Genomic DNA, 43,605 nt, shown 5'->3' with positions numbered 1-43,605 from the left:
GCGACGCCGGCCGTCAGCGGCGGGGGCGGAGCCGTTCAAGCTGGGTGACGTGCTGGGGTCCGAGCTCTTCGAGGGCGTGGACGCCGAGGAGGCGCATGGTGCGGGCGATCTCGTCGGTGAGGATGGCGAGGGCGCGGTTGACGCCTGCTTGGCCTCCGGCCATGAGGCCGTAGAGGTAGGCGCGGCCGATCATGGTGGAGCGGGCGCCGAGGGCGATGGCGGCGACGATGTCGGTGCCGGACATGATGCCGGTGTCGAGGTGGATCTCGACGTCGGCGCCGACCTCCTTCGCGACCTCGGGGAGGAGCAGGAAGGGCACGGGGGCGCGGTCGAGCTGGCGGCCGCCGTGGTTGGAGAGGGTGATGGCGTCGACGCCGAGGTCGGCGAGGCGCCTCGCGTCGGCGAGGGATTGGACGCCCTTGACGACGATGGGGCCGTCCCAGGCGGCGCGGACCTCTTCGAGGGCGTCGTAGTCGACGGACGGGTCGAACATGGTGTCGAGGAGCTCGGCGACGGTGCCGTCCCATTCGGAGATCGCGGCGAACTCGATGGGGGCGCCGGTGAGGAACGACCACCACCATTCGACCTTGGGTGCGGCGTCGAGCATGGCGGTGGGGGTGAGGCGCGGGGGGAACTGCATGCCGTTGCGGCGGTCGCGGTGACGGGCGCCGGCGACGGGGGTGTCGACGGTGATGTGGAGGGCGTCGTAGCCGGCGGCCTTCGCGCGGTGGACGAGCTCGATCGAGCGGGAGCGGTCGCGCATCATGTAGAGCTGCATCCACAGCCGTCCGGTGGGGGAGGCGGCGCGGGTGTGCTCGATCGAGGTGGTGCCGAGGGTCGAGAGGGTGAAGGGGATGCCGTAGGCGGCGGCCGAGCGTGCGCCGGCGGTCTCGCCGGCGGTGTGCATGAGGCGGGTGAACCCGGTCGGCGCGATCGCCAGCGGATACGCGGAGCGGGTGCCGAGCACGTCCCAGCCGGTGGAGACCGTCGAGACGTCCTCGAGGACGGTGGGATGCAGCTCGATGTCCTGGAACGCCTGGCGTGCACGGGCCAGGCCCACCTCGTCCTCGGCGGCGCCGTCGGTGTAGTCGAACGGCCCCTTCGGGGTGCGGCGCTTCGCGATCGCTCGAAGGTCCCAGATGTTCGACGCCCGTCGCAGTCGCGTCTCGGCGGGGTTCGTGATCGTCGACAGGTCGATCATCGTCCGGACCAGGTCGATCGGGGACTGCGCGGCCATGGCGGCTCCTGGCTTCGTACGGTGGAACGACGTCGGTATGACGTCATACGTCTATCATGGCGATCCGACGCCCGAAGGGGAACCGGATCGCCGTCTCTCGGCGACAGGGTCGCACATCTCGCGCCGCGAGCCCAGGGCGGATCCGGCGCGCGACGGATGCGTCGCAGGCCGTCGCGGCGCCGCGATCAGCTCGCGAGCAGCAGCGTCAGCAGCTCGCCGACGGCGCGGCCGTTGCCGGCGACGTGCCACCGGTGGCCCCGGTGCTCGAGCACCTCGGTGCGGCCGCCGGCCGCCTCGACGAGCGCCTTGCCCGGCAGCCAGTCCCACTCGGCCGTCGAATGCTGCGCCCACACGCCGATGCGGCCGCCGGCGACCCCCGCGAGGTCGCACGACCCCGACCCGAGCACGCGCAGCGTCGCCGCACCACCGACGATCGCATGCCACGGCTCCGCGACGTCGGGGTCGTCGAGCGTCGTCGGGTGCACGTAGGTCGCGAGGCTCACCTCGGCGAGCGAGCGATCGACGAGCGGTGCCACGGGCACGCCGTCGAGCGTCGTCGCGAGGTCGCGCCCGCCGACCCAGGTCTCGCCCGTCACGGGCTGGTGCACGGCGCCGACGACGACGCCGTCGGCATCCTCGAGCGCGATCGCGCTGCACCAGTACGCGAGGCCCGAGAGGAAGTTGTAGGTGCCGTCGACCGGGTCCACGACCCATCGCCTGCCCGTGGAGCCCGCGGTCGACGCGCCCTCCTCGCCCAGCACGCCGTCGTCCGGCCGCTCGTCGCGCAGCACCTGCGCGACGAGCTCCTCGGCGGCATGGTCGGCGGCGGTCACGACGTCCGAGATCGACGTCTTGAAGCTGGCCTCGAGCCCCCCGGCGCGCATGGTCGCCGCGAGCGATCCCGCGTCGCGGACGAGTCGGATGGCGAGGTCGGCGTCGGTCACGCGTTCAGCCTAGGAGCAGCGGCCCGAGGCGCTCGGGCGCACGCGGCGGCGGCGCGAGACGGATGGCCCGCACGCGCTCGACCGCCCCGGCGCCGTCGCGGGACGCCGGGGCGGTCGAGGATCCAGATCGCGGTGCTCAGAGGCCGGGCGCGGTCGACTCGGTCGAGCGCCCCGCGTCGTCGAGCACGAAGGTGATCTCGAGCACGACCTGCCACGTGGCGATGCGGCCGTCGTCGATCCTCACCGTCTGGTCCTTGACCCACGCGCCCTCGACGCCCCGCAGGGTGGCGTTCGCACGCTCGATCCCCGTCGCGATCGCGTCCTCGAAGCTCGTGTCCGAGCGGCTCGTGATGGTCGTCACCCGGGCGACGCTGCTGGTCATGTCCGTCCTCCTTCGTGTCGGTGCGCAGCAGTCAACGGCGGCTGGCACGCACGCCGGGACCCCGTTGCGATCGCACCGTGCGTGTGGGTCGCGCGATGCGCAGCATCCGCGACGCCGTCGCGCAAGCGCTCGACGCGATCCCGTCGGTCTGCGCACGCTGGAGCCTCGAACGAAGGGAACGCACCATGAAGGTCGCCGTCATCTACTACTCGTCGACGGGCACGAACCACCGCCTCGCGCAGGAGGTCGCCGCCGGAGCGGAGGAGGCAGGGGCCGAGGTGCGTCTGCGCCGCGTCGCCGAGCTCGCGCCCGAGGCCGCGATCGACTCGAACCCCGCATGGCGCGCCCACGTCGACGAGGTGGCGCCCGCCGTCGAGGAGGCGACGCTCGACGACCTCGAGTGGGCCGACGCGTACGCGTTCGGCACGCCGACGCGCTTCGGGCTGCCGGCGGCGCAGCTGAAGCAGTACATCGACTCGGCGAGCGGGCCGTGGGGCCGAGGCGTCATGGCGGGCAAGGCCGTCACGAGCTTCACGTCGGCGATGAACGCGCACGGCGGCCTCGAGTCGACGATCCTCGCGCTCAACAACGTCTTCTACCACTGGGGCAGCGTCATCGTCCCGCCCGGCTACACCGACGACCTCCTCTACGCGGCGGGCGGCAACCCGTACGGCACGAGCCACGCGACGGGCACCGAGGGCGAGCCGCCGTCGACGGCCGTGCTCGCCGCCGCGCGCTACCAGGGTCGTCGGCTCGCAGAGATCGGCGCGCGGCTCGTCGACTGACCCGTGCCGCGACGTGGGCGCGCCCTCTCGGCGCGTCCACGTCGCGACCGCCTAGCCTGTCGTCGATGAGCGAGCACCTGGAACTCGGCCCTGCCCCGCGACCCACGACCGGCGACGACCTCGTCGCCCGCATCCGCACCGCGGTGCTGCGCGACGCGACCGACGCGCTGCGACCCGGCGTCGAGCGGCTGCTCGACGGCCTCGTCGCGACGGTCGAGGGCGCCGACGTCGTCTCGCTCGACCTCGACGGCACGGGCGTGCGGCTCGACGGCCTCCTCGCCGACGACGCCGGCGTGGGCGACCTGCTGCCCACGAGCGCGGCAGACGTCATCGCCTCCGAGCCGGGCGTGCTGCGGCTGCTCACGGTGCGCGCGCATCCCATCCACGTCGAGGGCGTGCCCGTCGAGCTCGGGCTGACGCTCGAGGACCTGCGCATCCGCTGGGTCGAGGTCGCGGGCGGCACGGTCGGCCTCGACGTCGTCGAGCCCGACGAGGCGCACCCGGTGCGCGGGCATCTGCGCGTCGAGGCGCCGCAGGCCGAGCTCGTCGAGGTCGTGCGGGGCATCGCGGAGCGCACCGCCGCCGAGCAGGGGGTCGAGCTGCGCGAGCTCGACGTCCGCCTCACGTCCGACGGCCCGCGCACGGTGCGTGCCGAGATGGACGCACGCGTCAAGAAGGGCTTCCTGGGTGCGCCCGCGTCGGCGTCCGCGACCCTTCGCGTCGACGACGCGCTGCGCGTGCACGTCGAGGACCTGCGCGTCACGTCGTCGAACGTGCTCGTCGCAGGCCTGCTCGGCGCGGTCCGGGGCCGCATCGAGGATCGCGTGCGCGAGCCGATCGACCTCGCGGCCCAGCTGCCGGCTGGCGTGCGTCTCACGGACGTGCGTGTCGAGGCCGGGGAGCGCATCGGCGTCGAGGCGCGCCTGGGCTGATCCCGCCGTCGTCGCCTCGCCGCCGACGCCCACCGTCTCGCGCCCCGCGCGAGGGTCCCTCCCGCATGTCCTCTCGTCCGGGTTTAATGATTTCGGATGTGAACCACCCGTGGCTCAACTATCTCGTCTGATGTCCTGATTGACTGGGGATCTTCCCGCGCGGATCACGCAGGAAGTAGTCGTTTTCAGTGAGCAACCATCACCGAGTCGAGAGTCGCGAGTGGGAACGTACGGACACCGGGCATGGGACGAGCTCCTCGTGCCCGCCCTCGAGGAGACGGCGCCGGAGGTGGCGCACGCGCTCGCATCGCTGCGGGCCGCGGAGGCGTCGCTGCAGCGTCGCCGCAGCGCCTCCGCGCGCCCTCGATCGGTGGAGCGCGCCGTGCTGCGACACGTCGTCGAGCAGGCGGATGCGGACGAGCCTGCGACCCCGTCGCGCATCGCCGAGCTCGCGGGCCTGACGCGACCGACCGTGTCGGTCGCGCTCCGGCGGCTCGAGGAGCATGGGCTCGTGCGCAGGCAGCGGCACGCGCGCGACGGGCGCCGACGCATCGTCGTGCCGGCGCCGCACGTCGACCTCCTCGCCGGCGACGCCGAGCTCGTCGACGACATCCGCGCGATCACCGAGCGGCTCACGTCCGAGCAGGCGGCCTTCCTCGTCACCTTCCTCGAGGGGCTGCGACGGGCGATCGACGAGGTCGACGCCTAGGCGCGCCTCGCCGTCGCGCCGACGGGTCGCGGCAGATCGTGCTCGTCGTGCGCAGTCGGATGGAGCACGGCCGTCATCGTCGGCCGACCCGCTGCCGCGTGCGCCAGGGTGCGCACAGGTCGACGCCCTCGGCGTGGTTGGCCTCGTGCATCATGTGCTCGAGCCGGGCGGGCTCGAGGCCGGCGCCGGCGCCGGAGGTGCGGATGACGACGTCGGCGGCGCAGCGCAGCCACAGCCGCTCCCTCGCCGCGTCGTCGCTGCGGACGCGCACGAGGAACGGCTCCTTGCGTCGCATCTTGGTCACCATGACCACGGTGAAGTGCCGCAGGGCGTCGTCGTCGAGCTCGAAGCTCGCCGTTCCGTAGTGCAGGGTTCCCATCGCTGCTCCTGTCTCGCGAGGTCCTTCTACCCCGGAGACGGGGGCATCGGGGTACGGCCGTCGCGACGACGGTACTTGTACGCTGATCGAGATGGTTGCGAGACGCAACGATCTCGGTCCGGCTCCGCTGTGCTGGACCCGACGAAGGCACGCGGGGACGAGGGGGTGTCGGGCATGGATGACCCGACGAGCGTCGCGTACGCGATCGAGGAGCTCCGCCTCGCCGAGTTGCGGCTCGACCGCCGACGCGAGGCCGCCTCGAAGCCCGGCGCGACCGAGCGCGCCGTGCTGCGCCACACGTTCGAGCGCTCCGACGCCGGCGATCCAGCGACGCCGTCCGACCTCGCCGACTACGTCGGCCTCAGCCGCTCGGCGATCTCGATCATGCTGCGACGCCTCGAGCGCCAGGGCCTCGTGCGCACGCTGCGCCACCCCGGCGACGGCCGGCGACGCGTCGTGATGCCCGTGAGCCGCAACGACCACCTCGGCGGCGACGACCTCCTGACCGACCGCATCCGCGAGGTGACCCGCCGGCTCACCGACGAGCAGGCGGCGTTCGTGACCGACGTGCTCGAGGAGCTGCGCGAGGTCGTCGACCGCACCGAGGTCACCTCGGGCGACCCGAGCTGATCGCGACCTCCCGCCCTCCCGCGCGCACCCGCATCCACGGATCCACGCGCTCCGTGCCGACACGGGCTCGAAACACGAGCCCCGCTAGGCTCGCGACATGGGTGACCTGTTCGACGACTACGACAAGCCCTTCGCGAATCCTCCGAGGCGCACGGGCACCCCGTGGGACGAGATGTTCGACGAGTCGGGCACCCCTCGCACCCCGTACCGCGAGATCCACACGGCCCTCGAGGACATGACGCAGCAGGAGCTGCGCGGCCGCGCCGACGCGCTCGCCCGCTCCTACCTCGCGCAGGGCGTCACGTTCGACTTCGCCGGCGAGGAGCGCCCCTTCCCGCTCGATCCCGTGCCGCGCATCATCACGAGCGAGGACTGGGCGCACGTCGAGTCGGGCGTCAGGCAGCGCGTCCTCGCGCTCGAGGCGTTCCTCGCCGACATGTACGGCCCGCAGCGCGCCGTCGAGGACGGCATCATCCCCGCAGCCCTGATCTCGTCGTCGACCCACTTCCACCGCCAGGCGGCGGGCGTCGCGGGCGCGAACGGCGTGCGCATCCACGTCTCGGGCATCGACCTCATCCGCGACCAGGAGGGCGAGTGGCGCGTGCTCGAGGACAACGTGCGCGTGCCCTCCGGCGTCTCGTACGTCATCTCGAACCGACGCATGATCGCGCAGACGTTGCCGGAGATGTTCTCGTCGATGCGCGTGCGCCCCGTCGGCGAGTACCCCGACCGGCTGCTGCAGGCGCTGCGCGCGTCGGCGCCCGCGGGCGTCGAGAACCCGACGGTGGTCGTCCTCACCCCCGGCGTCTTCAACTCCGCGTACTTCGAGCACACGCTGCTCGCCCGACTCATGGGCGTCGAGCTCGTCGAGGGCCGTGACCTGTTCACGAGTGGCGGCCGCGTCTACATGCGCACGACGAACGGCCCGACGCGCGTCGACGTCATCTACCGCCGCGTCGACGACGAGTACCTCGACCCGCTGCAGTTCCGCCCCGACTCGATGCTCGGCAGCCCCGGGCTGATGCTCGCGGCGCGCCTCGGCAACGTCACGATCGCGAACGCGGTCGGCAACGGCATCGCCGACGACAAGCTCGTCTACACGTACGTGCCCGAGCTCATCCGCTACTACCTCGGCGAGGAGCCCATCCTCAAGAACGTCGACACGTGGCGACTCGAGGACGAGGGTGCGCTCGAGGAGGTGCTGTCGAGGCTCCACGAGCTCGTCGTGAAGCCCGTCGACGGATCGGGCGGCAAGGGCCTCGTCGTCGGCCCCGACGCGACGCCCGAGGAGCTCGACGAGCTGCGCGCACGCCTCATCGCCGACCCGCGCGGCTGGATCGCGCAGCCCGTCGTGCAGCTGTCGACCATCCCCACCCTCGTCGAGGACGGCATGCGGCCCCGCCACGTCGACCTGCGACCCTTCGCGGTGCACGACGGCCACGACGTGTGGGTCCTGCCCGGCGGCCTCACCCGCGTGGCGCTGCCCGAGGGGCAGCTGGTCGTGAACTCGTCGCAGGGCGGCGGGTCGAAGGACACGTGGGTGCTCGGCGACCCGCGCGAGCCGGTCGCGAGCGTCGACGCCGACGACGAGTTCGGCGGGTCGGGCGAGCCCATGACCAGGCCGATCAGCATCGTCGGGCACGAGCACCGCCAGGACCAGAGCCCGCAGGATGCCGCGAGCACCCGGCAGGCCGAGCAGCAGCAGCAGCTGCGCGACGAGGACGGAGTGCCAGCATGCTGAGTCGCATCGCCGAGAGCCTGTTCTGGATCGGCCGCTACATCGAGCGGGCCGACGGCACCGCCCGCATCCTCGACGTCTACCTGCAGCTGCTGCTCGAGGACACGTTCGTCGACGAGGACACCGCGTGCCGTGCGCTGCTGGCCGTCATGGGCAACGACGCGCCGCCAGACCGCACGCTGCGCCGCGGCGACGTCATCGCGTCGCTCGCGATCGACCGCATGGAGACCACGTCGATCGCGTACTCCGTCAACGCCGCCCGCGAGAACGCCCGTCGCGCCCGCGAGATCATCTCCACCGAGCTGTGGGAGGTGCTCAACACGACGCACTCGGGCATGCCCAGGCGCGTGTCGGGCGAGAAGGTGCACGAGCTGTTCGGCTGGGTGCGCGAGCGCGCCGCGCTCGCGACCGGCATCGCCGACTCGACCGCGAGCCGCGACGACGCCTGGTCGTTCATGACCCTCGGCCGCTCGCTCGAGCGCGCCGACATGACGGCGCGCCTGCTCGCGACGCGCGCGCTCACCGAGGACGCCGGACCGTCGTGGACGACGATCCTGCGCTCCGTGGGCGCCTACGAGGCGTACCTGCGCACGTATCGCGGCGTGCCGTCCTCGACGAACGCCGCCGAGTTCCTCATGCTCGACCGCCTCTTCCCCCGCTCGATCCTGTTCAGCGTCCTGCGCGCCGAGCAGTGCCTGCGCGACATCGAGCCGCGCCACGAGCGAGTCGGCTACGGCGACAGCGCGCAGCGCATGCTCGGCCAGGTGCGCGCCGAGCTCGAGTTCCGACCCATCGGCGAGATCATCGCCGACCTGCCGAGCGTCATGGACGCGGTGCAGACCACGACCACCAAGGTCTCGGAGGCGGTGCGCGAGCGCTACTTCCCGACCCACAACCTGCCCGCATGGGTGGGAGAGCGAGCATGAGCCGCATCCGCATCCGCCACACCACCGGCTACCGCTACAAGGCGCCCGCCGTCGCGTCGTACAACGAGGCGCGCATGCTGCCGTCGACGAGCGACGGGCAGTTCGTCATCTACTCGAACCTCGACGTGCGCCCCTCGACGTCCGTCAACACCTACGAGGACTACTGGGGCACCAAGGTCACGTCGTTCGACGTGCTCTCGCCGCACACCGAGCTGCAGCTGACCGCGACGAGCCTCGTGGAGGTGCGCCCGCGCCTGACCGGCGGGCACGACATCACGTGGGAGCAGCTCGCGAAGGTGTCGCGTCGCGCGACGACGTACGTCGAGCAGCTGGGCCAGACCGACCGGACGCGGCCACTCGACGACCTCGCCGAGCGCGCCCGCAGGTTCGTCGACGAGACCGAGACCCCCGGCGAGGCGGCCGCGGCCATCGCGCGCTACGTCGGCGAGGAGATGCAGTACATGTCGGGCGTGACGCACGTGCACACGAACGCGCACGAGGCGTGGGCGAAGCGCAAGGGCGTCTGCCAGGACATCGCGCACGTGACCATCGGTGCGCTGCGGTCCGTCGGCATCCCGGCGAAGTACGTCTCCGGCTACCTGCACCCGCGCCCGAACGCCCAGATCGGCGAGACGGTCGTGGGCGAGTCCCACGCGTGGGTCGAGTGGTTCACGGGCGACTGGCAGGCGTGGGACCCCACGAACCTCATCGACATCGGCGAGCGCCACGTCAAGGTCGGCTACGGCCGCGACTACAACGACGTCGCGCCGCTGCGCGGCGTGTACGCCGGCGCCGGCGGGTCCGAGCTGTTCGTGACCGTGGAGATCACGAAGGAGTCCTAGCGGTTCGCGAATTCGTCGCCTGCCTTCGATGAATTCCGCGATCGGTGTTGCGCATTCTCGAATGATGCGGATATGCTCGCTCTCGTCCACGGCGCACGCCGCATTCCCGTCGAGAGAGGAGCAGCCCATGGTCACGAACGCAACGCGCATCCGCCCGGTGCTCTTCTCCGGGTCGCACTAGCGCCGCGAGCACGTCGGCACCGCCGGCCGTGAGGCGCATCGCCTCGCAGCCCCCGTGCATCGTCTGCCCACGCAGCGCCCGTCTCCCCGCCTGAGCCGCACCGGCTCGCGCCGCGGAGCCGAGCACGCGTCGGCGTGATCGCGTCACGACACCGAGCCCGACGGGCTCGCATCCCGAGCCCAACGGGCTCGCATCACGCTCGCATTCGCGAGTGCATGCTCGAATCGCATTCCTCGCGCAATTCCCTTCGCGCGCCGCGTGCATTCTGCGCGCCATTCGGCGCGCGCTCGAGCGCGCATTCGCGAATGCGGCCACCCCCATATCGGCGCGCCGTCGCGCCCGCATTCGAAGGACCCTCCATGTCGACCCTGACCCGACCCGTGCGGCTCGCATCCGTGCGACCTGCGAGCCCAGCCAGGCGTGCGCTCCTGGCGCTCGCCGAGGTGCTGGCGCGCATCGCGTTGCACCGCCCCGACCGACGCGCGACGACCGTGCGCGCCGAGGCCGAGGAGCGCCGCGATCGCGACGCGCTCCGGCTCATCGCGCTCGCCCCGCCGCTGCGATGACCACCGACGGCGCGAGCCCCGGCCCGCGCATCCGCCCACGAGGGGCCGTCCGCCACGGACGGCCCCTCGTCCGTCGTGCGCGCGTACGCTGACGCCATGACCCGCCCGGGCGATGCGGCACGGCTCGACCTCGAGACCCTCGTCGCGATGCGGCGCGTGCGCGACCGGATGGATCGCGACCACGCGCAGCCCCTCGACCTCGATGCCCTCGCCCGCTCGGTGCACCGGGCGTCCGGCACGCTGTCGCGGCAGTTCCGCATCGCCTTCGGCGAGACCCCCTACCGATACCTCATGACCCGGCGCATCGAGCGTGCGATGGTGCTGCTGCGCCGCGGCGACCTCTCGGTGACGGAGGTCGGCCTCGCCGTGGGCTGGCAGTCGCTCGGCACGTTCTCGACGCGGTTCGCCGAGCTCGTCGGCGTGCCGCCGAGCGTGTACCGCGACGAGGGCGCGCCCTTCCAGGAGGGGATGCCGCCATGCATCGTGCGCATGCTCACGAGACCGGTGAGGAATCGAGAAGCCGCCAGGGCCCCCGCGCTCGTACGGTAGGCGCATGGGCATCACGATCCACTCGAGCTTCCTCCCGCACGTCGACGCGGAGGCCTCGCTGACGTTCTACCGCGACGTCCTCGGCTTCGAGGTGCGGCTCGACGTCGGCGCCGGGCGGATGCGCTGGATCACCGTCGGGCCCGAGGGCCAGCCCGACACCGCGATCGTGCTGCATCCCGCCACCGTCGCGCGCGAGCTCACCGACGACGAGCGCGTGCTCATCGACGAGCTCGTCGCCAAGGGCTCGTACTTCGGCGTCAACCTCGCGACCGACGACCTCGACGCGACGTTCGCCGCCCTCGAGGCCGCGGGCGCCGACGTCGTGCAGGAGCCCATCGAGCAGGACTACGGCCTGCGCGACGCCGCCGTGCGGGATCCCGCCGGCAACCTCATCCGCATCCAGCAGACCAGGAGCACCCCATGACGAAGTCCGGATTCAGCGACGACGAGCGCGCCGCGATGCAGCAGCGCGCCGAGGAGCTGCGCACGACGAAGGGCCTCAAGGGAGCCGCGCGGATCGCACGCGAGCTCGAGGCGTGCGTCGAGGCCATCGACGGGCTCGACGGCGTCGACCGCGACGTCGCCTCGACGCTGCACCGCATCGTGACCGAGGTCGCGCCGCAGCTCGCTCCGAAGACCTGGTACGGCTTCCCGTCGTACGCCGACGACGGCGGCGTCGTCGTGTTCTACCAGCCGGCGTCGAAGTTCGGCACGCGCTACGGCACCGTCGGATTCCAGGAGGGCGCACGGCTCGACGACGGCCCGATGTGGCCGACGGTGTTCGCGGTCGTCGAGGTGACGCCGGCGGTCGAGCAGCGGCTGCGCGAGCTCGTCGCGAAGGCCGTCGCGACCGCCTGAGCCGTTCGGCCGGGGCCGAACGGTCGAGACGCCTGGCACGTCCGCCGCGCGCGTCGCAAGGGCCCGGCGCGAACGCTGCGACCTTCCTAGGCTCGGGCGGATGGCTGCTGCATCGATGACGTCGGGCGCGGCGGGCGAGGCTGGGAGCCGACCGCGTCGCGTGGCGAGGCGAGCGCTCGGCGCGCTGACCTCGCGCGACCGGCTCGTGCTCGCCGCGAAGGCCGCGGGCGCCGCGACGATCGCGTGGCTCATCGCGCGGTCGATGCCGGGCTTCCTCGACCAGTACGCCTTCTACGCGCCCTTCGGCGCCGTCGTCGCGATGATGCCGTCGGCGGTCGAGTCGCTGCGCACCGGCTGGCAGACGGTGCTCGGGCTGCTGATCGGCGGTGCGCTCGCCATCGGCACGATCGCCATCGGGCTCCACGGCCTCGTGACCGTGCCGCTCATCGTGATCGTCGCCATCCTCGTCGGCGGCATGCTGCCGCCCGGTCCCGGCCGCGACTACGTGCCGGTCGCGGCGATCTTCGTGCTCATCGCCGGCGGTGGCGACGCCGAGGCGTACGGCATCGCCTACGTCGTGCTCACCGGCATGGGGGTCGTGATCGGCGCGGCCGTGAACCTCACGGTGCTGCCGCCGCTGCGCACCGTGCCGGTCGAGACGCACCTCGAGTCGCTGCGGTCGGCGACCGCTCGACTGCTCGACGACCTCGCGGATGCGATGGAGGACGCCGAGCAGCCGCCCGTGTCGATCGAGGAGCGCGCCGCCGGGCTGCAGGCCGTCGCCGACGACGTGCGCGACGCGCTGTGGGATGCGCAGCGCACCCGGCGCGCGAACCTCCGCGCCCGCGGCGGGCGCTTCGCGGTGAGCGGCAGCGAGCGCGCCCTCGGCTCGCTGCAGGCGGGGGTGCGCGACCTCACGGCGCTCGCCTCCGTCGTCTCCGAGGAGCGCGTCACGCCCGACGTGCCCGACGCGCTGTCCGTCGAGGCCCGCGTTGCCGTCGCGGAGGCGCTGCGCGCGCTCGCGATCGCGCAGGTGGGCGGCGAGCAGGAGTCCGGCGCGGTCGCGTCGACGTCGCAACGAGCTCGCGGCCTGCTGCTGTCGTGGGAGCCGCCGACGCGCGCCGCCGCCGCGGCGGTCGGGGCGATCGCGCACCACCTCGGGGCGCTCGAGCAGCAGGCGACGGGGAGGCGGCCGGGCGACGCCTGACGGGCCGTGCCGGCCCGCCGGATCCACGTGTCAGCGGCACGTCGAGCGCGCTGCACGTCCCGGTGACGTGTGCGGCGTGGATGCGGCGGCGATCGCCGCCGCTCGCGCATGACACCCCGTGACGTGCGCGGGCGCGCGCGGCCGGACGCACGGCCTAGCCTGGCTGCATGGCCGATCGCGAGTACGGGTTCCGCACGCGCGCCATCCACGCAGGCAACATCCCCGATGCCGTGCACGGATCGCGTGCGCTCCCCATCCACCAGTCCACGGCGTTCGTGTTCGACGACTCCGCCGACGCCGCGGCCCGCTTCGCGCTGCAGAAGTACGGCAACGTCTACTCGCGGCTGTCGAACCCGACGGTCGCGGCGTTCGAGGAGCGCATCGCGAGCCTCGAGGGCGGCATCGGCGCGCTCGCGACGGCGTCGGGCCTCGGCGCCGAGTTCATCGTGTTCGCCGCCCTCGCCGGTGCGGGCGACCACATCGTCGCGGCCTCGAGCCTCTACGGCGGCACGGTGACGCAGCTCGACGTCACGCTGCGTCGCTTCGGCGTGGAGACGACGTTCGTCGCCTCCGACGACCCCGCCGACTTCGCCGCCGCGATCACCGACCGCACGCGCCTCGTGTTCGTCGAGACGGTGTCGAACCCCTCCGGCGCCGTCGCCGACCTCGAGGGCCTCGCCGACGTCGCGCACGCCGCCGGCATCCCGCTCGTCGTCGACGCGACGATCGCCACCCCGTACCTCAACCGCCCCATCGAGTGGGGCGCCGACATCGTCGTGCACTCCGCGACGAAGTTCCTCGGCGGCCACGGCACGACGCTCGGCGGCGTCGTCGTCGAGTCGGGCCGCTTCGACTGGGCGAACGGCCGCTTCCCGCTGCTCGACGAGCCCGTGCCGCACTACGGCGGCATCACCTGGAACGGCAACTTCGGCGAGTACGCGTTCCTCACCCGCCTGCGCGCAGAGCAGCTGCGCGACATCGGGCCCGTGCTGTCGGCGCAGTCGGCCGCGCAGCTCGCGCAGGGCGTCGAGACGCTGCCGCTGCGCATGCAGAGCCACGTCGAGAACGCCCGCGCCGTGGCCGAGTGGCTCGAGCAGGATGCGCGGATCGAGCGCGTCTCGTGGGCCGGGCTGCCGTCGCACCCGCATCACGAGCGGGCCGCGAAGTACCTGCCGAAGGGCCCCGGCTCGGTGTTCTCGTTCGACGTCGCCGGCGGTCGCGCCGTCGGCCAGCGCCTCATCGAGGGCGTCGACCTCGCGAGCCACGTCGCCAACATCGGCGACACGAAGACGCTCATCATCCACCCCGGATCCACGACGCACGCGCAGCTCACCGAGCAGCAGCTGCTGGATGCGGGCGTCGGCCCCGGCCTCGTGCGCATCTCGGTGGGCCTCGAGGACGTCGACGACATCATCCACGACCTCGACCAGGCGCTCGCGCGCGCGACGGAGGACCGATGACCGACACCCGGACCGCCGTCGACGAGCCGCAGGGCGACGCCGAGGTCGTGCAGCTGCAGAACGGCCTGACGTGCTCGGTGCCCGCCTCGTCGCCGCTCGCGCGCCTGCTGCGATCGCAGCGCACGTGGGTCGGGCCCGACGCGAGGCAGCGGCTCGCGATCCTCCGCGCCGCGAAGACCGTCGCGATCGTCGGGGCCTCGCCGAACCCGACGCGCTCGTCGTACTTCGTCGGCACGTACCTGCAGCAGTCGAGCGACCTCGACGTCTGGTTCGTGAACCCGAACGCGACCGAGATCCTCGGCCAGCCCGTCTACCCCGACCTGCGGTCGCTGCCGGGCGTGCCCGACATCGTCGTCGTGTTCCGCAAGGCGTCGGACATCCCGTCGGTCGTCGACGACGTGGTCGCGATCGGCGCGAGCACCATCTGGGTGCAGCTGGGCATCTGGAACGAGGAGGCCGCGTACGACGCCGAGGCGCGCGGGCTCACGGTCGTGATGGACCGCTGCATCAAGGTCGAGCACGCCCGATTCCACGGCGGCCTGCACCTGCTGGGCTTCGACACCGGGCAGATCAGCTCGCGGCGCACGCTGCGCTGACCGCCCACGCAGCCGACCCGTCCAGCATCCACCCGTAGCCTCTCGGCATGACCGCCGTCGCGCCGCCGCTCCCCACCGCGCCGCTGCCGCCGGAGCACGCGCGCGCCGCGCGCCGTGCTGGCGCCATCGGGGGCGCGCTCGTGGGCGTCGGCCTGCCGCTCGCGGCCTCCCCGCTCATCGCCTGGGCGTTCACCGCCTTCTGGCTCTGGAGCCTCTCGCTGACGGGACCCGGCATCGACGAGCCCCTGCCCGAGGACGTCGCGTACTTCCGCCAGATGGGCGACCTCATGGCGTCGCCGATCGCCATCGCGATCGGGTTCCTCTGCGTGCTCGTCGGCGGCGGGCTCGTCGCGCTCGGGATCGTGGCCGGCATGCGACGCCTGCGTCGTGCAGGCGTGCACCGCCCGGTCGGCGTGCTGCTGCTCGGTCTGCTGCTCGCACGCCTCGGCTCCTGGGTGGTCGCAGCGGTGAGCGGACTCCCGGAGATGCTCGGCGTCGCCTGGGTGCCGGCGCTCATGCTCACCCCGACGGTGGACGGCCTCGACGGGCCCGGGGCCGCGCTCGAGATGCTGCCGGTGACGATCGTCGCGACTGCGGCGATGGTGGTCGTCGGCGCGGTCGCCGCCGCCGGCGTATGGCTCGGGATCGGTCTGCTCACGACGTGGGGGATGGCGGCGGCGCTTCGAGCGCGGGTGCCCCTGACGTGGCAGCAGGCGCCGTGGCAGCCGGCGGCGTGGCAGCCCGGAGCCCTGCAGTCGACGTCGGGCGGGCCGCAGCCCGCCCCCTGACGCGCCGCGTCAGCGCACGTGGTGCCGGCCGCGCGGCACGACGAGCGGCGAGCCGCTCACAGGATCCTCGACCACGATCGACTCGAGCCCGAGCACCTCGCGCACGAGGTCGCTCGTCAGCACCTCCGACGGCGGGCCGTCGGCGACGAGCCTGCCCTCGCGCACGGCGAAGAGGTGGTCGGCGTAGCGGGCCGCGAGGTTCACGTCGTGCAGCACCATCGCGATCGTCGTGCCGCGCGCGCGGTTGAGGTCGGTGAGCAGGTCGAGCACCTCGACCTGGTGCGCGAGGTCGAGGAAGGTCGTCGGCTCGTCGAGCAGCAGCACCTCGGTCTCCTGCGCGAGCGCCATCGCGATCCACACGCGCTGGCGCTGCCCGCCCGAGAGCTCGTCGACCGGGCGGTCGGCGAGCGCGGTCGTCTCGGTGAGCTCGAGCGCACGTGCGACCGCGGCGTCGTCGCCGGGCGCCCAGCTCTGCAGCAGGCGGCGGTGCGGATGCCGGCCGCGGGAGACGAGGTCGGCGACGACGATGCCCTCGGGCACGATCGGCGTCTGCGGCAGCAGGCCGAGCCTGCGGGCGAGCTGCCGCGTCGGCATGGCGTGGATGTCGGCGCCGTCGAGCACGACCGATCCCGTCGACGGCTTGAGCAGCCGGGCGAGCACGCCGAGCAGCGTCGACTTGCCGCTCGCGTTCGCGCCGATGATGACGCTGATGCGCCCGGCGGGGACCGCGATGCCGATGCCGTCGAGCACGGGGCGATCGCCGTAGCCGGCGACGATGTCGACGCCGGCGAGCGACGTCGTCGTGCGTGCGGTGGCGTCGGTCTCGGGAGCCTCGCTCACAGGGAACCTCCGGTTCGGCTCTGTCGCATGAGCAGCAGGAGCAGGTAGGGCGCGCCGATGATGCCCGTGATGATGCCGACGGGGAAGCGCAGGTCGAACGCGTGCTGGCCCAGCAGGTCGCACAGCAGCACGAGCGTCGCGCCCGTGAGGCCCGCGGGCAGGATGCTGCGCGAGCCGGGGCCCGTCATGCGTGCGGCGATGGGGCCGGCGAGGAAGGCGACGAAGGCGATGGGTCCCGTGGCGCTCGTGGCGACGGCGGACAGCGCGACGGCGCCGAGCAGCAGCAGGAGGCGCACGCGCGAGGCGCGCACCCCGAGTCCGATCGCCGCGGCGTCGCCGAGCTCGAGCTGCGGCAGCCGCGTGGAGAGGACGAGGAGCAGCGGCGCGAAGAGCGCGAGGGCGACCACGAGCCAGATCACGTCGTCCCAACGCATGCCGTTGAGGGATCCGGACAGCCAGCGCATCGCCGTCGGCACGTCGAACGACGAGGCGCGCAGCAGCAGCCAGCCGACGACGGCGTCGAGCATGGCGCCGATGCCGATGCCGACGAGGATGATGCGCGCGCTCGCGGCGGAGCCGACGGAGACGGCGAGGATGATGCCGGCGGTCAGCAGGCCCACGACGAGCGCCAGGAGCGCGACCGACGCCCCCGACCAGCGCAGCACGAGGATGCCGAAGACCGCAGCGGCCGATGCGCCCGCGGTGATGCCGATGATGTCGGGGCTCGCGAGCGGATTGCGCAGCAGCCGCTGGGTCGTGACGCCGGCGATGCCGAACGCGAAGCCCGCGAGCATCGCCATGACCGCGCGCGGCATCCGCAGCGTGCCGATCGTGAAGGCGCCGTCGACGTCGGCGCCGACCGCCACGCCGACGACGTCGAGCGGCGAGTAGATGGTGTCGCCGAGCATGACCGACAGCAGCAGGAGCGTCAGCACGGAGCCCGCGAGGATGCCGACGACGATGCGCGTGCGGCGGCCGCGGCGGCGGCGGGATGCGGCGAGCGCCGCGACGTCGAGGGTCGAGACGGCCATCACAGCCCCTGCATCCGCGAGCGGCGGGCGATGACGATGAGCACGGGGGCGCCGACGAACGCGGCGACGATGCCGGCCTCGACCTCGGCGGTGTCCTGGATGAGCCTGCCGACGACGTCGGCGAGCAGCAGCAGGCCCGCTCCGCCCAGCAGCGACGCGGGCAGCAGCGCACGATGGTTGGCGCCGACGAGGAGGCGCAGGACGTGCGGCACGACGAGGCCGATGAAGCCGATCGGGCCGGCGAGCGCCGTACCCGCGCCGCACAGCACGACGCCGGCGACGGCGGCGGTGAGGCGCCACGGGCCGACGTCGACGCCGAGGCCCTTCGCGGCCTGCTCGCCGAGGGCCATGGCGTCGAGGGCCGGGGCGCTCAGCAGCCCGACGACGACGGCGATGCCGATGACGGGCGCGATCACGAGCATGCGATCCCACTCGGCACCGCCGATCCCGCCGATCTGCCACTGGCGGAAGATCGTGAGCACGTCGGTGCGCGGCAGGAGGATCGCCGAGACGAGGGAGGCGAGGGCGGCGCTCGTCGCGGCGCCGGCGAGCGCGAGCTTGATGGGGGTCGGGCCGCCGCGGCCGATCGAGCCGACGACGTAGACGAAGGCGGCGGCGAGCGCGGCGCCCACGAGCGCGAGCGACAGGTACTGCCACGGCGAGACGATGCCGAGGAAGGCGATGCCGATGACGACGGCGAGGGCGGCGCCGCCGTTGACGCCGAGGATGCCGGGGTCGGCGAGCGGGTTGCGCGTCACGCCCTGCATGAGGGAGCCGGCGAGGCCGAGCGCGGCGCCGACGAGCAGGCCGAGCACCGTGCGGGGGATGCGCTCGCGCACCGCGATCGCATCGATGGTGCCGATGGACGGGTCGAGCACCGCGCGCAGCGCGGTGAGCGGGTCGACGTCGCGCACCCCGAGGGCGAGCGACGCCACGATGGCGAGGACCACGATCGCTCCGCATGCCGCGAAGGCGATCGTGGTCCTCGTCGCGCGGCCTGCGGTTCGCCGGTCGGCGACCGCGAGCTGCGTCACTGCGCGTTCTGCGCTGCGGCGTCGAACACCGCGACGTACTCGTCGAGGGCCCAGGGGATCGAGAGGGGCGTCGGCGTGAGGGCGGCCGCGAGGGGCGTGCCGTCGGTGAGCAGGGCGACGGCGCCGCGCTGGATCGCGGGGATCGTGCCGAGCAGCGGGTCGGCCTGCAGCTGGTCGAGGAGCGTCTGGTCGCCGTAGGCGACGATGAGGTCGACGTCGTCGAACGTGTCGGCCTGCTCGGCGCTCACGGTGCCGAAGAACTGGCCGGCGTTGTCCTCGCCGAGGGTCTCGACCGACGGCGCGGGCGCGAGCCCCAGCTCGTCGAGGAGCTGGATGCGGGTGTCGAGCGGCGTGTAGGCGCTGATCGTCGACAGGTCGGTCGGGTCGACGAAGAGCATCGCACCCGACAGACCGGCGAACGCGGCGCCGTCGGCGGCCGCCGCGACCTGCTCGTCGATGTCGGCCTCCACGGCGGCCGCCTCGTCCTCGAGGCCGAGCGCCTCGCCCGTGACGGCGAGCGACTCGCGCCATGGCGTGCCCCACGCGTACTCGGGGTAGGCGACGGTGGGGGCGATCTCGCTGAGCGTCGCGTAGTCCTCCTCGGTGAGGCCCGAGTAGGCCGCGAGGATGACGTCGGGGTCGGACTCGGCGACGGCCTCGAAGTCGATGCCGTCGGTCTCGTCGAAGAGCACGGGCGCCTCGCCCCCGAGCTCGTCGAGGGCCTCTGCCGTCCACGGCAGGATGCCGTCGCCGTCGTCGTCGCCGTAGGTCTGCGCGGCCATGCCGACGGGCACGACGCCGAGCGACAGCGCGATGTCCTGGTTCGCCCAGTTCACCGTCGCGACGCGCTCGGGCGTGCCCGGGATCTCGGTCGTGCCGAACGCGTGCTCGATCGTGATCACGTCGTCGCCGGCGGCCCCGGAGCCCGGGTCGGCGGGCGCCGACGAGGAGCAGGCGGCCAGGACGGCCACGACGGGGAGGGCGAGGGTGAGCCTCAGGGCTCGCTGCATGGGAGGGCCTTCGATCGGTCTGGGTGCCCGGCTGCGTCGTCGAGGCCGTGCGGGTACGGACTGAGGGTAGCCTAACCTTGCCGATCCCGGCGCTCCCAGCCGCGTCGCACGCCTCGTGGACGTCACCCGAGGTCGACCGTCGTGCCCCGCTCCCAAGGTCTCTCCAGGCGCGTCGAGCACGATGGGGAGGTGACGACCGGACAGCGCATGGAGCTCGGCTCCTCCGCGTCCTCCCACGTGCCGAACCTCGCGGCGCAGCGCGCCTACGCCGCATCCGTCGCCCCGCCGCCCAGGCCGCCGCTGCCGCCCGAGCGGGCGACGCGCGCGCGCCTCGCGGGCGGGCTCGGCGGCACGATCATGCTCGTCGGCGTCGACCTCGCCGGCCTCGGCATCCTGCTGCTGCTCCTGCCGCTCGTCGTCGAGTCGTTCGTGCGGTGGCTCTCGTCGCTGCCGGCCGAGGTCGACGCGACGGTCGCGGGCGCGACGATCGAGCAGCTCTACGCCGGGCCGTGGCCGTGGATCGCGGCCGCCCTGCTCGTGGTCGGGCCGTCGGCGATCGCCCTCGGCGGGCTCGTGAGCGTGCGCACGCTGCGCGCCGCGGGGTTCGCGCAGCCCGTTCGGCTCACGCTCGCCGCGTTCGGCATCGCCATCGCGGGTCGCGTCGTGCTCAGCGTCTTCACGGCGCCCTTCTCGAGCCTGCTGTCGCCCCTGCTCGAGCGCGGCGCCGCGGGCCTGTCCGACGGCGGCGGCGCGCTCGTGGGCACGATCGTCGCCATCGTCGTCGCGTGCGCGATGAACGTCGCGATCGCGGCGGCGATCGGCATGGTGGCGTGGTGGTTCCTCGCGCACGCCCGGCGCCCGGCCGATCCTGAGGTCGAGCCCGAGGGGCACGGCTGGTCGTCCGCCGTGCGGCAGCACCGCCTCCCGCACTGACGCGCCCGGGACGCGACGAGGCCCCCGCCGTCGGCGGGGGCCTCGTGCTGCGCAGGGCGCGGGACGGGTGCGGTCAGCGCACGCCGAGCAGGTCGATGACGAAGACGAGCGTCTTGCCCGAGAGGCGGTGTCCGCCGCCCGCGGGGCCGTAGGCGAGGTGCGGCGGGATCGTGAGCTCGCGACGTCCGCCGACCTTCATGCCCGGGATGCCCTCCTGCCAGCCGGCGATCAGGCCGCGCAGCGGGAACTCGATCGACTGGCCGCGGTTCCACGACGCGTCGAACTCCTCGCCGGAGTCGTGCTCGACGCCGAGGTAGTGCACCTCGACGGTCGCGCCGGGCGTCGCCTCGGCGCCCTCGCCGACGACGACGTCGCGGATGACGAGCTCGGAGGGGGCGGGGCCGGTGGGTGCGTCGATCTCGGGACGCGTCAGGTCGCTCATGCCTCCATCCAACCGCACGTCCGTCGCGGTGCGCGCGGCCTTGCGCGAACGGCGAACCCGCTGCGCTCGCCCGTGTGAAGCAAGTCTTGCGAAGTGGCTCTTTCGAAGGTATGCTTTCGAACAACCCGCAGATCGCGGGGCGACGAAGGGAGCAGGCCATGCGACGCATCCACAGCGACATCCGACCGGGACGCGACGAGGAGATCCACCGCGCCCGTCGCCTCGCGGACGCCGTCGAGCAGCGCCACGCGCAGCTGCGGCAGACGGCGATCGCGACGCACGGGCTGCTGCGATGACCGACGCCGACGCATCGGCTCTGCCGGAGGCGACGCCCGATCCCGCCGCCCGGTCGCTCGTCACGAGCGATCCGGCCGTGCTGCGGGCGCTCGCGCACCCGCTGCGCGTCGAGATCCTCGCCGTGCTCGACGACCTGCTGGAGGCCACGGCGACCGAGATCGCCGAGCGCGTGGGCGAGAGCCCGTCGAACTGCTCGTTCCATCTGCGGCAGCTCGAGAAGGCCGGCTACATCGAGCGCGCCGAGCCGCGCGGCACCGCGAAGCCGTGGCGACCCGTGCACGCGAGCCGCAACCTCCGCCCGGACCCCGAGGATGCGGCATCCGTGCGCACGTCGGCCGCGCTCGGCTCCCTCTACGTGCAGCGCGAGGCGAGCCGCGTCGTCGACTTCCTCGCCACGCCACCGGTCGGCGACCCCGAGTGGGTGCGCACCGTCATGATCAACAGCTCCGAGGTGTGGGCGACGGCCGACGAGCTGCGCGAGCTCGGCGAGCGCATCGTCGCCCTCACGGCGCATCTCGAGGGCCGCTCGTCCGACCCGTCGCGGCGCCCGCCGGGCAGCCGGCGCGCCTTCCTGTTCGCCACGGTCAACCCCGATCCGCGCAGCGAGCCGACGCCGCAGGGCTGACCCCGGCCCGATCGGCGCAGGCGGCGGCATGGGCCCGCGAGCCCGGGATCGCGGATCGGCTGCCGGCTGCGCCCGCGCGGTGCCAGGATGGATGCCGATGCCCACCGAGACCGCCCGCCCCGCCCGCCGCTACGTCGCGTTCGTGCTCATCGGGCTCGTGGCGGGCTTCATGTCGGGGCTCTTCGGCGTCGGTGGCGGCATCGTCATCGTGCCGCTGCTGCTCGCGTTCGGCGGGCTGCCGCGCAAGCTCGCGAGCGGCACGTCGCTCGCCGCGATCGTGCCGACGAGCGCCGTGGGCGTCATCGCCTACGCGACGCGCGGCAGCGTCGACGTGCTCGCCGCCGCGCTCCTCGCCGCCGGCGCGGTCGTCGGCGCCCAGCTCGGCGCGCTGCTGCTCGCGCGCCTGTCCGTCGCCGCGGTGCGCATCGTCTTCATGGTCTTCGCGCTCGTCGTCGCCGTGCAGCTCTTCCTCGTCGTCCCCGAGCGCGGCGACGGCATCGAGCTCGACGGCTGGACCATCGCGGGCCTCGTGATCGTCGGCCTCCTCACCGGCGTGCTCTCGGGCCTCATCGGCATCGGCGGCGGCGTCGTCGTCGTGCCCGCGCTCATCCTGCTGTTCGAGTCGAGCGACCTCGTCGCGAAGGGCACGTCGATGCTCATGATGGTGCCGACGGCCATCTCGGGCACGATCGGCAACCTCGTGCGGAGGAACGTCGACCTCGTCGCCGCCGGCATCGTCGGCGGGGCCGCGTGCCTCACGACCGCGCTCGGCGCCTGGGTCGCGACGATCCTCGACCCCCGCGCCGCGACGATCCTCTTCGCGGTCTTCCTCGTCGCCGTGCTCGTGAAGACGGCGATCGAGGCGTGGCAGGCGCGCACGCCGCGCGAGCAGCGAGGCGACGCGACCGCCTGACGCGCTCGCGCCCCGCGATCAGGCGGGCGCTCCCTGGCATCTCGCATCCGGGCAGGGCATGCTCGGCGCATGGATGCGCGTGGCACGCCGCCGCCGAGCGGCACGCAGGGCGAGCCTGCGCCGTGGCCGCCCCGCGCCGAGCCGCCGCACCGCGCCGATCCGCCGCAGCATCCGGGCGAGCCGCCGCCGTCGCCCGCGTACGCGCGCCCCGCCGCCCCTGCGCCCTCGGTCGCGTGGCCCGCCTCGACCCCCGCCCGGGAGGCCGGTCCGCCGCCGTCCCCGGCCTACGGCTCGTGGCCTCCGCCGCAGCATCCGACCGCGTCGTCCACCCCGCAGCCCTCCCCAGCCGTCGGCCAGCGCACCACGATCGGCCGCGTGCTGCGCGTCTGGTGGGCGGGTCGCCTCCGGCGCCTGGTGCCGCGCGGCGTGCCGTGGACGGCCGTCGCGCTCGCGGTCGTGCTGCTCGCCGCGTGGCTGCTGTTCGCCGACATCCTGCTCACGCCCGGCGTCGTCATGACGTATCCGGGCGACGTGCCCTCGCGCGCCTGGGCGCACGACGTCGTCGGCTGGGTCGCGCTGATGACGACCTTCGGGCTCGGATTCGCCTCCGCCACGATGCTGCTGCAGGTCGGCAGACCCCGGTGGCGGTGGGCGTCCGTCGCCCTCACGGTGCTGTCGTCGGCCGTGACGCTCGGGCTCGTGACCTCGGGGCCGGGGCAGGCCATCGGGTGGGTCGCCGGCATCGCCGGCGCCGGGCTCGCCGCGTCGACCCTCGCGGTGCTCGCGGCGCTGCTGTCGCGCCAGCGGGTGCACCTCGCGGTCGCGGCGGCGTTCGCGCTCGCGATCCAGTGGGGCCTCGTCACCTGGGTCGGCGCCATCGAGCCGTTCGAGTGGGTCTTCCTGACCTCGTGGACGAACCTCGCCTTCCCCGTGCTCGTCGCGATCGGCGCGATCGCCATCCTGGCCGTCGCCGTCTACGCCCAGCAGGTGCACGCGCGCGCCGACCGCATCGGCCGGCGCGTCCTGCTCGCGAGCTGGGTGCCGATCGCCGCCGCCGCGATCGCCCTCGCGGTCGTCGCGCTGCGCATGGGACCGCTGTCCACCCTCTTCGGCGACGTCGACGCGAACCTCTGGGGCATCGGGCCGCCGTCGTCGTGGCCGCACGCGCTGCTCGTCGGAGGCCTCGTGGTCTGGCTCGTCGCCCGCTCGGGGCGCCGTCCGCTGCGCCCGCGCGGCCACGTGCTCACGATCGTCGTGCTGTCGATCATGGCGGGGATGGCCTACCTCTCGTTCTTCGTCACCTACCTCCTCATGCGGCTCCTGTCGACGTCGCCCGAGATCGGCGACGCCGTCGGGGCGGCGCTCTCGACGAACGCGACGCTCCTCACGCTCCTCGCCTCGACGCTCCTGCTCCTGCCGATCCTGCTGCCCGCGTTCCGGCGCACGACCGGGCGCGTCGGCGCGATCGTCGCGCTCGCCGTCGCGGTGCCGCTGCAGCTGTGGATGCTCGCGTCCCTCGACCTCGGACTGCCCTGGCCGCGCTTCGCCGCGTCGCCGTCGCAGATCGCGGCCGTCGTCCTCGTCGCCGTGCTCGGCCTCGCCATCTGGGGTGCCGTGCGACGTCGCGACGTCGTCGACCGGCACCTGCTGCTGCGTCTCGCCCTCGTGCCCGTGCTGACGATGCACGCCGGGCAGCTGCTGCCGGGCGTCTGGCGCGACGACTACGAGCAGGCCCTCGTGGTCGTGCTGAGCCTCGCGGGCCTCCTGCTGCTCGGCGCCCCGCGCACGGGGACGAAGGAGGGGGATGCGCGCGCCATCGTCGCGCCGTTCGCCGTGCAGATGGCCGTGCTCGGGTCGGTCATCGTGGCGCGCACGCTCGGCGCGCTCGCCGACGACGAGTCGACGACGATCTCGGTGCTGTACCTCACGATCCCCGTCGCGACCGTGCTGTGCTGCCGCCTCGAGGACGCCTCGGATGCGTGGCGCCTGCAGGCCTCGACGATCGACCTGCAGACGATGCGTCGTGCGCGCGGTCCCGTGGCCGTCGGGCAGCCCGCGTCGCAGCAGCCCGCATCGCAGCCGCTGACCGCGCATGACGCCGCGCGACGCGCGCCCTCGCCGCACCCGGGCCTGCCGACCTAGCGTCGGCGGCATGAGCATCCAGACCACCACCGCAGGCAGCCTGCCGCGCACCGACGCGCTGCTCGAGGCGAACCGCGCCAGGCCGCTCTCGGCCGACGGCTTCACCTTCGAGGCGACGGGCGAGCACGAGGCCGCCGTCGCCGCGGCCGTCGCCGACGTCGTCGCCCGGCAGCGCGAGGCGGGCATCACGCTCGTCGGCGACGGCGAGTACGGCCACACGATGCGCGCGGCGATCGACTACGGCGCGTGGTGGACGTACTCGTTCCAGCGCTACTCGGGCCTCTCGCTCACCGACACCGACTTCTTCACGCCCGACCCCGTGCTCTCGACCCCGGGCGACGTGCGGCTCACGGCCTTCCTCGACCGCCGCGACTTCACGGCGTTCGCCGAGGCGTACGCCGACCCGTCCGCGGGCATCGGCACGGGCGAGCAGGCGACGGCCTTCCCGACGACGACGGGCCCCATCGCGTTCACGGGCCTCGCGCAGGTGCAGGCCGACGTCCGCAACCTCCAGGCGGCGCTGCAGCCGGGGGAGCAGGGCTTCCTCACCGCCATCTCGCCCGGCAGCGCCGCGCGCGTGGGCGACCAGCACTACGGGAGCGAGGAGGAGCACCTCTTCGCGTGGGCCGACGCCGTGCGCGAGGAGTACCGGGCGATCACCGACGCCGGGCTCGTCGTGCAGATCGACGATCCGTCGCTCGCCGAGAACTTCGACCAGATCCGCCCCGAGCCGAGCATCGAGGACTACCAGCGCTTCACGCGCATCCGCATCGAGGCGCTCAATCACGCGATCGCGGGCCTGCCGCGCGAGCTCGTCCGCCTCCACCTCTGCTGGGGCTCCTGGCACGGACCGCACACGACCGACGTCGAGCTGCGCCACATCCTGCCGGTCGTGCTCGATGCGAAGGTCGGGTCGCTGTCGTTCGAGGCGGCGAACGTGCGCCACGAGCACGAGTGGGCGGTGTGGGGCGAGCTGGGCGACGCGGTGCCCGACGACCTCGTGCTCGCGCCGGGCGTCGTGAGCCATGCGACGAACGTCGTCGAGCATCCGGACCTCGTCGCGCAGCGCATCCAGCGCTTCGTCGACGTCGTGGGCGCCGATCGCGTCGTCGCGTCGACCGACTGCGGGCTCGGCGGGCGCGTGCATCGGCAGATCGCGTGGGCGAAGCTCGACGCGCTCGGCGAGGGCGCGGGGCGCGTGCGGGCCTGACGTTCGGGCCCCTCGTGCGGTCGGGAGTCGAGGCCCGCGCTGCGCGTCGAGATGCGCGCGACCGCCCCTGGGGCATACGGTCGCGGCAGGACGGCTGAGACGAGGAGCCCCGGATGCGCATGTACGCGTGGCGACGCACCGACGAGTCGACGGGTCACGCCGTCGCACGCGTGTCGGCGATCGACGGCGGTCGCCGGTACCAGGGCACCGAGGTGCTCGCGACGCCGGATGCCGTGTCGTGCTCGTTCACGGTCGACGTCACGCCCGAGTCGCGCCCGCTGCGCGCGATCGTGCGCGCCTTCTCGGCCACGGGATCCCGCGTCGTCGAGCTCGCGACCGACGGCTGGCGGTGGACGGTCGACGGCCGGCACCGCCCCGAGCTCGACGGCGTCACCGACCTCGACGTCGCCGCGTCGCCGCTGACGAACGCCATCCCCATCCGCCGCCTCGGCCACCTCGCGGTCGGCGAGGAGGCTGTCATGGACGTCGCGTGGATCGACGTGCCCTCGCTCGCCGTGCACCGCGTGCAGCAGGTCTACGCGCGGCTCGAGGCCGTCGAGGGCCTCGATGCGTGGCGCTACGCCGACGACGAGCACGGCGCGTTCGCGCTGACGGTCGACGACGACGGCGTCGTGGTCGACTACGAGGGCTTCGCCGAGCGGCTGTCGCCGACGCCGCGTCGCCACGACGCCTAGCGAGCCACCCGCGCGCTCGAGGGGCGCGCGCGACACGAGGAGACGGACATGCGCGCACGATCCACGATGATGCGGGGGGCGCTGCTCGTCGGCGCCGGCGTCGCGCTCGGCCTGCAGATCGCCAAGGTGCGGGCTGCGGCGGCCGCCGTCGACCCGCAGTACCGGACGCCGTGGCTGCTCGTGCCCGACGTCGCGGTCGGCTCGGGGCTCGTCGCGCTGTCGCGCCGTGCCACGAGCCCGCCCGCGCCGATCGCGGCCGGCGTCGTGGTCGACGACCGCGTCGTGCCCGGCCGCGACGGTCGGGACGTGCGCGTGCTCGTCTACGAGCCCGTCGACGCCGGCGACGAGCCCACGCCCGCGCTGCTCTACGTGCATGGCGGCGGCTACGTGCTCGGCGACCCCGTGACGTACCACGACCGCTGCTCGTCGATCGCGGCGGCCCTCGGCATCCGCGTCGTCAGCGTCGACTACCGGCTCGCGCCCGAGGCGCCCTTCCCCTCGGCGCTCGACGACTGCGTCGACGCGCTGCGATGGATGCACGAGGCGGCGGACGCGGAGGGCATCGACGCGACGCGCATCGCCGTCGGCGGCGACAGCGCCGGCGGCGGGCTCGCCGCGTGCACCGTGCAGGTCGCGGTCGACGAGGGGCTGCCGGTCGCCTTCCAGCTGCTCGTCTACCCGATGCTCGACGACCGCACCGTCACGCGCCTCGACCACGCCGGCACGGGTCGCTTCGTGTGGTCGGCGGGCTCGAACCGTCACGGCTGGACCTCGTACCTCGGCCTCGCACCGGGCGACCCCGGCGTGCCGCCGTATGCGGCCGCCGCGCGACGCGAGGACCTCGCGGGCCTGCCGCCGGCATGGATCGGCGTCGGCGAGCTCGACCTCTTCCACGAGGAGGACCTCGCCTACGCCGACCGCCTCCGCGACGTGGGCGTCGAGGTGGAGGTCGTCGAGGTGCCCGGCGCCTTCCACGGCTTCGACCGCGTCGTGCCGAACGCCCCCGGATCGCGGACGTTCGAGCGCGAGCTGCACGAGGCGCTGCGGGCGGGGCTGCGGCTCGACTGACCGGCGCTCGATGTGCGTCGCCGCCGCGATCTCGCGTGAGCGGGGCGCGGGCCGCACATGTCGTCTCGCGGTGCGCTCAGCCGTGGATGCGGTGGCCGAGGGCCCGCCACGAGGTGCGGCGTAGGGTCGAGGCGTACGCGAGGAGGGGTGCGGATGGGCGTCGTCGACGAGCTGCGCGGCAGGCTGCGCGCCGAGCAGGTGCTGACCGACGACGCGACCCGCGAGGCCTACGCGCACGACGACGCCGAGTGGGCGCCGTACGCGCCGCCCGCCGCCGTCGTGCTCGCCGAGACGCTCGACGACGTGGTCGCGACCGTCGAGGTCGCGAACGCCACGGGCACGCCGATCGTGCCGCGCGGCGCCGGCACGGGGCTCTCGGGCGGCGCCAACGCGATCGCCGGCTGCATCCTCCTGAGCCTCGAGCGCATGACGCGCATCGTCGAGGTCGACGTCGACGAGCGCTTCGTCGTCGCCGAGGCCGGCGTGCTCAACGACGACCTGCGCCGCCACGTCGCGACCCACGGCCTCTGGTACCCGCCGGATCCGGCGAGCCAGGCCATCTCGACGATCGGCGGCAACGTCGCGACGAACGCCGGCGGCATCTGCTGCGTGAAGTACGGCGTCACGACCGACTACGTCATGGGCCTCACGGTCGTGCTCGCCGACGGCCGCGTCGCCCGCATCGGCCGGTCGACGGCGAAGGGCGTCACGGGCTACGACCTCACGTCGCTCGTCGTCGGCAGCGAGGGGACGCTCGCGATCGTCGTCGAGGCGCGGCTCAAGCTCCTGCCGCTGTCCGGCCGCGAGGATCGCGTCGTCGTCGGCACCTTCTCGTCGCTCACCGACGCGGGCCGCGCCGTCGCCGCGATCGCGCGCGACGGCATCGTGCCGGCGGCGCTCGAGCTCGTCGACGCCACGTGCCTGCGGGCCGTCAACGCGTGGCAGGGCCTCGGCATCCCCGACGACGCCGCCGCGATGCTGCTCGCGCGCGTCGACGAGACGGGCCAGGCGGGCGAGGCGCTCGCCGATCGCGTCGCCGCGCACCTGGCCGCCGCCGACGCGTCCGGCATCGAGCGCGCCTCCGACCCCGACGAGATCGACCGCCTGTTCCGCGCGCGCCGCCTCGCCTACCCCGCGCTCGAGCGCCTCGGACCGGTGCTCACCGAGGACATCTGCGTGCCGCGCATGCAGGTGCCCGAGATGCTCGCGCGCATCGAGCGGATCGCGGCGGAGGCCGACGTCACGATCGCGAACATCGCGCACGCGGGCGACGGCAACCTGCATCCGCTCATCGTCGTCGCGGCCGACGACGCGGAGGCGCGGGCGCGGGCGAAGGTCGCGTTCGACCGCATCGTCGACGAGTGCCAGGCGCTCGGCGGCACCGCGACGGGCGAGCACGGCGTGGGCCTCCTGAAGCTCGATGCGGCGGCCGTCGAGATCACGGGCGTCGAGCGCGAGCTGCACGCGGCGGTGAAGCACGCCTTCGACCCGCGCGGCCTGCTCAACCCCGGCAAGGCGATCCCCGTCTGATCCGTCGCTCCGCATCGATGCGGCGTGTCGCGTGCCGATGCCGCGCGAGCGCACGAGAGTGGCGAGCACCGACCCTGGAGGCTCTCGTGAGCAGCATCGTGACCGTCGACGACGGGTACCGCGTCCACGTCGCCGAGCACGGGGATCCGACGGGTCGCGTCGTGGTGCTCGTCGCCGGATTCAAGGCGGCGGCGACGTCGTGGCGGTTCCAGATCCGCTCGCTGAGCGACGCCGGCTACCGCGTCCTCGCGGTCGACCTGCGCGGCCACGGCGCCACCGAGGCCATCGGTCGCGGCGTCACGATGCAGCGGCGCGCCGCCGACCTCGCCGCGGTGCTCGAGCAGCTCGAGCTGCGCGACGTCACGCTCGTCGGCGGCTCGATGGGCGGCAACACCATCTGGGCGTACGTCGAGGCGCACGGCACCGACCGCCTGCGCAGCATCGTCGTGGTCGACCAGACGCCGCGCATGCAGAACGGCGACGGCTGGCTGCACGGCTACTACGGCTACGACGCGAGCAATCGCGACACGTTCTTCGCCGAGGGCATCCCGCCCACGGGCGTCGGCACGCCGATCTGGCGGCGGGGGATGCGCCTCGTGCGCATCCTGCAGGCCATGGGCGACGCGGGCCGCGGCGGGCTCAGCCCGGCCGAGCTCGACGTCCTCGGCGACCACGCGAAGGCCGACTGGCGACCCGTCATCGCGAGCACGGACATCCCCGTGCTGCTCGTCGCGGGTGCCGAGAGCGAGCTGTGGCCAGCGACGCACGCCGCAGCGGCCGCGGCGCTCGCGCCCGAGGGGGAGTCGGCGGTGATCCTGCGCGCGGGGCATGCGACGAACATCGAGCAGCCCGAGGCGTTCGACCGCGGCCTGCTGGCGTTCCTCGCGCGCACCTGAGGCGCTCGCGGCGCGCCGACCGGCGTGTCGTGAGCCGAATGCGGCCGATCGTGCGGCGGATGCGACTCCGCAGGGTACGGTGAGCCCGACTCACTTCTCCGCGACGTCGCGTCGCTCTAGCGAAGGTGGACCGATGGCCCACAGCCTCGAGGTTCCCGCACGTCCGATCCGCAGAGCGCTTCGCGCGTTCGTCGCGCTCGCCGTCGCATCCACGACCGCCCTCGCCGGCGTGCTGATCCTGCCCCCGACGGCCGCGAACGCGGTGTCGACCCTCGATCAGTCGAACGAAGGCTCGGACACCGTCTCGTCGACCACCCGCGGGCAGGCGTCGGGCCCGCTGGGGCAGACGTTCGTCGCTGGACGCTCGGGCGCCCTCGTCACGGTCGAGCTCCTCGTGACCGGGTTCGTCGCCACCACCGTGCCGTTCTCGATCGCCGTCGGCGGACCGGACGGGCTGATGGCGTCGGCGAGGACCTCCACGAGCCAGGAGGGCTGGGTGCAGGTGCCGATGACGTCGCTGCGACCGCTGGTCGCCGGGACGACGTACCAGATCGCGATCCTCGTGGATTCGCCGAACGGCGTGCTCACCTTCCCGCTCGACGACGGCTACGCCGCCGGCACCTCGTCCGAGCAGGGCCTGGACATCGCCTTCCGCACCTACGTCGACGTGCCGGCGACGCCCGTGTCGTTCTCCGGCACCCCGGCGACGCTGACGGTGGGCACGCCGATGACGTTCACCTACGACGTGCAAGGCACCCCCGTCATCGACGTCTCGTGGCAGGGCTCCATGCCGCCCGGGCTGTCGCTGTCGAGCACCGGCGTGCTGTCGGGCACGCCCACGCAGGCGGGTACCTACGCGCTCCGGCTCGTCGGGTCGAACCCCGCGGGCACGGTCGGCTACGACTCGACCATCACCGTCTCGCCCACGCCCGTCGCGCCCACGATCTCGGGCACGCCGACGCCGCTGATCGCGCGCACGGCGGCAGCGCCGTACGCGTACGCGATCGCGGGGACGCCGCAGCCGGCCGTCACCGCGACCGGCACGCTCCCGCCCGGCATGACGGTGTCGCCCGAGGGCGTGCTCGCGGGGACGCCGACCGCGGCCGGCACCTACGCCTTCCGAGTGACCGCCGCCAGCACGGCGGGTGAGGCCTCCGTCGACTCGACCGTCGTCGTCCGGCCTGCGCTCACGGGCACGCTCGACCAGGCGAGCGAGGGCGCGACGTCGAGCCAGATCGTCAGCGGCTCGGTGACGCAGTCGTTCGTGGCCGGCCGCACGGGCGCGCTCGACGCCATCGCCGTGCACGTCGAGCAGGCTGCCGGGACCAACGGGCAGTCGTTCGCCATCGACGTCCTCGATGCCGACGGCTCGACCGTGCTCGGCACCGGGACCGCTCGGATGACCCCGGGGTGGATGACCGTGGCGCTCGACCGGCCCGTGCCCATGACCGCGGGCTCGGGCTACCGGTTCGTGCTCCGCGCGCTCGAGGGCGGCCGCACCTGGTTCCTCGGCAACGACGCGTACCCGGGTGGCGAGAGCTCGCCGGGCGCCGACCTCGACTTCCGCACCTTCGTCGACCCGTTCCTCCTGCCGCCGGTCGTGCAGGAGCTCGCCGGCGAGCTCGTCGTCGACCAGCCCGCGAGGCACTCGTACATCGTCGGCGGCATCCCCCGCGCGACCGTCACCATCGAGGGCACGCTGCCCGCCGGCCTCACCGTGGCCTCGGGCGGCGTCCTGTCGGGCACGCCGACCGAGACCGGCCGGTTCGCCTTCACCGTCCTCGCCACGAACGGGGTCGGACCGGTCGTGGCCGTGCCGACGTCGATCACCGTCGTCGAGCCGCCCCTCTCCGTGCCGGCCGACGCGCCGACGTCGGTGCAGGCCGTCGTGCAGCGCTCCGGCGAGCCCGGCATCCGCGTCTCGTGGGAGCCGCCCGCATCGCTCGGCGCGGGCACGCTGCAGCGCGTCGAGCTGACGTACGTCGAGGACGGCGCGGTCTACCCGCTGCCCGCCGACGCCACGACGTTCCTCGTCTCGTCCTCCTCGCTCACCCCGGGTGAGCGCGCGAGCTTCGAGGTGCGGTACGTGACGACCGCGGGCCTCGGCGCCCCCGGTACGGCGAGCGTCATCTGGCCCGGCCCGCCCGGCTCGCCGACCGGTCTGGCCGCCGTCGCCGGCGACGCGACGGTCTCGCTCTCGTGGGCGGCCCCCGCCTCCGACGGTGGCTCGCCGATCACGGGCTACTACGTCGAGCAGTTCTCGAGCGGCAACGACTGGATGGTCGCGACCGCCGAGGTCGACGTGGCATCCGGCACCGCCGTCGTGACCGGGCTCGAGAACGGCGTCGCGTACGACTTCCGCGTCGGCGCGCGCACGGATCTCGGCACCGGTCCGCCGTCCGCGCAGGCGTCGGCGACGCCGTTCGCGTTCGCGCCGACCGTGACCGGACCGACGGGCTCGCCGCTCGCGGGCACCACGGTGCTGCCGAGCGACGCCGTGACCGTCTCGGCCTCGTCGCTGCCGACGGGGTCGACGGTGCGCGTCGTGCTGCAGCCGGCCGGTGCGGCGCCGATGACGCTCGTCGACGCTGCAGCCGCAGCCGTGCCGCTGGCGGAGGCGACGATCGGCGAGGACGGCGTGCTCGCGCTGACCGCACGCATCCCGGCCGACACGGCTGCGGGCGCGTACGAGCTCGCCGTCTCCCTCGACGCACGCGAGCCCGTGCTGGTGGCGTTCGCCGTCGCCGCGGCGCCGGCGACGCCGGGCGGCTCGCAGCCGCCGGTGCCTGGTGCCGGTGGGACGCCGGGCGCCGGTGGCGTGCCGGGTGCCACGCCGGTCACCCCCGCACCCGTGCAGCCGACCGCCTCGGGCACGGGCGCCCTGCCGCGCACGGGCTCGGATGCGCTCCTCCCCCTGCTGGTGCTCGCGCTCGGCGCGCTCGCGGCCGGCGCCCTGCTGCGCCGACGCGGCATCGCCGGCTGATGCCGTGACGGGTGGCGGCCGGGCACCCAGCCGCCACCCATCCGTCGCGAGCATGCTCGTGCCATGCGCGCGACGGCAGGCCTCGGCATCCCGATCCTCGTGCTGAGCCTCGCGCTCACCGGGTGCGTGCCCGAACCCGCGGCGGCCGACTGCGAGCGGTTCGACGCCGTGCTCGCCGCCTACGATGCGGCGGATGCGCGCGTGCCCGAGCCGGCCGCGTCGGGCGAGCCCGAGGCGAACGTGCCGCTCTTCGAGGGCTACTCCGCCCTGGGCGAGGAGACCGCCGCCGCCGCGAGCGACGTGCTGCCGCAGATCGATGGGCCAGAGTCGGCCGAGCTCGTCGAGGCCGTGATCTCGGCCGCCGAGACGCTCGAGCGGACCTCGCAGGACGCCATCGCGCTCGTGCAGGCGGGCGACGACCCGGGCCGATACGGGCCGGAGGCCCAGCCCGGCTTCGTCGCGCTCGGCCTCACGAACGCGATCGGGACCGTCCGCCTCCACCCCTGCCACGACTGACCTGCACGACGCTCGACCCCGGCACGCGATCGAGCCCACGGAGCGGCGGCGTCGCGCACAGCCGCGGCGCAGTAGCGTCGAGCCATGACCGAGCGCCTCACCTACATCCTCGTCGACGGCGAGAACATCGACGCCACGCTCGGTCAGTCGGTGCTCGGGCGTCGACCCGAGCCGCACGAGCGTCCGCGCTGGAACGTCGTGCTCGACCACGCCGAGCGCGCGTGGCAGCAGCCGGTGAAGGGTCTGTTCTTCCTCGCCGTGCAGGAGACCCTGCCGATGTCGTTCGTGCAGGCGCTGCTCGCGATGGGCTACACGCCCGTGCCGCTGCAGGGCGACGGCAAGGTCGTCGACATCGCCATCCAGCGCACCGCCGACGCGCTGCGCGCTCGCGAGGCCGACGTGATGCTCGTGAGCCACGACAGCGACTTCGCCCCGCAGATGACGGCGCTCGCCGACGGCACGCGCCGCGTCGGCATCGTCGGGTTCGCGGAGTTCATGGCGTCGACGCTGCGCGGGGTGCCCGGCGTCGAGTCGTTCGACCTCGAGTACGACGTGCAGGCGTTCAACGCGCGCCTGCCGCGCGTGCGCATCATCCCGATCGACGAGTTCGACCCGCAGCTCTTCCTCTGATCGGCTCGGGCCCACGGCCCGATTCGGCGCCGTCGCCCTGCGGGTGATGGGATGGATGCGGCGGGCGCTCGCTCGCCGCCCCCGCATCCGCAAGCCGGAAGGCCGCCATGCCGCACGCATCCGACGCCCGCGTCGTCTTCCTCGACGTCGACGGCACGATCATGGACGAGGCGGCGCGCGTCGCCGACTCCACGATCGAGGCGGTGCGTCGCGCACGCGCCAACGGGCATGTCGTGCTGCTGGCCACGGGTCGCGCGCCCGGCGAGGTGCCCGACCACGTCGCGGCGATCGGCTTCGACGGCGCCATCACCGCCGGCGGCGGCTACGCGTCGATCGGCGGCGAGCAGGTGCTCGAGCGCACGATGGACGCCGAGCACACCGCGCGCATGGTGTCGGTCTTCGAGGAGGCGGGCGTCGACTACTACCTGCAGACCGACGAGGGCGTGTACCCGACGGCGCACGTGCATCTGCTGTACGCCGACTACCTGCGTCGGTACGCGGGCGAGACGTTCGAGGGCATCGAGCCGCACGAGCACCCGCGCGTCGCACCCCTCGTGCAGCGCGAGCCGCTGCCGACCGAGGGCGTCGCGAAGGCGATGTTCATGGGCGAGGACCTCGGGCTCTTCGCACGCATCTCGGAGGGACTCGGGCCCGACTTCCACGTCATCACCGGCACGATGCCGAACCTCGGCACCGCGAGCGGCGAGGTGAGCCGCGCCGGCGTCACGAAGGGTGCCGCGATCGAGGTCGTCCTGCCGCTGCTGGGATTCGACGCCGAGCGGGCGATCGGCATCGGCGACTCGGCGAACGACGTCGAGATGTTCGACGTGTGCGGCATCGGCATCGCCATGGCGGATGCCGTGGTGGAGGTGCGGGAGCGCGCGAGCGAGTTCACGACCGGCGTCCTCGACGACGGCATCTGGAACGCCTTCGTGCGTCACGGGCTCGTCTAGCGGCGGCCGAGGGCCTGCGCGCGCGATCCCCGAGGGGGGCCAGCGATCCCCTAACGGGAGCGCTCGCGTCGGCGTGTCGCGGCGTGTCGGACCTACGCTGAGCGAGATTCACCTCTCGCGATGCCATGCCGACGTCGCTCGATCGAAGGCGCCCCATGGCCACCGCATCCGTCACCCGTCCCCGTCGCGTCCTGCACGCGCTGCTCGCGGGCGTCGTCGCCGCGACCACCGCGCTGACGGGCGCGCTCGTCGCCCCCGCGGCACCGGCCGACGCTGCCGCAGGCCCTGCCGCGGCTCCGCAGGCCGACCCCGCCATCGTGCCGCCGACCGCGCCGAGGAACGTGGCGATCGCGACGCTGCGGGACGGCGGTGTGCGGGTCACCTGGCAGGAGCCCGCCGACTGGGGCACCGGTACCGAGCGCAGCTACACCCTGCAGTGGCAGGGCGTGAGGACCACCTCCAGCACGACCCAGGTCGTGTTCGAGCCGACGGTCTTCCAGGTGGGCGTGACCTACTCGATCGTCGTCTCGACCTACACGACCCAGGGCGCCGGTTCGGCGGCACCGGTGCAGTACACGCGCACCGGCCGGCCCCAGGCTCCGACGGCCGTGACGGCCGTCCCGGGCGGCCCCGGCACCGTCGCGCTCGACTGGGCGGCCCCCGTGAACACCGGCGGCCTTCCCATCACGCGATACGACGTCTTCCAGCGGCAGGTGGGATCGGGTGCATGGGTCCCCGGCCCCTCCGGCATCGCGCCGACGCAGCGAGGTGCCTTCGTGACCGGGCTCACGGTGGGCGTCGAGTACGAGTTCAAGGTCGTCGCCAGCAACTCGGTCGGCGAGGGGTCGGATAGCGGGACCGCCCGCGTCGTCGTCATCGACGTGCCGCGCCCGCCGACGATCCAGAGCTACGTCGTGGGTGACGGTCGCGTCGACCTCACGTGGGAGGCGTCTCCCGGCGCCGCCTCGTATGCGGTCGAGGTCAACCAGGGTGGCAGCGGCTACGTGGAGTGGCCGTCGACGATCTCCGGCACCTCGGGGTTCATCACGGGTCTCGCCAACGGCACCTTCTACGACGTCCGCATCGGCGCGATCAACGCTGCGGGCCGCTCGGCCTCGACCTCCGTGCGGGTGCAGCCGATCGCCCCCGAGGTGCCGGACGCCCCGCAGTCGCTGCAGGCGACGCTCGCAGGTCCCGAGCGGGTGCTGCTGCAGTGGCAGGCGCCGGCGAGCGACGGCCGCTCGCAGATCACCTCGTACGTCGTCCAGCGCTTCGTGCAGGGTGTGGGATGGACCGGCATCGGCCAGCCGTCCGGCCTGTCGCTCGAGGTCGGCCAGGAGGCGGGCACCACGGTCCAGTACCGCGTCACCGCGGTCAACGCCGTCGGGGAGGGCTCGCCGAGCGGCAGCGTCTCGATCGCGGCGGTCCTCGTGCCGGCTGCGCCGCAGGGTGTCGTCGCGACGCGAGGCGACGGCTCGGTCGCGCTCTCGTGGAGCGCCGTGCCCTCGAGCGCCGAGGCACCGGTCGACGGCTACGTCGTCGAGCAGCGCATCCCGGGCGGCCCGTGGGGCGCGTCGACGAACGTCGCGATCGACGGCACGACCGCTCGCATCACCGGCCTCGTCAACGGGACGACGCTCGAGCTCCGCGTCCTGGCGGTCAACGCCGCCGGTCGAGGCGCGGCGAGCGCCGCCGTGACGGCGACGCCCGCGACGGTGCCCGGCGTGCCGCTCGCGCTCCAGGCCTCGGTGGGAGGCCCCGGGGTCGTGCTGCTGCAGTGGCAGGCGCCGACGAGCGATGGCGGCGCCGCCCTCGACGTGTACACCGTCGAGCGACGATTCGCAGGCGAGTCGACCTGGCGCATCTGGACCATCACGGGCGGCACGTCCGTGCGGCTCGGCCAGGAGGTGGGCGAGGCGCTCGAGTACCGCGTCTACGCGCGGAACGACGTGGGTGCCGGGCAGCCCACGGGAGCCGTGACGTTCATCGCCATCACGACGCCGGCGGCCCCGCAGGACGTCGTCGCGACCGGAGGCGACGCCAGCGTGACGCTCACCTGGAGCGCCGTGCCGTCGACCGCCGCGGCACCCGTCGACGGCTACGTCGTCGAGCAGCGCATCGGCGACGGCGAGTGGGCCGCGCCGACGTCGGTCGCCATCGTGGGCACCTCGGCGGCGATCACCGGCCTCGCGAACGGCACCGCGATCGAGCTCCGCGTCGTCGCGGTCAACGCAGCCGGCCGCGGCCCGGACGGCGCGACCGTCACGGCGACGCCGGCGACGGTGCCCGGAGCGCCCACCGGGCTCGTCGCGGTCGCGGGCGCCGGCCAGGTGACGCTGACGTGGACGGCTCCGGAGGCCGACGGCGGCGCCGTCGTCTCGGGCTACGTCGTGCAGCGACTCGTCGACACGTCGTGGGTGGCGGCTGCGAGCACGTCGGTCGTCGGCACCTCCGCGACGGTCGGCGGGCTGACGAACGGCGTCGAGGTCGCGCTGCGCGTCGTCGCGGTCAACCGCGTCGGCGCCGGGGCCGCGAGCGGGTCGATCGCCGCGACGCCCTTCACGGTGCCGGATGCCGTGACGGGCCTGCAGTCGACGCCTGCATCCACCACGGTGTCGCTCACGTGGGTCGCCCCCGCGTTCGATGGCGGCTCCGCCATCACGGCGTACGTCGTCGAGCAGCGCATCGCAGGTGGCGACTGGGCCCCAGCTGCCGCGGTCGTGACCGGCACCTCGGCCGTCGTCTCGGGCCTGACGAACGGCGAGTCGTACGACCTCCGCGTCGTGCCCGTGAACGCCGCCGGCCGGGGTGCCGTCGGCGCCACGGTGTCGGAGACGCCGTACACGGTGCCCGACGCGCCGACCGGCCTGCGCGCCACGGCTCAGGACGAAGCCCTCTCGGTCGCATGGACCGCGCCCGCCTTCGACGGCGGCGCCGACGTCGAGCGGTACGTGCTCGAGATCCGCGCCGTCGGCGCTACGGACTGGACGGCGGTGCTCGCCGACGACGTCGACGGCACCACCGCCCTCGTCTCGGGCCTCGTCAACGGCCAGGCGTACGAGCTGCGGGTCTCGGCTGTGAATGCGGCGGGCGCCGGCATCCCCTCGGACGCCATCACCGCCGTGCCGATCACCGTGCCCGGCGCTCCGACGGGGCTCGCCGCGACGCCCGGCGACGAGCAGGCGACGCTCGCCTGGGTCGCTCCGGCGGTCACGGGCGGCGCGACGATCGACGGCTACGTCGTCGAGCGGCTCGTCGACGGCGAGTGGATCGCGGCAGCCGCGACGATCGACGGCACGACCGCGGTCGTGACGGGTCTCGAGAACGGCGACGTCGCGAGCCTTCGGGTCGCGGCCGTGAACGCGGCGGGCACGGGTGCGCGCAGCGCCACCGTCGAGGTCTCGCCCTTCACGACGTCCGATGCGCCCATGGGTCTCGTCGCCCTGGCGAGCGACGGGCAGATCGTCGTCTCGTGGCAGGCGCCGACGTCCCTCGGCGGCCGTGACCTGCTCGGCTACGTCGTGCAGCAGCGCGTCGATGGCGAGTGGACGGTCGTCGCGACGACCACCACCGCCACCACCGTGACGCTCACGGCGCTGCCGAACGGCGTCGCGGTCGAGCTGCGCGTCGCGGCAGTGACCGCGGATGCGGGTGCCGGGGCCTTCACGGCACCCGTCGCCGCCACGCCGTTCGCGTTCGCGCCGACCGTCGTCGGCCCGACGGGTGCGCCGCTCGCCGGTGCCACGCTGCGCGGCGGCGACGTCGTGACGGTCACCGCCCAGGGCCTGCCGACCGGCGCGCGCGTCGTCGTCGAGCTGCGCTCGACGCCGGTCGAGCTCGCCTCCGTGCTCGTCGGCGCCGACGGCGTCCTGCGGGTGCAGGCGCGCATCCCGGCCGATGCGACCGTCGGCGCGCATGAGCTCGTCGTGCTGCTGACGGGGGAGGACCTCGTGTTCGCGCCGTCGGTCACGGCGTTCGCGATCGAGGCCACGCCCGTCGCGCCGACGCCCTCGGCCCCGGCGCCGACGGCGGGTGGCTCGTCCTCCGGTGGCTCGTCGCACGGCGGCCCGTCGTCCGGCACCGCGACCCTGCCCCGCACGGGTGCGGAGGGGCTGCTGCCGATGCTGCTGCTCGCGTTCGCGCTGCTCGGCGCGGGCGTCGCGGTGCGACGTCGCACGGCGGTGCGCGAGCGCTGATCCGAGCGCGACCGACGGCGGCGGCCGACCCTCGGGTCTGTCGCCGTCGTCATGCGACTGAACGTCGCGAAGTTCGGTGTCCGATCCGCTAGGTGCGCGGCACGGGGTACGTCTATGGTGAGTCTGACTCATCTCTCGTAGCGGCCCGTTCGGCGCTCCTCTCGAAGGCACCCGATGGCATCCGCATCGCTCGCATCCGTCCGCCGTCCCCTGCGTGCAGCGCTCGCCGGCATCCTCGCCGCGACCGTCGCCCTCGGCGGCCTGCTCCTCGCCCCCGCGCCCGCGGCGCAGGCCGCAGGCACCGTCGACCAGGTCAACGAGCCGTCGGGCGTCGAGACCCACGCAATCACTGCGCAGTCGGGCGACTTCTTCACCTTCACCGCGGGCCGCACCGGCCTCCTCGATGCGCTGGACCTGTACGTCGCGGCCGCGCTGGACAGGCCCACGCTCACGGCGGCCGTCTTCGACTCCGCCGGCGCGACGGTGTCGAGCGGCGCCACGATCGTGCCGAGCGTCGGATGGGCGTCCCTGCGCTTCGCGGAGAAGGGTCTCGTGACCGCCGGTCAGACGTACGTCGTCCGGATCGAGAACCAGAGCAGCGCCGGCACGCTCGTCTTCCCCCTCAACGACGGCTACCCGGGAGGCTCGTTGGACGCCTCCGGAGGCGACCTCGCGTTCCGCACCTACGTCGACGACACCGACACCGTCGCACTGCCGCAGATCCTCGGCACGCTGCCCGACGGCGTGCTCGGGCGTCCGTACTCGGCCGCCCTCACGCTCCAGGGCACGCCGCAGCCGGGGGTGCAGGACTTCACGGGCACGCTGCCTCCCGGGCTCACGCTCTCGTGGATCGGCACGCTCGAGGGCACCCCGACGCAGATGGGCACGTTCGAGTTCTCCGTGCAGGCGTCGAGCACCGCCGGGTCCGTCACCCGCGCGTTCACCGTGACGATCGCCGACCCGCTGCCGTCGGAGCCGCAGGACCTGCGCTTCGAGTACCGGAACGGCTTCGTCGTCGTCGACTGGAGCCCGCCGCTCTCGATGGGCACGGGCACGTTCGAGCACTACGAGGTGTCGACGAGCCTCGACGTCCCCGTCGCGCGCACGACCGAGTCCGGGCTCGCCTACGAGCTCGGCCTCGGCGAGAGCGCGGACTTCTCCGTGCGCGTCGTCACGAGCGAGGGCACCGGCCCGGCCGGGTCGGCGACCGCCACGTACATCGTCGCCCCGTCGCGACCGCTCGACGTCACCGCCGTGCCGCAGGGCGATCGCACGATCGCGCTCGCCTGGAGCCCGCCCGCCGATCTCGGCGGCTCGCCCGTGCTGTCGTACGTCGTCGAGCGCCAGGTCGACCAGGAGCCGTGGACGCCGGTGCCCGCGAGCGCCATCGACGGCACGACCGCACGCATCTCGGGGCTGACCGAGAACTCGTACCACCAGTTCCGCGTCGCTGCCGTGACGGCCGCCGGGCAGGGCGCGTTCAGCGCGCTCGTCTCTGCACGTCCCAGCACCTTCGCGGCGGCTCCGACGCTCCTCGGGGCGTCGTCGGGCGATGCGCGGATCTCGATCTCCTTCCAGACGCGGCTGTTCGACGGCGGCTCGGCCATCACGAGCTACCGGGTGGAGCGCTTCGTCGACGGCGCCTGGATGACGATCGGCGAGGCATCCCCGACCGGAGACCCGGCCACCGTCGACCTCCTCGGCCTCGTGAACGGCGAGAGCCATCGCCTCCGCGTCGTCGCCGTGAACGCGGCCGGCGCCGGACCCGCCTCGAGCGAGGTCTCGTTCGTGCCGAGCCGCGTCGCCGCTGCGCCCGGCTCGTTCACCGCCGTGCCCGGCGACGGTCGCGTCGACGTGTCATGGACCGCTCCGGCCGACGGCGGCGCCGCGATCACGTCGTACGTGCTCGAGCAGCGCCCGGCAGGCGGCGAGTGGACGCCGGTCGACGCGTCGCGTGTGGTGAGCACCACCGCATCCCTCGTGGGGCTCGCGAACGGCACGGCCGTCGAGGTGCGGGTCGCAGCGATCAACGTGCGCGGGCAGGGTCCGTGGGCGACCGTGTCGGCGGCGCCCCGCACGGTGCCCGGGGCGCCGACCGCGGTCGCGGCGACGCCCGGCGACGGCACCGCTTCGCTCTCGTGGACGGCCCCGGCGAGCGACGGCGGCGACGCCGTCACCGGCTACGTCGTGCAGCAGCGGGTCGCGGGGGGCGCGTGGATCGCATCCGTCACCGCCCAGCTGGGTGCGGGCACGGCGACCGTCACGGGTCTCACGAACGGCGTGGCCGTCGAGGTGCGCGTCGCGGCCGTGAACGCGGCCGGCACCGGCGCGTGGAGCGAGGCGGCGTCCGTGACGCCGCGCACCGTGCCGGGTGCGCCCACCGGCCTCACCGCCCAGGCGCGCGACGCCTCCGTGTCCCTCTCGTGGGCCCTGCCCGCATCCGACGGCGGGGCCGCGATCGACGCCTGGCGCATCGAGGCGAGCGCCGACGGTGGCGAGTGGGAGACGGTCGACGCGACGGTGCTCGCCGGCCGCAGCACGCTCGTCGAGGATCTGACGAACGGCGTCTCGTACGCCTTCCGCGTCACGGCAGGCAACGTGGCGGGCTTCGGCTCGCCGAGCGGCATCGCATCCGCGACGCCGTTCACGCTGCCCGAGGCGCCGACGTCGCTCGTCGCGACGCCCGGTGCGGCATCGATGCAGCTCTCCTGGGCCGCACCGGCCGTCGACGGCGGCGCCGACGTCACCTCCTACGCCATCGAGCTGCGCGCCGAGGGCTCCGAGGAGTGGATCGTGTCGAACGCGGTGGTGCTCACGGGCACCATGGCGAGCGTCTCGGGTCTCGAGAACGGCGTCACGTACGATCTGCGCGTCGCCGCGATCAACGCCGCAGGCCGTGGCCCGTGGGTGCAGGCATCCGCGACGCCGCGCACCGTGCCGGACGCCCCGGTGGACGTGGTGGCATCGCCGCGCTCAGGCGGCATGGCCGTGACGTGGGAGGCGCCTGCGTTCGACGGCGGTGCCGACCTCGACGGCTACGTGTTGCAGGTCAGCCGCGCGGGCGAGCGCAACGAGCTCGAGGAGCCCATCTGGGTCACGCCCGAGCAGGTGACCTTCACCGGTGCATCCGCCATCGTCGACGGGCTCGAGGACGGTGTGGGCTACAGCGTGCGCGTCGCCGCGGTGAACGTCGCCGGCCCGGGTGCCTGGAGCGAGGCCGCGAGCACGACGCCGCGATCGCTGCCCGGCGCGCCCGTCGACCTCTCCGCGTTCGCCAGCAGCGGCCGCGTGCAGCTGACATGGCTGCCGCCGCTGTCCGACGGCGGCGCTCCGATCGAGCGCTGGGTCATCGAGCACCGCGTCGTCGGCGACGACGCATGGACGGTGCCTGCCGAGACCGAGGGCACGCAGAACCTCGTGACGGTGCTGGGTCTCGACGACGGCACGACGTACGAGTTCCGGGTCGCCGCGGTGAACGCCGCCGGCACGGGTGCGTTCAGCGCGGCGGTGTCGGCGACGCCGACCGGTCTCGCGACGGCGGTGCAGGCGCTGGTCGCGACGCCCGGCGACGGCAGCGTGCAGCTGTCGTGGGAGGCGCCGGAGTGGAACGGCGGCACGCCGATGCTCGCCTACGACGTGCGCGTCACCACGCCGGACGGCGAGCCCGTGCTCGCCCTCATCACGGTCGACGGCATGAGCGCGGTCGTCTCGGGGCTCGAGAACGGCTCGCCGATCGTGCTCACCGTCGTCGCCGTGAACGTGAACGGCCCCGGTGCTGGCGCGAGCGTCGCCACGACGCCCTTCGTCTTCGTGCCGACGATCCTCGGACCCGACGGCACCGACCTCGCGGGCTCGACCCTGCGAGCGGGCGACGAGATCCTCGTCCGCGCCTCCGACCTGCCCGTCGGTGCCGAGGCGATCGTCGAGCTGCACTCGACGCCGATCGAGCTCG

At 73.9% G+C, this 43,605-nt stretch carries 40 protein-coding genes (1 of these 40 only partly in view); 31 read left to right on the top strand and 9 right to left on the bottom strand.

Annotation, left to right across the window (positions count from 1 at the left end):
* Positions 1–13 precede the first annotated feature (13 nt).
* The 3 genes from ABD249_RS13750 to ABD249_RS13740 all read right to left on the bottom strand — a co-directional run bounded on the left by ABD249_RS13750 (position 14) and on the right by ABD249_RS13740 (position 2,563).
* On the bottom strand, positions 14–1,237 hold the full coding sequence (locus ABD249_RS13750) for an alpha-hydroxy acid oxidase (RefSeq protein ID WP_425546343.1): 1,224 nt from the start codon (positions 1,235–1,237) through the stop codon (positions 14–16).
* A gap of 185 nt (positions 1,238–1,422) precedes the next feature.
* Entirely contained in the window at positions 1,423–2,181 is a 759-nt protein-coding gene (locus ABD249_RS13745) for an inositol monophosphatase family protein (protein ID WP_344344511.1), read from the bottom strand.
* A gap of 136 nt (positions 2,182–2,317) precedes the next feature.
* Positions 2,318–2,563 carry a dodecin family protein gene (locus tag ABD249_RS13740; RefSeq protein ID WP_344344509.1) on the bottom strand — a complete coding sequence of 82 codons (246 nt, stop codon included), beginning with the start codon at positions 2,561–2,563 and terminating at the stop codon, positions 2,318–2,320.
* 185 nt (positions 2,564–2,748) lie between these two features.
* Here ABD249_RS13740 and wrbA point away from each other — a divergent pair, with 185 nt between their 5' ends.
* From wrbA to ABD249_RS13725, 3 genes are all read left to right on the top strand, one after another.
* Positions 2,749–3,348: an NAD(P)H:quinone oxidoreductase gene (gene wrbA, locus ABD249_RS13735; protein ID WP_344344507.1), complete on the top strand. Its 600-nt coding sequence runs from the start codon at positions 2,749–2,751 to the stop codon at positions 3,346–3,348.
* Between the two features lie 65 nt (positions 3,349–3,413).
* The gene (locus tag ABD249_RS13730; protein ID WP_344344505.1) at positions 3,414–4,280 is read left to right on the top strand and encodes a hypothetical protein; all 867 of its coding nucleotides are present in this window, start codon (positions 3,414–3,416) and stop codon (positions 4,278–4,280) included.
* Between the two features lie 259 nt (positions 4,281–4,539).
* The gene (locus ABD249_RS13725; protein WP_344344503.1) at positions 4,540–4,989 is read left to right on the top strand and encodes a MarR family transcriptional regulator; all 450 of its coding nucleotides are present in this window, start codon (positions 4,540–4,542) and stop codon (positions 4,987–4,989) included.
* Between the two features lie 73 nt (positions 4,990–5,062).
* On the opposite strand, the gene ABD249_RS13720 is transcribed toward ABD249_RS13725, so the two are convergent.
* Positions 5,063–5,368, bottom strand: coding sequence for a DUF7882 family protein (locus ABD249_RS13720; protein WP_344344501.1), 306 nt, complete (start codon positions 5,366–5,368; stop codon positions 5,063–5,065).
* Between the two features lie 174 nt (positions 5,369–5,542).
* Between ABD249_RS13720 and ABD249_RS13715 the strand changes: the two genes are divergently transcribed.
* The 12 genes from ABD249_RS13715 (at position 5,543) to ABD249_RS13660 (ending at position 15,709) form a co-directional block, all read left to right on the top strand.
* Positions 5,543–5,998, top strand: a complete 456-nt coding sequence (locus ABD249_RS13715) for a MarR family winged helix-turn-helix transcriptional regulator (protein ID WP_344344499.1) — start codon at positions 5,543–5,545, stop codon at positions 5,996–5,998.
* Positions 5,999–6,095: 97 nt separating this feature from the next.
* On the top strand, positions 6,096–7,739 hold the full coding sequence (locus ABD249_RS13710; protein ID WP_344344497.1) for a circularly permuted type 2 ATP-grasp protein: 1,644 nt from the start codon (positions 6,096–6,098) through the stop codon (positions 7,737–7,739).
* Positions 7,733–8,662, top strand: a complete 930-nt coding sequence (locus ABD249_RS13705) for an alpha-E domain-containing protein (RefSeq protein ID WP_344344495.1) — start codon at positions 7,733–7,735, stop codon at positions 8,660–8,662. Before ABD249_RS13710 ends, ABD249_RS13705 begins: the two co-directional genes overlap by 7 nt.
* Entirely contained in the window at positions 8,659–9,504 is an 846-nt protein-coding gene (locus ABD249_RS13700) for a transglutaminase family protein (RefSeq protein WP_344344493.1), read from the top strand. Before ABD249_RS13705 ends, ABD249_RS13700 begins: the two co-directional genes overlap by 4 nt.
* A gap of 540 nt (positions 9,505–10,044) precedes the next feature.
* Positions 10,045–10,251, top strand: a complete 207-nt coding sequence (locus ABD249_RS13695) for a hypothetical protein (RefSeq protein ID WP_344344491.1) — start codon at positions 10,045–10,047, stop codon at positions 10,249–10,251.
* 96 nt (positions 10,252–10,347) lie between these two features.
* Positions 10,348–10,800 carry a helix-turn-helix transcriptional regulator gene (locus tag ABD249_RS13690; protein WP_344344489.1) on the top strand — a complete coding sequence of 151 codons (453 nt, stop codon included), beginning with the start codon at positions 10,348–10,350 and terminating at the stop codon, positions 10,798–10,800.
* Positions 10,801–10,804: 4 nt separating this feature from the next.
* Positions 10,805–11,224 (top strand): VOC family protein, encoded by a 420-nt coding sequence (locus tag ABD249_RS13685; RefSeq protein WP_344344487.1) that lies wholly within the window; start codon positions 10,805–10,807, stop codon positions 11,222–11,224.
* On the top strand, positions 11,221–11,658 hold the full coding sequence (locus tag ABD249_RS13680) for an iron chaperone (protein ID WP_344344485.1): 438 nt from the start codon (positions 11,221–11,223) through the stop codon (positions 11,656–11,658). The genes ABD249_RS13685 and ABD249_RS13680 overlap by 4 nt, the downstream gene beginning before the upstream one ends.
* Positions 11,659–11,758: 100 nt before the next feature.
* Positions 11,759–12,865 carry an FUSC family protein gene (locus ABD249_RS13675; RefSeq protein WP_344344483.1) on the top strand — a complete coding sequence of 369 codons (1,107 nt, stop codon included), beginning with the start codon at positions 11,759–11,761 and terminating at the stop codon, positions 12,863–12,865.
* Positions 12,866–13,032: 167 nt separating this feature from the next.
* Positions 13,033–14,325 (top strand): O-acetylhomoserine aminocarboxypropyltransferase/cysteine synthase family protein, encoded by a 1,293-nt coding sequence (locus tag ABD249_RS13670; RefSeq protein WP_344344481.1) that lies wholly within the window; start codon positions 13,033–13,035, stop codon positions 14,323–14,325.
* On the top strand, positions 14,322–14,921 hold the full coding sequence (locus tag ABD249_RS13665) for a CoA-binding protein (RefSeq protein ID WP_344344480.1): 600 nt from the start codon (positions 14,322–14,324) through the stop codon (positions 14,919–14,921). Before ABD249_RS13670 ends, ABD249_RS13665 begins: the two co-directional genes overlap by 4 nt.
* A gap of 47 nt (positions 14,922–14,968) precedes the next feature.
* Positions 14,969–15,709, top strand: a complete 741-nt coding sequence (locus ABD249_RS13660) for a hypothetical protein (RefSeq protein ID WP_344344479.1) — start codon at positions 14,969–14,971, stop codon at positions 15,707–15,709.
* A gap of 9 nt (positions 15,710–15,718) precedes the next feature.
* On the opposite strand, the gene ABD249_RS13655 is transcribed toward ABD249_RS13660, so the two are convergent.
* From ABD249_RS13655 to ABD249_RS13640, 4 genes are all read right to left on the bottom strand, one after another.
* Entirely contained in the window at positions 15,719–16,549 is an 831-nt protein-coding gene (locus ABD249_RS13655) for an ABC transporter ATP-binding protein (RefSeq protein ID WP_425546342.1), read from the bottom strand.
* The gene (locus ABD249_RS13650) at positions 16,546–17,580 is read right to left on the bottom strand and encodes a FecCD family ABC transporter permease (protein WP_344344477.1); all 1,035 of its coding nucleotides are present in this window, start codon (positions 17,578–17,580) and stop codon (positions 16,546–16,548) included. The genes ABD249_RS13655 and ABD249_RS13650 overlap by 4 nt, the downstream gene beginning before the upstream one ends.
* On the bottom strand, positions 17,580–18,530 hold the full coding sequence (locus ABD249_RS13645; RefSeq protein ID WP_344344475.1) for a FecCD family ABC transporter permease: 951 nt from the start codon (positions 18,528–18,530) through the stop codon (positions 17,580–17,582). The genes ABD249_RS13650 and ABD249_RS13645 overlap by 1 nt, the downstream gene beginning before the upstream one ends.
* 80 nt (positions 18,531–18,610) lie before the next feature.
* Positions 18,611–19,624, bottom strand: a complete 1,014-nt coding sequence (locus ABD249_RS13640) for an iron-siderophore ABC transporter substrate-binding protein (protein ID WP_344344473.1) — start codon at positions 19,622–19,624, stop codon at positions 18,611–18,613.
* Between the two features lie 189 nt (positions 19,625–19,813).
* On the opposite strand from ABD249_RS13640, the gene ABD249_RS13635 reads away from it, so the two are divergent.
* Complete coding sequence (locus ABD249_RS13635; protein ID WP_344344472.1) at positions 19,814–20,557, top strand: hypothetical protein; 744 nt, start codon at positions 19,814–19,816, stop codon at positions 20,555–20,557.
* 73 nt (positions 20,558–20,630) lie between these two features.
* Here the strand turns inward: ABD249_RS13635 and ABD249_RS13630 are convergent, their stop codons facing one another.
* The gene (locus ABD249_RS13630) at positions 20,631–20,999 is read right to left on the bottom strand and encodes an FKBP-type peptidyl-prolyl cis-trans isomerase (protein WP_344344471.1); all 369 of its coding nucleotides are present in this window, start codon (positions 20,997–20,999) and stop codon (positions 20,631–20,633) included.
* Positions 21,000–21,157: 158 nt separating this feature from the next.
* Here ABD249_RS13630 and ABD249_RS13625 point away from each other — a divergent pair, with 158 nt between their 5' ends.
* The 15 genes from ABD249_RS13625 to ABD249_RS13555 form a co-directional block, all read left to right on the top strand.
* Positions 21,158–21,295 (top strand): hypothetical protein, encoded by a 138-nt coding sequence (locus ABD249_RS13625; RefSeq protein WP_344344469.1) that lies wholly within the window; start codon positions 21,158–21,160, stop codon positions 21,293–21,295.
* Positions 21,292–21,921: a winged helix-turn-helix domain-containing protein gene (locus ABD249_RS13620; RefSeq protein WP_344344467.1), complete on the top strand. Its 630-nt coding sequence runs from the start codon at positions 21,292–21,294 to the stop codon at positions 21,919–21,921. The genes ABD249_RS13625 and ABD249_RS13620 overlap by 4 nt, the downstream gene beginning before the upstream one ends.
* 97 nt (positions 21,922–22,018) lie before the next feature.
* Positions 22,019–22,834 (top strand): sulfite exporter TauE/SafE family protein, encoded by an 816-nt coding sequence (locus ABD249_RS13615; RefSeq protein ID WP_425546341.1) that lies wholly within the window; start codon positions 22,019–22,021, stop codon positions 22,832–22,834.
* A gap of 69 nt (positions 22,835–22,903) precedes the next feature.
* Positions 22,904–24,976, top strand: a complete 2,073-nt coding sequence (locus tag ABD249_RS13610; RefSeq protein WP_344344463.1) for a hypothetical protein — start codon at positions 22,904–22,906, stop codon at positions 24,974–24,976.
* A 10-nt stretch (positions 24,977–24,986) separates the two neighbouring features.
* On the top strand, positions 24,987–26,186 hold the full coding sequence (locus tag ABD249_RS13605) for a cobalamin-independent methionine synthase II family protein (protein ID WP_344344461.1): 1,200 nt from the start codon (positions 24,987–24,989) through the stop codon (positions 26,184–26,186).
* A gap of 113 nt (positions 26,187–26,299) precedes the next feature.
* Positions 26,300–26,881 carry a putative glycolipid-binding domain-containing protein gene (locus ABD249_RS13600; protein ID WP_344344460.1) on the top strand — a complete coding sequence of 194 codons (582 nt, stop codon included), beginning with the start codon at positions 26,300–26,302 and terminating at the stop codon, positions 26,879–26,881.
* 48 nt (positions 26,882–26,929) lie between these two features.
* Positions 26,930–27,949 (top strand): alpha/beta hydrolase, encoded by a 1,020-nt coding sequence (locus ABD249_RS13595; RefSeq protein WP_344344458.1) that lies wholly within the window; start codon positions 26,930–26,932, stop codon positions 27,947–27,949.
* Between the two features lie 153 nt (positions 27,950–28,102).
* Entirely contained in the window at positions 28,103–29,479 is a 1,377-nt protein-coding gene (locus ABD249_RS13590) for an FAD-binding oxidoreductase (protein WP_344344456.1), read from the top strand.
* An 86-nt stretch (positions 29,480–29,565) separates the two neighbouring features.
* Entirely contained in the window at positions 29,566–30,375 is an 810-nt protein-coding gene (locus ABD249_RS13585; protein WP_344344454.1) for an alpha/beta fold hydrolase, read from the top strand.
* A gap of 133 nt (positions 30,376–30,508) precedes the next feature.
* Positions 30,509–33,358, top strand: a complete 2,850-nt coding sequence (locus tag ABD249_RS13580) for a fibronectin type III domain-containing protein (RefSeq protein ID WP_344344452.1) — start codon at positions 30,509–30,511, stop codon at positions 33,356–33,358.
* A 63-nt stretch (positions 33,359–33,421) separates the two neighbouring features.
* Positions 33,422–33,874, top strand: a complete 453-nt coding sequence (locus ABD249_RS13575; RefSeq protein WP_344344450.1) for a hypothetical protein — start codon at positions 33,422–33,424, stop codon at positions 33,872–33,874.
* An 84-nt stretch (positions 33,875–33,958) separates the two neighbouring features.
* A complete protein-coding gene (locus ABD249_RS13570) occupies positions 33,959–34,504 on the top strand; it encodes an NYN domain-containing protein (protein WP_344344448.1) in 546 nt (181 codons plus the stop codon).
* Between the two features lie 107 nt (positions 34,505–34,611).
* Positions 34,612–35,457, top strand: coding sequence for a Cof-type HAD-IIB family hydrolase (locus tag ABD249_RS13565; protein ID WP_344344446.1), 846 nt, complete (start codon positions 34,612–34,614; stop codon positions 35,455–35,457).
* Positions 35,458–35,612: 155 nt separating this feature from the next.
* The gene (locus ABD249_RS13560) at positions 35,613–39,653 is read left to right on the top strand and encodes a fibronectin type III domain-containing protein (RefSeq protein ID WP_344344444.1); all 4,041 of its coding nucleotides are present in this window, start codon (positions 35,613–35,615) and stop codon (positions 39,651–39,653) included.
* 174 nt (positions 39,654–39,827) lie between these two features.
* Positions 39,828–43,605 carry the 5' portion of a fibronectin type III domain-containing protein gene (locus ABD249_RS13555; RefSeq protein WP_344344442.1) on the top strand. 422 nt of this gene lie beyond the right edge of the window, so 3,778 of the gene's 4,200 nt are visible here — the first part of the coding sequence; the start codon lies at positions 39,828–39,830; its stop codon lies off the right edge, out of view.

Source organism: Agrococcus versicolor (assembly GCF_039531815.1).
GTDB classification, from domain to species: Bacteria; Actinomycetota; Actinomycetes; order Actinomycetales; family Microbacteriaceae; genus Agrococcus; species Agrococcus versicolor.
Note: the sequence above shows the minus strand (reverse complement) of the source record. Positions and strands in the feature narration are given on the sequence as shown.

Excerpts from the sequence above, each read along its gene's own strand:
- ABD249_RS13750 (WP_425546343.1), bottom strand. The coding sequence starts at position 1,237 with ATGGCCGCGCAGTCCCCGATCGACCTGGTCCGGACGATGATCGACCTG.
- ABD249_RS13740 (WP_344344509.1), bottom strand. The coding sequence starts at position 2,563 with ATGACCAGCAGCGTCGCCCGGGTGACGACCATCACGAGCCGCTCGGAC.
- wrbA (WP_344344507.1), top strand. The coding sequence starts at position 2,749 with ATGAAGGTCGCCGTCATCTACTACTCGTCGACGGGCACGAACCACCGC.
- ABD249_RS13730 (WP_344344505.1), top strand. The coding sequence starts at position 3,414 with ATGAGCGAGCACCTGGAACTCGGCCCTGCCCCGCGACCCACGACCGGC.
- ABD249_RS13720 (WP_344344501.1), bottom strand. The coding sequence starts at position 5,368 with ATGGGAACCCTGCACTACGGAACGGCGAGCTTCGAGCTCGACGACGAC.
- ABD249_RS13715 (WP_344344499.1), top strand. The coding sequence starts at position 5,543 with ATGGATGACCCGACGAGCGTCGCGTACGCGATCGAGGAGCTCCGCCTC.
- ABD249_RS13710 (WP_344344497.1), top strand. The coding sequence starts at position 6,096 with ATGGGTGACCTGTTCGACGACTACGACAAGCCCTTCGCGAATCCTCCG.
- ABD249_RS13705 (WP_344344495.1), top strand. The coding sequence starts at position 7,733 with ATGCTGAGTCGCATCGCCGAGAGCCTGTTCTGGATCGGCCGCTACATC.
- ABD249_RS13700 (WP_344344493.1), top strand. The coding sequence starts at position 8,659 with ATGAGCCGCATCCGCATCCGCCACACCACCGGCTACCGCTACAAGGCG.
- ABD249_RS13695 (WP_344344491.1), top strand. The coding sequence starts at position 10,045 with ATGTCGACCCTGACCCGACCCGTGCGGCTCGCATCCGTGCGACCTGCG.
- ABD249_RS13690 (WP_344344489.1), top strand. The coding sequence starts at position 10,348 with ATGACCCGCCCGGGCGATGCGGCACGGCTCGACCTCGAGACCCTCGTC.
- ABD249_RS13685 (WP_344344487.1), top strand. The coding sequence starts at position 10,805 with ATGGGCATCACGATCCACTCGAGCTTCCTCCCGCACGTCGACGCGGAG.
- ABD249_RS13680 (WP_344344485.1), top strand. The coding sequence starts at position 11,221 with ATGACGAAGTCCGGATTCAGCGACGACGAGCGCGCCGCGATGCAGCAG.
- ABD249_RS13675 (WP_344344483.1), top strand. The coding sequence starts at position 11,759 with ATGGCTGCTGCATCGATGACGTCGGGCGCGGCGGGCGAGGCTGGGAGC.
- ABD249_RS13670 (WP_344344481.1), top strand. The coding sequence starts at position 13,033 with ATGGCCGATCGCGAGTACGGGTTCCGCACGCGCGCCATCCACGCAGGC.
- ABD249_RS13665 (WP_344344480.1), top strand. The coding sequence starts at position 14,322 with ATGACCGACACCCGGACCGCCGTCGACGAGCCGCAGGGCGACGCCGAG.
- ABD249_RS13660 (WP_344344479.1), top strand. The coding sequence starts at position 14,969 with ATGACCGCCGTCGCGCCGCCGCTCCCCACCGCGCCGCTGCCGCCGGAG.
- ABD249_RS13650 (WP_344344477.1), bottom strand. The coding sequence starts at position 17,580 with ATGGCCGTCTCGACCCTCGACGTCGCGGCGCTCGCCGCATCCCGCCGC.
- ABD249_RS13640 (WP_344344473.1), bottom strand. The coding sequence starts at position 19,624 with ATGCAGCGAGCCCTGAGGCTCACCCTCGCCCTCCCCGTCGTGGCCGTC.
- ABD249_RS13630 (WP_344344471.1), bottom strand. The coding sequence starts at position 20,999 with ATGAGCGACCTGACGCGTCCCGAGATCGACGCACCCACCGGCCCCGCC.
- ABD249_RS13625 (WP_344344469.1), top strand. The coding sequence starts at position 21,158 with ATGCGACGCATCCACAGCGACATCCGACCGGGACGCGACGAGGAGATC.
- ABD249_RS13620 (WP_344344467.1), top strand. The coding sequence starts at position 21,292 with ATGACCGACGCCGACGCATCGGCTCTGCCGGAGGCGACGCCCGATCCC.
- ABD249_RS13615 (WP_425546341.1), top strand. The coding sequence starts at position 22,019 with ATGCCCACCGAGACCGCCCGCCCCGCCCGCCGCTACGTCGCGTTCGTG.
- ABD249_RS13610 (WP_344344463.1), top strand. The coding sequence starts at position 22,904 with ATGGATGCGCGTGGCACGCCGCCGCCGAGCGGCACGCAGGGCGAGCCT.
- ABD249_RS13605 (WP_344344461.1), top strand. The coding sequence starts at position 24,987 with ATGAGCATCCAGACCACCACCGCAGGCAGCCTGCCGCGCACCGACGCG.
- ABD249_RS13600 (WP_344344460.1), top strand. The coding sequence starts at position 26,300 with ATGCGCATGTACGCGTGGCGACGCACCGACGAGTCGACGGGTCACGCC.
- ABD249_RS13595 (WP_344344458.1), top strand. The coding sequence starts at position 26,930 with ATGCGCGCACGATCCACGATGATGCGGGGGGCGCTGCTCGTCGGCGCC.
- ABD249_RS13590 (WP_344344456.1), top strand. The coding sequence starts at position 28,103 with ATGGGCGTCGTCGACGAGCTGCGCGGCAGGCTGCGCGCCGAGCAGGTG.
- ABD249_RS13580 (WP_344344452.1), top strand. The coding sequence starts at position 30,509 with ATGGCCCACAGCCTCGAGGTTCCCGCACGTCCGATCCGCAGAGCGCTT.
- ABD249_RS13575 (WP_344344450.1), top strand. The coding sequence starts at position 33,422 with ATGCGCGCGACGGCAGGCCTCGGCATCCCGATCCTCGTGCTGAGCCTC.
- ABD249_RS13570 (WP_344344448.1), top strand. The coding sequence starts at position 33,959 with ATGACCGAGCGCCTCACCTACATCCTCGTCGACGGCGAGAACATCGAC.
- ABD249_RS13565 (WP_344344446.1), top strand. The coding sequence starts at position 34,612 with ATGCCGCACGCATCCGACGCCCGCGTCGTCTTCCTCGACGTCGACGGC.
- ABD249_RS13560 (WP_344344444.1), top strand. The coding sequence starts at position 35,613 with ATGGCCACCGCATCCGTCACCCGTCCCCGTCGCGTCCTGCACGCGCTG.